Here is a 54,107-nt window from a genome sequence, read left to right on the forward strand (position 1 = left end):
ATGGCCGACAGATCCACCCCGCCGCCGCGCATCAGCTCCAGCATGTCCCGCACGCCGGAGGTGTTGCGCATCAGGTGGTCCAGCGTCACGCGGTCGCCCCAGGCGGGCAGGCCCGGCAGGTGCTGGCTGATGGGGTCGGCGGGGGACAGCTTGCCCTCATTCGCCAGCAGCGTGACAGCCGCGCAGGTAAACTGCTTGGAGACGGAGGCGATGCGGTACAGCGTGCCGCGGGCGGTTTCGGCCTGCCCCTCGATGCTGGCCAGGCCGCCGGCGGCATGGACCACCAACTGGCCGTCCCGCACCAGGCCGATGCTGGCGCCGGGCTTGCCCGCGAAGGGGGCCAGCAATGCTTCCGCGCGGCGCGCCAGCCGCAATTGCCCGAGGTCGGTCATCCCGCTTCTCCTATCGCGCGGCCCAGGCGTGCAGCAGCACGCCCTCGGCCAGCTTGTTCTGCACCGTGTAGTCCGTATCGGCCGCCCCGCCGCGCGCGGGGTCGGTGAACCAGCGCCAGAGGAACAGCCCCTCGATCGCCGGGCGGTCCAGCCGGCGCAGCCAGCGGGCCAGCGCCTCCGCCTGCACGCGCGGGTCGGGCACCGAGGCGCGGTCGCTGGCCGGGTTCATCGCGGCCCCGGCGGCGGAGCGGATGCCGAGCTCCGCCACCCAAATCTTCTTGCGGGTGCGGGCTTCCAGGCGCTCCAGCCGTTCCACCTCCCGCTGCATGGGGGCGGCCCATTCCTGGGGGCGGTCGTCGGGCCCCAGGGGGCGGAAGATGCGCGTGGCCACCGCATCCAGCAGGGGCCAATGGGGGAAGGCCTCGGCTTCCTCGGTGTCGGCCGCGACATAGGTCAGCCGGCCGCGGAAGGCGCCGCGCAGGGCCTGGATCACCTCCCGCCACTCCGGCCGGGCGGTGGCGCCGCGAATCGCCTGGCCGATGGAGAAGGCCTCGGCCCCGGCCTCCTGCGCCAGGCGGGCCAGGGGCAGCAGCGCCTGGGTATAGGCCGCGAACCAGCCCCGCCAGGCGGCGTCGTTCGCGGGGGCGATGGCGCCGGGGGCCGCACCCTGCACCCACAGCTTGGGCTTCACGAAGACGCGCAGCCCCATCTCCCGCGCTTGGCGGATGCCGGCGGCAACCAGGGCGTCGGGCGAGTCGCCCCCGCGCACCACGGCGGTGGCGGCGGGCGATTCCTGCCAGAGGAAGGGCATCACCGCCACGCTGTCCGCCCCCAGCGACTGCATCAGCCGCAGGCTGCGCCGCGAATCGGCGCCGCCCGGCGGGGCCTGCTCGGTGACCGCCAGGTTGAAGCCGCGCCAAGGGCCAGTGGCAGGGCGCGTCTGGGCCAGGGCGGGGACGGGCGCCAGCAGCAGCGGCAGGGCGCGGCGGGGGAACATGACCCCTCTCAATCGAGGAAACGCCGTGGCCGCAGGCCCAGCTGGAACCAGTTGATCATCGAGTAGATGTCATAGACCGGCACGCCCAGCAGCTCCTGCACATCGGCGGCATAGGGGGGCATGTTGGTGCATTCCAGCACCACGGCGCCCAGGTCCGGCACGCGGCGCTTCAGCTCCGCCGCCGCGTCCAGGATATCCTGGCGGGCGAGTTCCACATCCATGTCCTCGCGCGCGGCCTCGATCAGCACGGGGAAGAATTCCACGCCCGTCTCGGTGCCCACGATGGGGGTGTCGAGCGGCACGCCGGCGCCCTTGAGGTGCGCTTCCGTCAGGCCCTTGCTGTTCACGGTGATGATGCCCACCCGCTGGCCGGGCGGCAGGGTGGCCTGCACCCAGGGCACCTGCATCAGGGAGGAGGTGGCGACCGGCACGCCCAGCGCCGCCGCCATCTCCGCCTGGAAGATCGACAGGAAGCCGCAATTCGTCGTGATCCCCTCCGCCCCCAGGGAGATCAGTTCCCGCGCCGCCTCGATGAAATCGTCCAGCAGGCCGCGCGCGCCGCCCACCACCACTTTTTCCGGTGAAGCGCCCTTCACCACCTTGAACAGCACGGGGAAGGGCCAGGTCTGGCCATTGCCCATATCGCCCATAATGCGCGGAAAACGGGCTTCGAGCATCAGGATGCCGAGCGGCGCGCCATAGATGGCCTTGCCGCCGCGGGCGGGTTTCTTGCCGGAGTTCTTCATGCACGGCACTGTGCACGCCATCAGCCGACCGTGGAAGCCGAGGACCCCCCCCCATGCAGCGCCGTGCCCTTCTTACCGCCAGCTCCCTGCTGGCCGCCCCCGCTCTCGCCCCCGAACTCTCCCCCGCCTGGGCGCAGGAGCGTTTCCCCTCCCGCCCCATCACCCTGCTGTCGGGCTTTCCGAACGGGTCGGGCATCGACATCTATGCCCGCCGGATGGCCGAGCCCCTGCAGGGGATTCTCGGGCAGCCCATCGTCATCGACAACCGCTCCGGCGCGGGGGGCAACATCGCCTCCGAATTCGTCGCGAAGGCGCGGCCGGATGGCTACACCCTGCTGTTCGGCACGGCGGGCACCCATGCCATCAACCAGTCCCTGTACCGCACGCTGCCCTTCAACGTGATCGACAGCTTCACGCCCATCACCCATCTGGGCGATGTGCCGAACATCCTGACCACCAGCATCGAGAAGCGGCCCAACCTGCGCGGCTGCCCGGATGTGCTGGCGGCGGGCCGCGCGCGGCCGCAGGCGATCTCCTATGCCTCCACCGGCAATGGCGCCTCCACCCATCTGGCCGGGGCGCAGTTCGCCGCGGCCGCCGGGATCGACGCGCTGCACGTGCCCTATCGCGGCCAGCCCGGGGCGCAGGCCGCGCTGCTGTCGGGCGATGTGGACATCTTCTTCAACCAGTCCGGCCCCGCGCTGGGCGGTATCCGACAGGGGCTGACGCGCGGCCTGGCGGTGACCACCGCCGAGCGCCTGCCCGCCGCGCCGGAAATCCCGACCGTGGCCGAGGCCTGCAACCTGCCGGGCTTCGTCTCCACCACCTGGTACGGCCTGTTCGGCCCGGCGCATATGCCGGCCGAGATCGTGAACACGATCAACACCGCCGTGCAGCGCGTGATCCGCGCGCCGGATTTCGTGCAGTGGCTGGTGCAGAACCAGGCCATCTCGTTGCCGCCCGTCTCCACCCCCGCCGAGTTCGCCGCCATCCAGCGGCGCGACGTGGCCAGCTGGGCCGAGGTCGTGCGCCGATCCGGCGCCTCTGTCGATTGAAGGTCCGTTGATGTGATACCGCCCTGGATCCTGTTCACCGTCTCCGCCGCCGGCTTTCAGACCTGGCGCACCGCCAAGCAGCAGAAGCTGCGCGGCAGACTTTCCGTGAACGGGGCCGGGGTGGTGCGCTACCTCTATGGCGTGCCGGCGGGGTTTCTCATCCTGGGCGGCTATCTGGCGGCGTTCGGCGGGCAGGTGGGGGCCTTCACGCCCCTGTTCCTGCTGCTGTGCATGCTGGGGGGGCTGGGGCAGATCCTGGGCACCAACCTGCTGATCATGAGTTTCGACAGCCGGGGCTTCGCCGTCGGCACCGCCTATTCCAAGACCGAGGCCATCCAGGCCGCCGTCATCGCGCTGCTGTTCCTGGGTGAGTCGCTCTCGCTGCTGTCCTGGGCGGGCATCGCGCTCAGCGTCTGCGGGGTGCTGACCCTGTCCTTCGCGGGCAAGGGCTTTTCCCTGGGCGCCTTTGTCGAGGCCAGCATGCAGCGCGGCGCCTGGCTGGGGGTCTCGGCGGGGTTCTGCTTCGCCATCTGCTCGATCTTCATCAAATCCGCCAATATCGCGCTGGAAGGCGGCGACCCGGTGCTGAAGGCGCTGGTCTGCCTGGTGGTGATCAACGGCATGCAGACCGCCATGCAAGGCGCCTGGCTGCTGTGGCGCGAGCCGGGCGAGGTGCGACGGGTGTTCGCCAGCTGGAAGGATTCGATGTGGGTGGGCGCGCTGTCGGCCAGCGGCTCGGCCTGCTGGTTCTCGGGCTTCGCGCTGGCGCCGGTGGCCATGGTGCGCGCGGTGGGGCAGGTGGAGATCCTGTTCACCCTGCTGGCCAGCCGCTTCTACCTGAAGGAACGGACGACCATGACAGAGCGCGTGGGCGCGCTGATCGTGGTGTCGGGCGTGGTGCTGGTGCTGCTGGGGCGGCGCTAGGGCCGATCGACAATCAAGTTGCGGGTGCGTCTGGCGGTGCTTTTCCACGCCAGCAGCGTCAGAACCCTTGCCAATGCCTCAGCATTGGCGGCGGCTTCTTCCTCCCTGGCGCGAAAAATCCCCGGCCAGCCGCCTCCCGAACCTGATTGTCGATCGGCCCTAGAGCCCGCCCCTGGCCACGCCCGTGTCAGAAGTCGCTGACCCGCCCTTTTCGTTCCCAATCATTGAACCGTGTCGGTTCCGGCCCGCTCGGCCCGCCATCTTCCACCGCCTTGTCCGAGAACGGCCGTTGCGGCCGGTTCAATTTCGTCAGCGGCAGAGAGGGCCGGGGCGCGCCGCGCGGCGCAACCTCCGCCTCGGCGGCGGGTTGGGGATCGGGCTCTTGCTTATCCTGGGTCATGGCCCCCATGTGCCATGCTGTACGCGCGTATCAAGGGGTTGGAGGCATGGGCGGGTATTTTCGCACCTTCGTGTTGCTGGCGATGCTCACCGCGATTTTCGTGGCGGCGGGTTCGGCCATCGGCGGACGGTCGGGCGCCATGGTGGCGCTGGTGGTCGCGGCGGGGATGAACCTGTTCGCCTGGTGGGGCAGCGCCGGCATGGTGCTGCGCATGCACAACGCCCAGCCGCTGACGGAGGCCGACGCCCCGCGCCTGTTCGGCATGGTGCACCAGTTGGCCCAACGCGCCGGCCTGCCCATGCCCGCCCTGTACCTGATCCATGAGGACCAGCCCAACGCCTTCGCCACCGGCCGCGGCCCTTCGGACGCCGCGGTGGCGGTGAATTCCGGCCTGGTGAACATGATGAGCGAGGAACAGGTGGCCGGGGTGGTGGCGCATGAGCTGGCGCACATCAAGCACCGCGACACGCTGGTGATGTCCATCGCGGCCACGCTGTCGGGCGCCATCGGCATGCTGGCGCAGTTCGGCGGCATGTTCGGCAACAGCCGGGACCGGCGGAACGGGGGCTCGGCGATCGCGGCCCTGGCGCTGATGATCCTGGGGCCGATCGCCGCCATGCTGGTGCAGATGGCCATCAGCCGGTCCCGGGAGTACGAGGCCGACCGCGAGGGCGCCGAGATCTGCGGCGACCCCGAATGGCTGGCCAGCGCGCTGGAGCGGCTGGAAAGCTACAAGGACAGTGCCGTGAATGAGGGCGCGGAGGCCAACCCGGCCACGGCGCACATGTTCATCATCAACCCGCTGCACGGGTTTTCCATGCAATCCATCTTCGCCACCCACCCCGCGACGCAGGAGCGCGTGGCACGGCTGCGGATGATGCGGCCCTCTGGCGGGGTGTATCTGGAACACGCATCCCAGGGCGCGCGCGGCCCATGGGGGGGCAAGGGCGGTGGCACGCCGCCAGCCAAGGGCGGCAGCCCCCCGCCCGCCAAGGGCAACAGCCCATGGACCAATCCCGGGGGCGGTAAGCCGCGCTCGCCCTGGGGGTAAGGCGCCGCCCCGGCTTGCGCTGATCAGAACGAAATGCGAACATAAGCGCTGTGCCCAAGGACCGGGCACCGGAAAGGGTTGGGGCTGGGTTGGCCAAGGACAAGCTGCGTTACGTCTGTTCCGCCTGCGGCGCCGTGCACGCGAAGTGGCAGGGCCGCTGCGATGCCTGCGGCGAATGGAACACGATCACCGAGGAAGCGCCGGTGCAGCGCGGCCCCGGCCCCGCCGCCAAGGCCGGCCCCGGCCGTCGCCTGGAATTCGTCGATCTGCAAGGCCAGAGCGAACCCCCGCCCCGCACCCAGACCGGCCTGGCGGAGCTGGACCGCGTGCTGGGCGGCGGCTTCGTCGCCGGGTCCGCCGTGCTGGTGGGCGGTGACCCGGGCATCGGCAAATCCACCATCCTGCTGCAGGCCGCCAGCCGCATCGCCGCCGCCGGCAAGCGCACGCTGTACATCTCGGGCGAGGAAGCGATCGCCCAGGTGCGCCTGCGCGCGCGTCGCCTGGGCCTGCATGAGGCCCCGCTGGCTCTCGCCTCCGCCACCAATCTGAAGGACATCGTGGCGACGCTGGAGGCCGAGCGCGACGCGGCGCTGGTGGTGATCGACAGTATCCAGACCATGTGGCTGGACAGCCTGGATTCCGCCCCCGGCACCGTGGCGCAGGTGCGCTCCTGCTCCGCCGAGCTGATCCGCGTGGCCAAGGCCGCCAATTTCGCGCTGGTGCTGGTGGGCCATGTCACCAAGGAAGGCACGCTGGCCGGCCCCCGCGTGCTGGAGCACATGGTGGATGCCACGCTGTATTTCGAAGGCGATCGCGGCCATCAGTTCCGCATCCTGCGCGCGGTGAAGAACCGCTTCGGCGCCACCGACGAGATCGGCGTGTTCGAGATGACGGAGCGCGGGCTGATGGAGGTCGCTAACCCCTCCGCCCTGTTCCTGGCCGAGCGGCGGGGCAACATCTCCGGCAGCGCCGTCTTCGCGGGGATCGAGGGCACGCGGCCCGTGCTGGTGGAGGTGCAGGCCCTGCTCTCGCCCAGCAATGGCGGGTCGCCGCGCCGCTCCGTGGTGGGGTGGGATGGCGGGCGGCTGTCCATGCTGCTGGCGGTGCTGGAGGCACGCTGCGGCCTCGCCCTCGGCAACAACGATGTCTATCTGAACATCGCGGGCGGCCTGCGCATCGCGGAGCCCGCGGCCGACCTGGCCGTGGCCGCCGCCCTGGCCTCCGCCGCCACCGACCAGCCCACCGACCCTGGCATGGTGTATTTCGGAGAGGTCGGGCTGTCGGGCGAGGTGCGCCAGGTCTCCCAGCCCGAACAGAGGCTGCGGGAGGCCGCGAAGCTGGGCTTCACCGCCGCCACCCTGCCGCGCCGCACCAACCGCAAGGGCAAGCCCGCCGCCGATGCGCTGGGCCTGCATGAAATCGGTCACCTGGCCGATCTGGTGGCGCATTTCGCCGCGAAGACGGTGAAACAGCGTTCCGGTTAGGGGTGGACAACTTGTCAGGACAAGGGTGAAGCTTCGGCATTCCGTGCCGGAGCGAGCCATGACGACCATCCCTGTCCTTGACCTGCAACCCCTGAAGGACGGCGTGCCGGGCGCGCTGGAAAAGCTGGGCGCCGAGCTGCGCCACGCCTTCACCGAGGTCGGTTTCTATTTCGTCCGCAACCACGGCATCCCCGAGGAGCTGCTGGACGCGACCTTCGCCGAGGCCGAGCGCTTCCACGGCCAGCCGCTCGAAGCCAAGCTCTCGGTGAAGATCAACGAGCACAACATGGGCTACATGCCCATGCGCGGTGCCACCACCCGCGTGAACGCGGTGGGCGATGTCGCCCTGCCCAACGCCAATGAGGCGGTGTTCTTCAAGCGCGAGCTGACGCTCGACCACCCGGATGTGAAGGCCGGCCTGCGCTTCCGTGGCCTGAACCAATGGCCCGCCGGCCTGCCCGGCTTCCGGGAGCGCATCCTGGCCGCCTGCGCCGCTTTCGAGGGGCTGGGGATGTCCCTGCTGCCCGTCTATGCCGTGGCGCTGGGCAAGCCGGCCGATTTCTTCGCGCCCTTCTTCAACGACCCGATGTTCACCCTGCGCATGTCCCACTACCCGCAGCAGGAACCCACGGCGCCGGAGAACGAATTCGGCATCGCGCCGCATGTGGACACGTCCTTCATGACGATCCTGGCGCAGAACAAGATCCCCGGCCTGTCGCTGCGCACCACCGAGGGCGACTGGATCGACGCCCCCGCCCCCGAGGGCGCGCTGCTGGTCAATGGCGGCCAGCTGCTGCGCCGCTGGACGGACAACCGCTTCCTGGCCACGCCGCACCGCGTCATCAACCGCTCCGGCAAGGAGCGCTACGCGATCCCGTTCTTCTTCGACGCCAACTACCACGCCGTGATGGCGCCGATCACGGAGGACGGCACGCCCGGCCGCATGCCGCCCATCACCTATGCCGATTTCATGACCGGCTATCAGAAATCCAACTTCCACCACGCGGCGGAAAAGCCGAAATCCGACGAGGGCGTGGAGCTGCAGGGGGTCTGATGCGCATGCTCACGGCCTTTCGACGCGGCCTGCTGGCCGCGTCGCTGCTGCTCGCCCCCCTGGTGGCGCATGCCCAGCCCCAACGCCCCCTGCGCATCGTGCTGGGGCAGGAGCTGGCGGTGCTGGACCCCATCATCAGCACCAACAACGCCACCCGCCAGTTCGGCTACATGGTGTTCGACACGCTGGTCGCCGTGGACAGCCAGGGCCGCTACCGCCCGCAGATGCTGGAGAACTGGCAGGTCAGCGAGGATGGGCTGCGCTACACCTTCCGCCTGCGCGAGGGGCTGCTGTGGCACGACAACACCCCCGTCACCGCCGAGGACTGCATCGCCAGCATCCGCCGCTGGGGCGCGCGGGACGGGCTGGGCCAACTCCTCCTCGCCGCCACCGCCAGCTTGGAGGCGAATGACGCCCGCACCTTCACCCTGACCCTCTCCCGCCCCTTCGGCTTTGTGATCGAGGCGCTGGGCAAGCCCGGCACCATCGTGCCCTTCATGATGCCTGCGCGGATCGCTGCCACCAATCCGAACACCGCCATCACGGAATTCATCGGCAGCGGCCCCTACACCTTCAACCGCGCCGAATGGCGCACCGGCGACCGGGCGATCTTCCGCCGCTTCGCCGGCTATGTCCCCCGCCAGGAACCGGCCGACGGGCTGGCCGGCGGCAAGGTGGTGAACTTCGACACCGCCGAATTCGTCTCCATCACCGATGCCTCCACCCGTGTCGCCGCCCTGCAGGCGAATGAGGTGGACATGCTGGAATTCCTGCCGCCGGACTACGTCGGCAACCTGCGCCGCAGCCGCGGCGTGGTGGTGCGGGGGGTGGGGCAGTTCATGCCCTATGTCAGCCTGAACCACGCCCAGCCGCCCTTCAACAACCCGCTGGTCCGCCAGGCCGCCCAGGCCGCGCTGAACCAGGAGGAGATCATGGCCGGCATGGGCCTGCCGCCCGACCTGACCCTGCGGGACTGCACCAGCATCTTCGCCTGCAACACGCCCTATTTCATCGAGGCGACCCACCCCAACCTGGCCCGCCGCGGGGTGGAGCGCGCGCGCGAACTCCTCCGCCAGGCCGGCTACAACAACGAGCGCGTGGTCTTCCTGCACCCGACCGACTCGGTGAACCTGTCGCCCGTCGCCCAGGTGGCCATCCAGCAGCTGCGCACCGCCGGCTTCAACGTGGAGGAATGGGCCAGCGACTGGGCCAGCGTCGCCGCCCGCCGGCTGAAACGCGAACCCGTGGAACAAGGCGGCTGGAGCGCCGTGACCATCATCTGGCCCAGCATCGATGTGTGGTCGCCCATCACCTTCGCCGGCACGGCCTTCAACTGCCGCAACTACCCGGGCTGGTTCTGCGACGAACCGATGCGCGCCCTGATGGACCGCTACACCGCCACCGCCGACCCGGCCCAACGCCGCGAACTGGCCAGCACCATCCAGAACCGCTTCCATGAGAACGTGAACTTCATCATCGCCGGACAAATGAGCGTGCCCACAGCCTATCGCGCGGAACTGGACGGGGTGGTGCCGTTCGCGTTTCCGATCCCTTGGGGGGTGCGCAGGCGGTGAAGGCGTATGCGGGAAGGGCTCTGCCCTCCCCGCACCCCACCCGCCAGGAGCCGAAAGGCCCCTGGACCCCATCAGTTTAGTTTGGAAGTTGGGAGAGGGGGCGCGACTGGCCTTCCTGCCCGAAGCGCGCTTGGAGCCCCCTCTCCCAACTTCCAAATAATTGGGTTCCAAGGGCCTTTCGGCCTTTGGCGGGGGGAGCGCGAGGGGAGCAGAGCCCCTCTCGCAGTCCGCCCTTACAGCTCCGCGAGCCCCTCCAGGGCCGGGACCGGCGACTGTCCCATCCCGGCCCACAGTCCGCGCGGCACGTAGTGGGCGCGCATGCCGGCGGCCAGGGCGGGCAGGATGTCGTTGTCCACGCGGTCGCCGACATAGGTGATGGCGTGGGGTGGTGCGTCGCAGGCGCGCAGCACTTCCTCGAAGAAGCGCGGGTGGGGTTTCTGCACGCCCCATCCGGCGGAGGTGGCGATGAAATCGGCGCCCAGATCCAGCGCTTCCAGGGCGGGCTGGGCTTCCAGCGGCTGGTTGCCGGCGATGCCGATGCGGATGCCGCGCGCTTTCAGGGCCGCGAAGGCCGGGCGCACATCCGGGTACAGGTCGTGTTCCAGGGGGGCGTCATGGGCCAGCCGGGCCTTGCGGATGGCCATGATGTCGTGGCCGGGCGCCAGGCGCTGCATGGTGTGGCGGTGGGAGAGGCCGGCGCGGATGTCTTCCTTCAGCGCATCCCATAGCGTGTCGTAGGGCACGCCGAGCGCCTCGGCCCAGCCTTGCCACACGCGGGTTTCATCCACGAGCACGCCGCCGACGTCGAAGACGAACCACGGAGTGCTCATGGGGATCACTCCACCGTCATGTCCGGTGCGTCGGGGTGCTTCATGCCCACGGCGTGATAGCCGCTGTCGACATGGTGCACCTCACCGGTCACGCCGCTGGACAGGGGGCTGACGAAGTACAGGCCGGAATTGCCGACTTCCTCCAGGCCCACATTGCGGCGCATCATGCTGTTGTACTGATTCCATTTCAGCATGTAGCTGAAATCGCCGATGCCGCTGGCGGCCAGGGTCTTGATCGGCCCGGCCGAGATGGCGTTCACCCGGATGCCGTCCGCGCCCAGGTCGGCGGCCATGTAGCGCACGCTGGCTTCCAGCGCCGCCTTGGCCACGCCCATTACGTTGTAATGGGGGATCCAGCGCTCGGCGCCGAGGTAGGACAGGGTGAGCAGCGAGCCGCCCGGGTTCATGATCGCAGCCGCCCGCCGCCCGGTGGCGACGAAGGAGTAGCAGGAGATGTCCATCGCCTGCAGGAAGGCATCGCGCGGCGTGTCCAGGTAGCGCCCGCGCAGATATTCCTTGTTGGCGAAGCCGATGGCGTGAACCAAGAAGTCGATCTTGCCCCAGCGCTGTTCCAGCGCGGCGAAGACCTCGTCCATCTGCTCGTCGCTCGACACGTCGCAGGGCAGCAGGAAATCGCTGCCGATGCTGGCGGCCAGCGGGCGGACACGCTTTTCCAGCGCCTCGCCCTGGAAGGTGAAGGCGAGTTCGGCGCCCTGTGCCGCGCAGGCCTGGGCGATGGCCCACGCAATGCTGCGGTGGTTCGCCACCCCCATGATGAGCCCACGGCGCCCCTGCATCAGGGTGCCGGCGGCTGGCGTCGTGCTCGTCGCTTCTTCGGGCATGAGTCCGTGCATGCTGGTTGTTACTGAGCGTTCTGGTGACACAGCCCCCTGGCGCGGGCAAGGCCCAGGTGCATATCTGGCGCCGCCCGGCTATAACCTGCCGGGGCAGAAAGCAGGATGTGTCGATGGCCGAGGAGCCTTACGCCCTTTTCGCGGAATGGATGGCGGAAGCCACCGCAGCGGAACCCAATGACCCCAACGCGATGTGCCTGGCCACCTGCACGCCGGAGGGCCGCCCGAGCGCCCGCATGGTGCTGCTGAAGGGCGTGGATGAGCGGGGTTTCGTCTTCTACACCAACCTTGAGAGCCGCAAGGGCCAGCAATTGGCGGCGAACCCCTTCGCGGCCCTGTGCTTCCACTGGAAATCCCTGCACCGCAGCATCCGCGTGGAGGGCCGGGTGGAGGCCGTGACGGCGGAGGAGGCGGATGCCTATTACGCCAGCCGCGCGCGCGGCAGCCGCATCGGCGCCTGGGCCAGCAAGCAGTCCCGCCCGCTGGAAGGGCGCTGGGCGCTGGAAAAGGCGGTGGCCGAATACACCATGAAGTTCGGCCTGGGCGAGATCCCGCGCCCGCCCCATTGGTCCGGCTTCCGCATCCTGCCGGACCGTATCGAGTTCTGGCGCGACATGCCCTTCCGCCTGCATGAGCGAAAGGTGTTCACCCCGGCCGAGGGCGGCTGGGCCATCGAGGCCCTGTACCCCTGATGGACATTCCCGCCACGCAGAGGGAGGTGGCGGAATTCCTGGCCCGCCTCACCGGACATGGCCTGGTGGAGACCCACATCTCCGCCGTGTTCCTGGCCGGGGAGGAGGTGCTGAAGCTGAAGAAGGCGGTCAGCCTCGGCTTTCTCGATTTCACGGCGCTGAGCGAGCGGGAACGCCTGCTGCGCCATGAATGCGCGATCAACGCGCCCCACGCCCCGGGCCTGTATCTGGGGGTGGAAGCCATCACGCGCGGGCCGGACGGCGCCTTGCGCCTGGGGGGCGAGGGCCCGGCGATCGACTGGGTGCTGCGCATGCGCCGCCTGCCGGCCGATGCCTTCCTGGATGCCCGCCCCTGCCCGGATGCCGCCCTGCTGGAGGCACTGGCCGACGCCGTGGCGGCCATGCATGCCAGCCAGCCGCCGGTGCCCGGCCCCGATCGGCTGCGCCATGTGATCGACGGCAATCTGGATGCGATGCTGGGCGCCGGCATCCCCGAAGGCGAGGCGCGCGCCTGGCACGCGGCGGCGGTGGCCCTGCACACCCGCCTGGCCCCCTGGTGCGACGAACGCGCCGCCGCCGGTTTCCGCCGGCGCTGCCACGGCGACCTGCATCTGGGGAACATCTGCCTGCTGGATGGCCGGCCCGTGCCCTTCGACGCGCTGGAATTCGACGAGGAGCTGGCCAGCATCGACGTGGGCTATGACCTCGCCTTCCTGCTGATGGACCTGGAGCTGCGCCACGGCCGCCCGGCGGCGAACCGGGTGCTGAACCGCTATGTCGCGCGCGGGGGCGATGCCGCGCTGCTGCGGGGCATGCCGTTGTGGCTTTCCCTGCGGGCCGTGATCCGGGCCCATGTGGCGGCCCGGCGCGGGCAGGATTGGCAGGCGCTGTTGCGCGCCGCCATGGCCTGGCTCGACCCGCCCGCGCCGCGGCTGGTGGCCGTGGGCGGCTTGCAGGGCACGGGCAAATCCACCCTGGCCCGCGCTCTGGCGCCCGATCTGGGGCCCGCCCCCGGCGCGCTGGTCCTGCGCAGCGACGACACCCGCAAGCGCCTGGCCGGAGTCGCACCCGAAACCCGGCTCGATGCCGCGCACTACACCGCCGAGGCCAATGCCGCCGTCTTCGCCGAGTTGCGGCGCCTGGCCGGGGTGGCGCTGGATGCGGGCCATGCCGTGGTGCTGGACGCCGTCTTTTCGCGCGAGCCGGAGCGCGAGGCCGTGGCCCGCCTGCATCCCAGCTTCGTCGGCCTGTGGCTGGAGGCACCGCTGGAGGTGCTGCGCGCCCGCGTCGCCGCGCGCCGGGGCGATGCCTCCGACGCCGATGTGCCGGTGCTGGAGGCCAGCGCCGCGCGCGATCCGGGCCGGATTGTCTGGCAGCATATCGACGCATCGACTGGCACGGTGGCCGCGGCGCGCAAGGCGCTGGACTTGCCACCCGTCGCTTCGCCATAACCATCCGCATCACTAATTCAGGGGATTACCACCATGGCTTACCGCCGCATCCTCGTTCCGCTGACCGGTACCGCGGCCGGTGAGGCAGCCCTTGCCACCGCCTTGATGACGGCGCGCATCTGGAACTCCCACATCCATTGCCTGCATGTGCGCGTGGACGCGCGCGACGTGGCACCGCTGGCGGGCGAAGGCCTGTCTGGCGCCATGATCGAGGAAATGATGGCCGCGACCGAGCGCGAAAGCGGGGAACGGGCCGGCCGCGTGCGCGCGATGTTCGAGCGCTTCATCGCCCATGCCGGCCCCCTGACCATGGCCGACAGCGCGGAGACGGCGAACAAGGCCGATGGCGTCACCATCTCCTTCGAATCCATCCCGGGCCGGGAGGAGGATGTGGTGGCCCAGCAGGCGCGCCTGTACGACTTGGCCGTGGTGCCGCACCCCGAGGCCGACAGCGACGTGAGCAGCAGCGATGCGCTGCATGCCGTGCTGTTCGACAGCGGCCGCCCGGTGCTGATCGCCCCCACCCAGCCGCCCGCGACCATCGGCAAGCGCGTGTGCTGCGCCTGGAACGGCACGGCCGAAAGCGCCGCCGCCGTCGATGCCTCGCTGCCCTGGCTGCACCAGGCGGAGGCGCGGCAGGTGCTGTATTCCGACGACTACCAGCGCCGGGGCCCGAAGGTGGAGGGCATCCTGGCCTATCTGCACTGGCACAGCGTGGATGCCGAGGGGAAGCTGTTCAAACCCGTCAGCAAGGATGTGGGCGCCGGCCTGCTGGCCGCCGCGCGGGATTTCGAGGCGGACCTGCTGTGCATGGGCGCCTACAGCCATTCGCGCCTGCGCCAGCTGATCCTGGGCGGCGTGACGCGCCATGTGCTGGAGAATTCGGACATCCCCGTGCTGATGTGCCGGTGATGTAAAGGGGGGGCGCCATCACGGCCATGAATATGGCTGATGGCGCATGCCGCATTGGCCCCGGGCCCGCCCGGCGCCTATCTCGGTTGCAAGCGGGGCGGCCTGAGCGGCCCCCCAAACAGGAGCAACCGCGATGATCGATGTTCGAGCCTTCGGCAGCCTGGGTGGCGCCAATCATGGCTGGCTGAACGCCAAGCACCATTTCTCCTTCGCCGGGTATAACGACCCCAAGCGCGTCCATTGGGGCCAGCTGCGCGTCTGGAACGATGACGAGATCGCGCCGGGCACCGGCTTCGACCCGCATCCGCACCGGGACATGGAAATCATCACCTATGTCCGCGAGGGGGCGATCACCCACCGCGACAGCATGGGCAACACCGGCCGCACCGAGGCCGGCGATGTGCAGGTGATGTCCGCCGGCACCGGCGTGGTCCACAGCGAGTACAATCTGGAACCGGTGAAGACCACGCTGTTCCAGATCTGGATCATTCCCGACCACATGGGCGCCAAGCCCAGCTGGGGCAGCCGCAGCTTTCCCAAGGCGGCGCGCGAGGCGGGCTTCGAAGTGCTGGCCAGCGGCCGCGAAGGCGATGACGGCGCGCTGCGCATCAACGCCAACGCCGCCGTGATGGCCGCGACCCTGCAGCCCGGCCAGGCGCTGGAACAGGAACTGGCCGAAGGGCGCGTGGCCTATCTGGTGGTGGCCAAGGGCCGGGTGACGGTGAACGGCACCGAACTGGGCCCGCGCGATGGCGCGGCGATCAAGGATGAGGCGAAGCTGGAGATCAAGGCCAGCGAAGACGCCGAATTGGTGATGGTGGAAGCCAGCGCGTAAGCGAGGGCGCTGCCCTCGCGCTCCCGCTCGGGGGGAAATGACTTTCCCCCCGAGAACCCCCCATTCCTTTTTGGGAGTTTGGGGGGCGGGAAGCCGATAAGAGGCTTTCAGGTAAATTATATAATGATATCAATTATGTAAAATTGGCGCAGGCCCCAAACTCCTCGCAGGGGCCTGGGGAGATCTTATCTCCCCAGCGGATGGGGGCTGGGGAAGGCAGAGCCTTCCCCAGTCCGCCTTCACCTTGGCAGCCTGCCCACGTCCGGCGCCCCGGGGTTTTGGGCCCGGTGCCGCAGCAGGTGGTCCGCCAGCACGATGGCCAGCATGGCTTCCGCCACCGGCACCGCGCGGATGCCCACGCAGGGGTCGTGCCGGCCTTTGGTGCGCAGTTCGGTGTTTTCGCCATCGCGCGTCACGGTTTGGCGGTGGGTCAGGATGGAGCTGGTGGGTTTCACCGCCATCCGCGCCACGATGGGCTGCCCGGTGGAGATGCCGCCCAGCACGCCGCCCGCGTGGTTGGCCAGGAATTCCACGATGCCGTCCTGGCGCATGCGCATCTCGTCGGCGTTTTCCTCGCCGGTCAGGGCGGCGGAGGCAAAGCCGTCCCCGATCTCGACCCCCTTCACGGCGTTGATGCTCATCAGCGCGGCGGCGATGTCGGCGTCCAGCTTGCCATAGATCGGCGCGCCCAGCCCCGGGGGGGCGCCCTCGGCCACCACCTCGATCACCGCGCCGATGGAGGAACCGGCCTTGCGGATCGCGGAGAGCTTCTCCTCCCACCGGGCGACGGCCGTGGGGTCGGGGCAGAAGAAGGGGTTGCGGTCCACCTCGGCCCAGTCCCACCGGGTGCGGTCCACCGTGTCGGCGCCGAGCGCCACCATGGCGCCGCGGATGCGCACGCCGGCACCCAGCACGAGGCGCGCCACGGCGCCGGCGGCGACCCGCATCGCGGTTTCCCGCGCGCTGGCGCGCCCGCCGCCGCGATAGTCGCGCACGCCGTATTTCCACTCATAGGCGATGTCGGCATGGCCGGGGCGGAAGCTGTTCGCGATCTCCCCGTAATCCTTGCTGCGCTGGTCCTGGTTGTCGATGTGCAGGGCGATGGGGGTGCCGGTGGTCTGGCCCTCGAACACGCCGGACAGGATGCGCACCTGGTCGGGCTCCTGCCGCTGGGTCACGAAGCTGGACTGGCCGGGGCGGCGCTTGTCCAGGAAGGGCTGGATGGCGGCCTCGCTCAGCGCCAGGCCCGGCGGGCAGCCATCCACCACGCAGCCGATCGCCGGCCCATGGCTTTCCCCCCAGGTGGTCACGCGGAACAGATGCCCGAAGCTGTTGTGCGACATGGGGGTTAGATGCCCCGGATCGCGCCGGAACGCTATCCCGGCAGGCAGAAAGGCCCGCCTGGCTGCGCGCCCAGGAAGATGGCGGCGACCAGGCGCGGCACTTCATCCGGGGCGCGGCGCAGGCGGTGGGTTAGCAGCCGGTACCAGGCCATGCCGAACAGCGCGTCTAGCATCAGTTCCGTGTCGGGGTTGGGGCCGATCTCGCCGGCCTCGGCGGCGCGGCGCAGCATGGCCGCGGCGCTGGCGCGGCCGCGTGCCAGCATCTCGTCGCGCAGCATGCGCAGGGCCGCGGGGTCGGCCTGGGCCTCGGCCACGATGCTGCGGAAGGCCTGGCCGGCCGGAGTGTCGCGCCAGAAACACATGATGGATTCCAGCATCGCCGCCATGTCCTCCCGCGCGGAGGCACCGGCAGGCAGTTCGGCCAGGGCTTCGGCCTTGCGGCGTTCGTACACCTCCATCAGCAGGGCGGCCTTGCTGGGCCACCAGCGATAGAGGGTGGGTTTGCCCGCCCCGGCGCGGCGGGCCACGGCCTCCATGCTGACGCCGGCATAGCCCTTTTCGGTCAACAGGGCCTCCGCCGCGTCCAGCACGGCGCTGTGGGTCTCGGGGTTGCGCGTGTTGCCGATGGAGGCGCGGGAAGTGGTCATGGCGGGAGGATAACACGGCCCTTGACGTAACGGAACGGACCGTATAGACAAACGTTACGAGCCGTTCCGTTAAGATAGGAGCTCCCCATGAAGCCCTCCCGTTTGCGTCTCACCCTGGTGCTGGTGTTCGGCGCCTATCCGTTGATCACGTCGCTGCTGTACCTCTGGGCCCCGCTGCTGGCGGGGCGCCCGGCCTGGCAGGTCGCGGCCTTCATCGTGCCGCAGATGGTGGCCGGCATGGTCTGGGTGGTGATCCCGCTGGCCTACAGGCTGTTCGGGCGATTCATCCTGCGGCCGGTATGATTACCGGGCCGGGATGAACATGAACCCCACCGCCGCCACCAGGCACAGCATGGCGGCGATATAGTTCCAGCGGATCGCCTCCCCCAGGAAGGTCACGCTGAACACGGCGAAGACGGCCAGCGTGATCACCTCCTGCATGATCTTCAGCTGCTGGCCGGTGAAGGTGCCATAGCCGAGGCGGTTGGCCGGCACCGCCAGGCAGTATTCGAAGAAGGCGATGCCCCAGCTGAGCACCACCGCCAGCCACAGCGGCCATTGCGGCTGCTTCAGATGCCCATACCAGGCGAAGGTCATCACGATGTTGGAGCCGAGCAGCAGCAGCGGCGTGGTGAAAGTGGCGTTCATGCGATCTCCGGCCAACGGTCCAGCAGCCCGGCCATTGCTTCGAACAGCGCCGCCGCCCGCAGCAGCGCCGCATCCTGATGGAAATGCCCGATCATCTGCAACCCGATCGGCAGCCCGTCGCTGGAAAACCCGCAATTCAGGCTGACCGCCGGGTGGCCCGTCATGTTGAACGGCATGGTCCAGGGGAACCAGTTGGCGCGCACTTCCTCATAGCGCTGGCCGTCGATCTCGATGGGCGCGAACAGGTCCTGGCCGATCGGCAGGGCGGGGCGGGACAGGGTGGGGGTGATGATCAGGTCCGCGTTCCGCAGCATGGCCTGCACGCGGCGGAACAGCGCCGCGCGGTCGAACATCGCCTGCTGGTAGTCGGTGCCGCTGACATGCTTCGCCAAAGCCAGCTGTTGCAACAGGGAGGGCGACATGCGGTTGCCGTCGCGCTCCGCCATCGGGCCGAAGCGGGCGAGCCAGGTGGTGTGGTTGATGGCGCGCCAGATGGGTTCGACATCGAAGCCCTCACCGGAGAATTCCTCCAGCTCCGCGCCCAGGGAGGCCAGATGCGCCTTGGCCTGCCCGAAGGCCGCCAGCACCTCGGCCGCGATGGGCCGGCCCGGGGGTGTCGCGCAGAACAGCACCCGCTTGCCCTTCAGGTCGCCGATGGGCGCCGCCTCGGCCACATAATCCGGCACGGTGCGGCCGATGGACCACGGGTCGCTCTCATGCGGCCCGCCCATCGCCTGCATCATCAGCGCGGTGTCGGCCACGTTGCGCGTCATGGGCGTGACATAGGTGTAGTTGCCGAAGGCGTCCGGCACCTGGCTGTGCGCGATGGCCCCCAGGCTCTGCTTCAGCCCGACCACGCCGTTGCAGGCGGCCGGGATGCGGGTGGAGCCGCCGCCATCGGTCGCCACCGCGATCGGCGAGATCCCCGCCGCCACCGCCGCCGCGGCACCCCCGCTGGACCCGCCGCAGGTGAAATCGGCGCTCCAGGCATTGCGGGTGCGGCCGAACAGTGGCGCGTCGGTCAGGCACTTGGCGCCGAATTCCGGCGTGGTGGTCTTGCCGAAGATGATGGCGCCGGCCGCCCGCAGCCGCGCCACGCTGGCCGCGTCCTCGGTGGGCACATTCTCGGCCAGCAGCAGCGAGCCGAAGCTGGTCCTCATGCCGGCGGTGTTGACGATGTCCTTCACGCTCAGCGGCAGGCCGTGCAGCGGGCCGAGTTCATCGCCCCGCATCACCGCCGCCTCGGCCGCGCGAGCCTGCTCCATCGCCTGTTCGGGCGCCAGGGTGACGAAGCAGTTCAGCACCGGCTGCAACGCCTCCGCCCCCGCCAGCACATCGGCCATCAGCTCGACGGGCGACAGGCGCTTGTCGCGGATCGCGGCGGCCAGCGCGGTGGCCGGCAGGTGGCGCGGGCTCATGCCCGGCGGATGTTCCAGAACACCGGCAGCCCGTCCAGCACGCCCTCCAGGTTGCGGCGATAGGCCGTGAAGCTCTTCTGCTGGCCGAGCGGGATATAGGGCACGTCCTGGAAGGCCTGGGCCTGGATCTCCCGCGCCAGGCGGCGCTGGCCGGCATCGTCGGCGCCGAGCCACTGGGTGCGCAGTTCCTCGATGCGCGGGGATTCGGGCCAGCCGGGCGCGGCATTGGCCCCCGTGCCGCGCAGGAAGGCATGCACCGCCGGGTCGAACATATCGAGGCCCCCCCAGAAAGTGCCGAAGGCGCTCCAGCCGCCCTGCTCGGGCGGGTTCTTGCTGACGCGGCGCTGCACCACCGTGCCCCAGTCCATCTGCTGGTTGTCCACGTTCATGCCCAGGCGCTGGAACAGGTCCGCCGCCACGTCGCTGACGGCCTTCAGGATGGGGATGTTGGTGGTGCTGAGCAGCACGACCTTCTCCCCATTATAGCCAGCGGCGGCCAGCGCCCGGCGGCTGGCGGCAATGTCGCGCGGGCCGGTCAGCACCTCCATGCCGGTATCGCTGGCCATGGGGGTGCCGGGGCAGAAGATGCCCACATCCTTGCGCCACATGTCGGGGTCGGTGCCGGCGACGGCGGTCATGAAATCCGCCTGGTTCACGGCGCCCAGTATGGCGCGGCGGATGGCAGGGTTGTTGAACGGCGCCACGGTGTGGTTCAGGCGCAGCGTGCCGACCAGGCCGGTCGGGTCCACCTCCCGCACCACCACCTGGCGGTTGCGGCGCAGCAGCGGGATCAGGTCGGCCTCGGGCGCCCACCACCAATCGACCTCGCCGGCCGCCAGCGCCGCGGCGGCGGTGCCGGAATCGGGGATGACATGCATCTCCACCCGGTCGAAATTCGCGCGCTTGGGGCCGGCGGTCCATTCGGGCGTGCCGGTTTCGCGCGGCACATACTGCTCGAACCGGCCATAGATCAGCTTGGCGCCCTGCACCTGCTCATTGGCCAGGAAGCGATAGGGGCCGCTGCCCACCATCTCCGTCACGCGGGTGTTGGGGTCGGTCAGGGCCAGGCGCTCGGGCATCATCACGCAGATGTTCGGGCTGGCCTTGCCCAGCGCGTAGGGCAGCAGCGGGAAGGGCGCCTTCAGCCGGAAGCGGATGGTGCGGTCGTCGGGGGCCGAGAGCTCATCCGTCAGGCCCAGCAGCGTCTGGCCGAAGGTGTCCCGCGCGCCCCAGCGGCGGATGCTGGCCACGCAATCCTTGGCCAGCACTGGCTCGCCATCATGGAATTTCAGCCCCGGGCGCAGGCGCAGGGTCCACAGCTTGCCCTCATCCCCGGTGCCGGCCGATTCCAGCATCTGCGGCTGCGGGCGGAACTGGGCGTCCAGGCCGAACAGCGTGTCGAAGACCAGATAGGCGTGGTCGCGCGTCTGGTAGGCGGTGGTCCAGATCGGGTCCAGCACCGGGGTGTCGCCGCGGGGCACGTACTTCACCACCCGGCCGGCCTGCGCCGCCACCAGCGAGGGGGCCGAAACCCCGGCCATCGCCGCCACCATCGCCTGCCTGCGTGTCACGCCCATACGCCCGATCCTCATTCATATTGCGTTGCGGCGCGCAGCATGACGCGGTGGCTGGCGCTGTCCAGGCGGCAACGGCATGCTGGGCCGCATGCGCAGCTATCAATTCCTGACCCTGGACGTCTTCACCACCACCCGGTTCGGCGGCAACCCGCTGGCGGTGTTCCCCGACGCGCGCGGCATGACCGACGCCGAGATGCAGGCGCTCGCCCGCGAGTTCAACTACAGCGAGACTACCTTCGTGCTGCCGCCGGCCCAGCCGGCGCATACGGCTCGCGTGCGCATCTTCACCCCCGCGGCCGAGATGCCCTTCGCCGGCCACCCCAATGTGGGCACCGCCTGGGCGCTGGCCGAGCACGCGCGCTACGGCAAGCTGATCTTCGAGGAAATCGCCGGGCTGGTGCATGTGGAGCTGGCCCATGACGCCGCCGGCGCGCTGACGACCGCCACCATCGCCGCCCCCCAGCCGCTGACCACCTTCGAGCGCTACCCCGCCGAGGCGATCGCACCGCTGGCCGGCCTCGCTCCCGCCGATATCGTGACGGACCGCCACGCCCCCATCCGCGCCAGCGTGGGCAACCCCTTCCTGATCGCGGAGGTAACGCCGGAGGCGCTGGCCCGCGCCCGCCCGGATGCCACCGCCGCCCGCGCCCTGGCGGCGGCCAACCCGCATCTGAACGGCCGCGCCAGCCTGTATGTCTATGCCCAGGATGGGGCGCGCATCCGCACCCGCATGTTCTCCCCGACCGTGGGCGAGGACCCCGCGACCGGCAGCGCCGCCACCCCGCTGGCCGCGCTGCTGCTGGCGCTGTCTGGCGAAAGCCGGGGCGCGTGGGAGATGGTGCAGGGCGTGGAGATGGGCCGCCCCAGCCTGCTGCTGACCACGGCGTATCAGGCGGGGGATGGCATCCGCGCCACGGTGGGCGGGGCCTGCGTGCCGGTGTTCACGGGGCAGGTCGGGCTGGACTGACACGCCGGCCGCGCGGCGTCACGCCGAAGGCCGCGCGATACGCGGCCCCGAAGGCCGGCGCGCTGGCATAGCCCACCCGCGCGGCGACCCGCGCGGGCGCCATCCCCTCCGCCAGCAGGGCCGAGGCCTCGGCCAGCCGCAGCGCCTGCCGCCAGGCCGCGAAGGACAGGCCGGTGTCGCGCGGGAACAGCCGCGCCAGGGTGCGGGCGCTGGCACCCACGGCCTCGCCCCAGCCTTCCAGCGTGCGGGTATCGGCGGGGTTGGCGCGCAGGGCCTCCGCCAGACGGCGCAGCCGGGCGTCCCGCGGGGCGGGCACGCCCAGCGGCAGGGTGGCCGCGCCTGCGATCTCATCCAGGATCAGCGCGGCCAGATGCGCGCCGCGCCCGGCCTCATCCCATTCCATCGGCATGGCGCAGGCGGCCAGGATCAGCTCCCGCAACAGGGGCTGCACCGGCAGGACCGTGGCGGCGGGCGGGCCGGCGCGCGCCGCGTCTTCCCGCAGGAACAGCGCGCGCATGGCCACGGCACCGGCCATGCGCACCCGGTGCGGATGCCCCGCCGGCACCCACAGGGCGCGGTCGGCGGGCACCACATAATCCATCGCCTCCGTCTCCACCCGCATCGCGCCCCGGGTGGCATAGAGCAGCTGGGCGCGGGCGTGGTGATGCAGGCCGGTGTCGTGCCCGCCGGCATAATCGTGCGCATAGCCCGCCAGCGGCCGGTCCACAGCATCCTGGGGGATGTGCTTGCGGATCGCGGCTTGTCTTTCTGCCGACAGGGTTTGGCCGGACGACGCCATGCGGACAGGCTATACCACCCGGCAGAGAGGACCAACGCCCCATGACGCCCGTCACCCGCCAGGTGGTGTTCATCAACGCCGCCCACACCATCACGCATTACGCCCTGCTGATCCTGGCCACGGCCAGCCTGGCCATGGTGTATCAGGAACCCGACCTGTTCGGCGCCGACTACGGCCCCGTCATCACCATGGGCACGGCCATGTTCGTCGTCTATGGCGCGCTGGCGCTGCCCATGGGCTGGCTGCAGGCGCGGCTGGGGCGCAAGGCGCTGATGGTCGCCTTCTATTTCGGCGCCGGAGCGGGAATGGTGCTGGCCGGCCTCGCGCAGTCCGCCTGGATGCTGGGGTTGTGGCTGGGCGTGATGGGGGCGTTCCTGGCCATTTATCACCCGATCGGCACCGCCATCATCGCCGAATGCGGCGGCGACCGCGTGGGCCGCGCCATGGGCATCAACGGCGTGTTCGGCAATCTGGGCGTGGCGCTGGCCCCGCTCGTCACCGGGCTGCTGGCCGCGCAGTTCGGCTGGCGCCTGGCCTTCATCCTGCCCGGCCTGTGCTGCGCCGCCATCGGCGTGCTGTATGCGCGGGAGCCCGCCTTCGACGGCACGCGCCTGCCGGGCGCCAAGCCCTTTCCGCAGATCCCGGCCCCGGTGGTGCGGCGCGCGGTGATGGTGCTGCTGGCGCTGGGGGCCACCAGCGGGCTGGTGTTCAACGCCTTCACCCTGCTGGTGCCCAAGCTGATGGAGGAACGCCTGGCGACCTCCCCGGACCTGCTGCCGCTGATCGCGCTGCTGGCCTTCGCCGCCACCATCTGCGGCGGCATCACCCAGTTCACCGTGGGCAGCATGATCGACCGCCGCACCCTGAAGGGCGTGTTCATGCCCCTGGCCCTGATGCTGGTGCCGGGGCTGCTGGCGCTGTCCTTCCTGCAAGGCTGGGTGGTGCTGCCCGTCTCGGCCATGGTCGCGGCCGCCATCTTCGGCCAGGTGACGGTGAACGAGACGATGATGGCCCGCTACATCGCGCCGCCGCTGCGCGCGAAGCTGTATTCCGTCCGCTTCACCGTGGGCTTCATGGGCGCGGCCCTGGCCTCGCCGCTGATCGGCACGCTGCACCAGGCCACCGGCAGCCTGGCCGTGACCATGCTGGTGCTGGGCGGGATCAGCATGATCACGCTCGCCTGCGCGCTGGCCTTCCCGAACCGCGAGGAGGAGCTGAAGCCCGAGCTCTGGGCCCGGCAGGTGGCGCCGGCGGAGTGAGGATGGTTCCGGGAGGACAGAGCCCTCCCGGAGCGCCCTTCAGGCCATCGCCCCCCGGGCGGCCACCGGCCACAGGCATTCCACCCGCCCCTTGCGCACGCCCACATACCAGTCGTAGCGGTCCACGGTCGGGTCGCAATGGCCGGGGGTCAGGCGCAGCTTCTCGCCCAGGTCGGGGCGGGTGCCGTCGCGCACTTCCAGCTTGCCGTGCTCGTCGGAGGCCCCGGCATAGACCAGCCCCGGCCGTTCCCACACCAGCGGCATGCCGCTGTCCACCGAGACCGCCTTGTGCCCCGCATCCAGCACCGCCACCCCATCGGTGGCCGTGCTCATCACGGTCGAGAGCACGAACAGTGCCTGCTGGAACGGCGGCGCGTCCTCGTTGCGGGCATAGTCGGCATCCATGAAGGCGTAGGAGCCCGCCTGGATTTCCGTATAGACGCCGCTCGCGGCCTCATGCCGGAAGGTGCCGGTGCCGGCGCCGCCCACGATGGGGCAGGCCAGGCCGCGCTGGCGCAGCTGTTCCACCGTGCGGCGGCTGGCGTCCACCGCGGCCTGGATGGCGGCGGCGCGTTCCTCGGGCGGGCGGATGTGCTGGGCGCGGCCGTGATAGGCCTGCAGCCCGCCGAAGATCAGGTGCCTGGAGCCCGCGATGCGCTCGGCCAGCGCCACGGCCGGCGGGCCGGCGGGCACCCCGGCGCGGCCCATGCCCACGTCGATTTCCACCAGCACCTTCATGCGGCGGCCGGCCGCGGCGGCGGCGTCCTCGATCGCCGCGATCTGGCGCTCGTCATCCACGCACAGCCCGACCTCCGCGATGCCGGCCAGCGCAACCAGCCGGGCCAGCTTGCGCGCGCCCACCACCTCATTCGTCACCAGAACATCATGGATGCCGCCCCAGGCCAGGATTTCGGCCTCGGCCACCTTCTGCACGCATTGGCCGACCGCGCCGCGCGCGATCTGCTGCTTCGCAACCACCGGGGATTTATGGGTTTTCGCGTGGGCGCGCAGCTTCGTGCCCGTGGGGGCCAGGGCAGCGGCCATGGCGTCCAGATTGGCCTCGAAGGCGTCCAGGTCCAGAACCAGGGCGGGGGTGTCGATTTCCTGCTCATGCATGCCGGGTTCTGCGGGCGGTGACTGCATCGCTACTCTCCTTCGGATGCGGCAAACTGCACCGATGTTCCCCAGTGATCCAGAGGTGCTCATCATCGGCGCGGGGGCGGCGGGCATCGCCGCGGCCCGGGCCCTGCGCGCGAAAGGCACCAGCTGCCTGGTGCTGGAGGGCGGGCCGCGCCCGGGCGGGCGGGCCCACACCTGCACCACGCTCGGCGCGCCCTTCGACCACGGCGCCACCTGGCTGCACGCCGCCGGCCGCAACCCGATGACGCCCCTGGCCCAGGGCGCGATGAACCATGACGAGGTGCGGGAGCGCCATGTCTGGCTCGGCACCCGCTGGGCGGATGGCGCCGAACTGGCCGCCATCGCCGCCGCCGAGGACCGTTTCGAGGCCGCGCTGGAGGCCGCCCGCACCCAACCCGACCGCCCGGTCTCCGAGATCGCGCCGCGCGGCGGCCCCTGGGACGAGACGGTCATCCATTGGCTCTGCACCCAGATCCAGGCGCGGGAGGCCGAGTATCTCTCGGCCCACGACCAGGCCGACAACGCGCTGGAGGGGCCGAACCTGCTGCTGCCCGGCGGCATCGGCGCGCTGGTGGCCGGGCTTGCCCAGGGCCTGCCGATTCGCCTGAACAGCCGGGTGGAGCGGCTGGACTGGTCCGGCCCCGGCGTGGTGGCGGAGGGCGCCTTCGGCCGCATCCGCGCGGCGCGGGCCATCGTGACGGTTTCCACCGGGGTGCTGGCGGCGGGCGGCATCCGCTTCACGCCCGAGCTGCCGGCCGGCCATCAGCAGGCCATCCATGACCTGCCCATGGCGCTGCTGACGAAATTCGCCTTCCGTTGCCAGGATCGCCTGGGCATCCCGCCCTTCCACACCCTGCGCCGGGCCGCGATGCCCGGCCGGGCGGGGCCGATGGGCTTCATCCTGTGGCCGTTCGGGCGGGACCACCTGTTCGGCTTCGTGGGCGGCGAGCAGGCCTGGGCGCTGTCCCGCCAGTCGCCGGAAGACACGTTGCGCGCGGCGCGGGCGGAACTCGAATCCATCCTGGGCCCGGTGCCGCTGGGGCAGGCGCTGGTGACGGGCTGGGGCACGGACCCGCTGTTCCTGGGCAGCTACAGCCAGGCGCGGCCCGGAGGGGCGGGGGCGCGGGCGGTACTGCGCCAGCCGCTGGGCCCGCTGCGCTTCGCGGGGGAAGCCACGGCGTTGGGCCTGGCGGGCACCGTCGGCGGCGCCTGGGCAGAGGGGGAGGCGGCGGCCTAAACCCCGAACCAGCCATAGAGGCGGGCGAGGGGCGGCCAGGCCTCGGCCAGCGGGGCGTGGAACACGAACAGCCCCGCCACCCCGCCCAGCACCAGCAGGACCGACCCCGCCCAGGCCAGGGGCAAGGCCAGCCCCGGGCCGGGTACCGGTTCGGCGCTGGGAGTGGGGCGCGCGTCGGGCTCGGCCGCCAGTGGGGGAGGGGCCTCGGGTTCCGGCGGCGCGGACGGCGTGGTTTGCGACTCGGCGGCGAGTTCCTCCGCCGGGGGGGCCTCCGGCTCGAACCACCATTCATGGGCGCATTTGGCGCAGCGCATCTGGCGGCCGGCCCCGATCAGATGATCGGGCACCTGATAGGTGGCGGCGCAGGCTGGGCAGGCAATCAGCATCGGGACCCTATGTGCAGTCAGTTTCCATGCCGGGGCAAGCCGGTCTGTGCGGTGCAACCGCCGGTTGGCCCGCGCTTGCCGCCGTCATGGCTTGGCGAATGCGGCCCCCGGCTGGCACAAGGGGGCATGGTGCGCCTCGAGGACATAACACTCAGCTACCGCCGCGGGGAAAATCCAGCCCTGGCCGGGCTGAGCTGCACGCTGGAGGCCGGCAGCTTCACCTGGCTGATGGGCGCCTCGGGGGCGGGGAAATCCTCGCTGCTGAAGCTGCTGCAACTGTCAGTGCGGCCCAGCGCCGGCAAGCTGTTCGTCATGGGCGCGCCGATCCACAGCGCCCGCCGCCAGGCCCTGCCGGGGCTGCGCCGGCGCATCGGCATCGTGTTCCAGGATTTCCGCCTGCTGCCGCACCTGTCGGTGCTGGAAAATGTCGCCCTGCCGCTGCGCATCGCCGGAAGGCGGGAGGCCCAGCTGATGGCCGACGCGCAGGAGATGCTGCGCTGGGTCGGCCTCGGCCACCGGATGGAGGCCCGGCCCGAGGCGCTGTCGGGTGGCGAGCAGCAGCGCGTGGCCCTGGCCCGCGCGGTCGTCGCCCGCCCCGCCTTGCTGCTGGCCGACGAGCCCACCAGCCATCTGGACGAGGCCCAGGCCCGCCGCGTCGTCTCTCTGTTGCAGGAGATGCACCGGATGGGCACCACCGTGGTCGTCGCCACCCACAGTGCCGCGATGACCGAGGAACACCCCGCCCCCATCCTGCGGCTGGAGCACGGGAGGCTGCTGTCCCATGGCTAAGCGCACGCCTGCCCGTGCCAAGGATCCGCTTGGCCTGCGCCGTGCCGTCTCCGGCTGGCTGCTGCCGGGCCTCGTCGCCGCCATGGCGCTGCTGGCCGCCATCGCGCTGGGCGGGGCCGAGGCCGCGGAGGCCCTGGCCCGCCGCTGGGAAGGCGGCGCGGCCGCCGCCATGCTGGTGCAGTTGCCCCAGGGCTCCGACCCCGCGCCGGCCGCCCAGCAGCTGGCCGCCATCCCCGGCGTGGCCGAGGCCACGGCGATGGACCAGGCCCGGCTTTCCGCCCTGCTGCACCCCTGGCTGGGCGATGCCACCGGCCTGCCGCTGCCGGCGATGGTGGAACTGCGCCTGACCAGCACCCGCCAGGCCGAGGCCGTGCAGCAGGCTATCGCGGAGATGTTGCCGGGGGCGGCGGTCGAGGCGCATGGCGTCTGGGTCGCGCGGCTGTCGGCGCTGGCGCGCAGCCTGCAGGCGATGGCCTGGCTGACGCTGGCGCTGGTGGGCGGCCTGGCCGCCGCCATCATCGCGGTGGCCACCCGCGCGGGCATCGCCGCCCGGCGGGATACCATCACCATCCTGCACGACATGGGCGCCACCGATGGCGCGATCTCCCGCCGGTTCGCGGGGCGGGTGGCGTGGCTGGCGGGGTGCGGCGCCTGCTGCGGCCTGGCGGTGGCGCTGCCGCTGCTGTTCGGGCTGGGGCAGTTGGCCTCTCCCCTGCTGGGCGGAGGGCTGGAAATGCCCTGGCCCGCCCTGGCGACGCTGGTGCCCGGTGCCGCGCTGATTGCCTGGGTCACGGCGCAGAGCGCCGTGCGGATGTGGTTGAAAAGGCTTCCCTGAATGCTGTTGCTGCGGTCCATCCTGTTCAATATCGCTTTCTTCGGGGCGACCACGGTGCTGTGCCTGGCCTCGCTGCCGCTGATGCTGGTGCGGCGCCAGGCCTTCATGGGCATGCTGGCCTTCTATGGCCGGCTGGTGGAGGGGCTGCTGGCCACCATCTGCGGCCTGCGCGTGCGGGTGCTGGGGATGGAGAACCTGCCCCCCGGCGCGGTGCTGATCGCCAGCAAGCACCAATCCGCCTTCGACACCGTCTTCTGGCTCAGCCGCCTGCCGGACCCCTGTTATGTGCTGAAGGCCGAATTGCTGAAGATCCCGGTCTGGGGCTGGCTCGCGCGGCATTCGCGCATGGTCGCGGTGGACCGTTCGGCCGGTGCCAGCGCCCTGAAGCAGATGGTGCGCGATGCCGAGGCCGCGGTGGCCGAGGGCCGGCAGATCGTGATCTTCCCCGAAGGCACCCGCACCGCCCCTGGCGAGAAGCTGCCCTATCAGCCCGGCGTCGCGGCGCTGGCCAGCGCGCTGAAACTGCCCCTGGTGCCGGTGGCGACCGACAGCGGCCTGTTCTGGGGCAAGCGCGCCTTCGCCAAGCGGGGCGGCGTGCTGACGGTCTCGATCCTGCCGCCCATTCCCCCCGGCACGCCGCGCGCGGCCCTGATGCGCGGGCTGGAGGAAGCGATCGAGACCGAGACGGCGCGGCTGCTGAACGGCTAGGAGGGGATGCCCTCGCGCGCCTGCCGCCGCATCCAGGACAGAGCCTCCTGCATCGGCATGGGCCGGCCGAGGTAGTAGCCCTGCATCAGCGGGCACCCCAACTCCCGCAGCATCAGCATGTCCGCCTCCGTCTCCACCCCTTCGGCCAGCACCTCGATCCCCAGCGACTGGCTCATGCCCAGGATGGTCTGCACCATCACCTGGTCGCCGGAGGAGCCGGAGATGCCGGTGACGAAGCAGCGGTCGATCTTCAGCCGGTCCACCTGCAACTGCCGCAGGGCGGCCAGCGAGGAATAGCCCACCCCGAAATCGTCGATCGCCAGCCGCACCCCGCCCAGCGACAGGCGCGACAGTTTTCCCTGCACGGCGCGCAGGTCCATCACCGCTTCCTCGGTGATCTCCAGCTCCAGCATGGCGGGCGGCAGGCTCTGCTGCGCCAGCATGCCCAGCACCAGATCATCCAGCGGCAGCTGCGCGATCTCCCGCGGGGAGACGTTCATGGCGACCGTCAGATGATCCAGCCCCATGTCGCGCAGGGCGCGGATCATGGCGCAGGCTTCCTTCAGGATGAAGCGCAGCAGGGCCTCGGACAGGCCGGCCGTGGTGGCGGCCATGATCAGGTCGGGCGGCGAGATCCAGCCATGTCGGGGGTGCCGCCAGCGGATCAGCCCCTCGAATCCGCTCAGGATCCGCCCGCCTTGGCCCATCTGGGGCTGGAACCACAATTGCAGCGTGTTCTCGTTCAGGGCGCGCAGCAGGTCGCGCTCCACGTCGCGGATCTTGTCCAGCCGCAGGCGCAGCGTCTCGTCGAACAGGCAGTGGCGCTTGCGGCCGGCGGCCTTGGCGGCTGTCAGTGCGGCGCTGGCGGCGCCCAGCATCGTGGGCACGTCCTCCTCCAGCCGGCGGTGAATGCCGATGCTGACACCGACGCGAATGCTGTCGCAGGCCGCGAAGGGAACGCCGATGGCGGTGATCAGCCGCTCGGCCAGGGCCTGCGGTTCCTCTTGCAGCAGGCGTGGGTCGAACAGCAGGCCGAACTCGTCGCCGCCCATCCGGCCGATCGCGCTGTGCTCAGGCATCAGCGCGCTCAGCCGGGCGGCCACCTGCCGCAGCAGCGTATCGCCGATGTCGTGGCCGAACATGTCGTTCACGCTCTTGAAGCCGTCCAGGTCCAGCAGCATCAGGCAGAGCGGCGTGGCGGAGGGGGCAGCGCGCCGTTCCAGTTCCTGCAGGAAGCCCTCCCGGTTCAGCAGGCCGGTCAGGGTGTCATGGATGGCGCGCTGGCGCGTCTCCTCCGCCACCTGTTGGGCCAGTTCCGTGGCAGCGCGCAGGGAGAGCGCCATGGCCGTCGCCTCGTTCTTCAGGCGGCTGGAATCGCGGAACACGCCCTCGCTTTCCCGGGTGCTGCGCAGCAGCGCCGCCAGGTACAGCAGGGCGGTGAAGGCCAGGAAGGTGTTGTCGAAGCCGCCGGCATAGAACAGGCACCCGGCCACCGAGAGCAGCGCCGGGGTGATGAAGGCGGCCGGCACCGGGGCATAGGCCGTGCCGTGCACCACCGCCCCGGCCGTGATCCCGCACACCACGATCAGGAAGAACTGCGTCTGCGGCGAGGTATATCTCGCGCAGAGCAGCGGCACCGCCGCCCAGACCAGCCCCGAGACCAGCGCCAGCACCCAGGACAGCCGCAGCAGCTGTTCCACCCGTGCCGAGGCGGCCTGCCGTTCCTGGGGCGCCGCATGGTCCCGCGGGTGCTCGAACCGCGCGCGGCACAGCGCCACCCGCAGACCGTTGGCGACCGAGGACGCGGCGAACCACGCCACCCCGACTTCCGCCGGGCCGTAGCGCAGGGCCATCAGCAGGTTGGCGATGCCCAGGATGACATTGACCGGGATGGAGATCAGCACGCTGCGCCGCACCGCCGCCAGTTGATCGGCGCGGATGAGGTGACGCAGAGAGGGGCACCCCGCATCGCCCTGGGGCGACTCACCTTTCGATGTCGCGGGGTCTTCTGGTTCGTTCATGCGCGACACATGCTGGCGTAGACCTGATGTCGAATTGCAGAAGCCATTGCGCTTATGCAATCCACCGGACATGCCCCGGCGCCAGGGGCCGCCGCAAGCATTCGATGCAGCCGCCTATACCCGAGTCAACCCTTCCGGTATTGCCGTGTAAAGCTGCTTGAGCCTTGAAAGATAAGGCTCCTGCCCCTTTTTGCGGGAACCCTCCACCGGGTCCGCTCGCAACATCGTGTCCGTGCTGTCCACGCTGAAGCGCCGCACCCAGTCCACGCGCGGGTCGCGCAGGGCCGCGACCGCCGCCGCATCGCCGCCGGCGGCCAGCACCGCGCCGCCCAGCACCGCGTCCTCGATGGCCTGTGTCGCCCCCTGGCCCAGCGTGGGCACCATGCCCTGGGCGGCATCGCCCAGCAGCACCACGCGCCCGCCCAGCGTGTGGCGCAGGATGGGGCTTTCCTGCAGCCGGGCCCAATGCGTCTGGCCGGGCATGGCGCGGATCATCCGGCACATCCAGGCCACGGCGGGGCAGGGGGGCGCGTCGGCGGGCTCATACAGGGCGGCCTGGTATCCGGGGGCGCGCCATGCCTCGGGCACCTCGGCTTCCGGCGTGGGAAGCGGCACGCTGCCCGCGACATAGGCGGCGCCCCCGGGCAGGCGGAAGGCCAGCAGCCGGGCATGGCCGTTGAACCATTGCCCGTAGTCGTCCAGCGGCGCGTCCCCGGCATCGGGCACCAGCAGCCGCGTCAGCGCCACGCCGAAGAAGCGGGGGGTGACGGGGCCGGCCGTGATCTCCCGCAAGCGGGAATAGCGGCCGTCGCAGCCCATCAGCAGATCGAAATCGCCCTCGTCGAACAGGGCGCCGTCGGGGCCGCGGAAGATGGGGCGCAGCCGGCCGTCGGCGGCTTTCTCCAGCGCCTCGAACCGGGCGCCGTGGCGTGTCAGAGGGGCGACCGGGGCGCGCAGCACGCGGTACAGCTCCGACCAGCGCAGGCGGATGCCGGGTTCCTCGGCCACGCGCAGCAGGTCGATATCGGCCAGGCGTTCGCCCGCCGCAGTGTCGATGAACCAGCGTTTCCAGGGCAGGGAGGCGGCGCGGACCGCCGCGTGGCGCGCCGGCAGGTACAGGCGCAGCGCCTTCATGGCGTTGGGGCCGATGTTCAAGCCGGTGCCGGCCTCCGCTTCCTCGCCGGCCGCCAGCCGGTCGAAGGCCCGCACGGAAAAGCCGGGCCGCCCGGCCAGCATTTCCGCCGCCAGGCTCCCGGCCACACCCGTGCCGATGATGGCAATCCGCATCCGCTCACTCCACCTGAGGGCGGGCGCGATGCAATTCCGGTGCCATTACGGCACCGGGGGCCGGATCAGCCCCAGAACAGATAGATCACGAGCAGCAGCACGATGGTGGCGATGACGCCCCACTTGGTGGCGGCCATGAAGGCATTCAGCATGCCGGCGCGTTCGGCCAGGATGTCCTGGCTCTTCACCTCGATGAAGTCGTAGTGCGTCTGCTGACCAGCCATATGGAGAGAACCCCTTCCTCGCTGCCTGCTTCCATAGGAAACCGGCGCGGGCGAGGCAAGGGGCCGCTACAGCTTCCAGGCGCGCAGGGCGGCATCCGGGGCGGGCTGGGCGGGCTTTTCGCCGCCGGCCACCGCCGCCAGCACGGCGGGGTACAGGATATGTTCCTGCGCCAGCACCCGGGCGGCCAGCGTATCCTCGGTGTCGCCGGGCAGGATGGGCACGGCGGCCTGGGCCAGGATGGGGCCCTCATCCACGCCGGGGGCCACCCAGTGCACGGTGCAGCCATGCAGGGCCACGCCCGCCTCCAGCGCGCGGGCATGGGTGTCCAGCCCCTTGAAGCTGGGCAGCAGGCTGGGATGGATGTTGATCATCTTCCCCTCCCACCGGCGCACGAAGGGCTCGGTCAGCACGCGCAGGAAGCCCGCGAGCACCACCAGCTCCACGCCGTGCGCTTCCAGCACGGATTGCAGTTCGGCCTCGAATTCCTCTCGCGGGCGGCGGCGGCTTTCGACCACGGCGGTGGCCACGCCCTCGGCGGCGGCGGTCTCCAGGCCACGGGCGTCGGCCTTGTTGGACAGCACCAGCACCGGGCGCGCCGGATAGGCGGGGTCGCGCGCGGCGGCCAGGATCGCGGCCATGTTGCTGCCGCGGCCGGAGATGAGGAGGGCGGTGCGCATGCTGCCTGTGTTCCTTCGTTCAAGCGCCCGGACGGGCGCCGCGGCCAGTGCCGCGAAGCCCAGCGGCCGGATGGCCGCGCCCGGCGTCTGAGGGCGGAAAAATGGCCTGGGGCCCAGGGCCGTTGGCGGCCCGGGGCATCAGAGCCCGATCGGGCCGTCCATGATCACCTCGGCCTCGCCGGTGCCGGGCACCAGGCGGCCGATGCGGTGGGCGGTCTCCCCCGCCTCGGCCAGCAGCGCGATGGCGGCATCCGCCTCGGCCTCGGCCACCACCACCACCATGCCGACGCCGCAGTTGAACACGCGCAGCATCTCGGCCTCGACCACGCCGCCGGCGCGGGCCAGCCAGGAGAAGACGGGCGGGATGGGCCAGGAGCCGCCCTTCACCTCGGCGCCCACGCCCTCGGGCAGCACGCGGGGCAGGTTGCCCGGCAGGCCGCCGCCCGTGATGTGGGCGGCCGCCTTCAGCAGCCCGGCCTTGTGCAGCGCCAGCAGCGGTTTCACGTAGATGCGGGTGGGCACCAGCAGCGCCTCGCCCAGCGTCTTGCCCGCTTCCCAGGGGCAGGGATCGGTCAGGGTTTTGCCCGCCACTTCCAGCACCTTGCGCACCAGCGAGAAGCCGTTGGAATGCACGCCGGAGGCCGCGAGGCCCAGCAGCACGTCGCCGGGCCCCACATCGGGCTTCGGCAGCAGGTTCGCGCGCTCGGCGGCACCCACCGAGAAGCCCGCGAGGTCGTAATCGCCCTTGTGGTACATGCCCGGCATCTCGGCGGTTTCGCCGCCGACCAGGGCGCAGCCCGCGATGTGGCAGCCCTCGGCGATGCCGGCCACCACGTCCCGCGCCTGGGCCACGTCCAGCGCGCCGGTGGCGAAGTAGTCCAGGAAGAACAGGGGCTCGGCGCCCTGCACCACCAGGTCGTTCACGCACATGGCCACCAGGTCGATGCCCACCGTGTCATGCTTGCCAGCGTCGATCGCCAGGCGCAGCTTGGTGCCCACACCGTCGGTCGAGGAGACCAGCACGGGGTCGGAGAAGCCCGCCGCCTTCAGGTCGAACAGCGCGCCGAAGCCGCCGAGGCCGCCCATGACACCGCTGCGATTCGTGCGCTTCGCGTGGGGCTTGATGGCTTCCACCAGCGCGTCGCCCGCGTCGATGTCCACCCCGGCCGCGGCATATGTCAGGCCGTTGTCGCTTGAACTGGTCAGGGCAACCTCCAATACGGTAAGGGCATGTTCAGTGGTTCAGGGGATCCCGATGGCGCCTTTTAATCGCCTCACGCGGCGCGCGATACCTTTCTTGGCGCTGGCGGGGGCGTTGTCCACCGCATGGCTGGGCTATGCCCATGCGCAGGACAACCCGATGCGCCAGACCGGCATCGTGGTGGAAGCGACCGCCGCCGACGCGGTGCAGGCGCGCGAACGCGCCCTGGCCCAGGGCCGGCGCATCGCCTTCCAGCGGATGCAGGCGGCCACCGGCGGCTCGGCCGAGGGCGCGTCGGATCGGCAGATCGAATCGATGATCGCCTCCATGATCATCGAGGAGGAGCGTGTCAGCTCCACCCGCTATGTCGGGCGCATCACGGTGGTGTTCCGGGGCGGCGGCGCGGGCGGGCAGGCGGCGGTGCCGAACCCCATGGCGGGCCAGCCCGCCAGCAGCTTCATCGAGGCCACGGCCGCCTTCGCCGGCATGCCCGAATGGATCAATCTGCGCCGCCGCCTGATGCAGTCGGCGCCGGTGGCCAGCGTGGACATCCTGGCCATCAGCGTGGACAGCGCCCGGCTGCGCCTGGGCCTGCGCATCCCGGAGGCCGAGGCCCCCGGCGCCCTGCAGGCCGCTGGCGTCACGCTGCTGCCCGGCACCATCCCGGGCGAGCCCTGGCGGGTGGGCCTTGGCGGGGGCTGACCCCACCCCGCCGGGGGGTGAATCGCATCGGCTGTTCACCCTGCCGAACATCATAACCCTGGTGCGGCTGGCGGCCGTGCCGGCCACGGTGTGGCTGGTGCTGCACCAGGCCATGGGCTGGGCCTTCATCGTCTTCGCGGCCGCCGGCGTCTCGGATGGGCTGGATGGCTGGATCGCCCGTGCCTGGAACCAGCGCAGCGCCCTGGGCGCCATGCTGGACCCCGTGGCCGACAAGGCGCTGCTGATCAGCATCTATATCGTGCTCGCCATCATGGGCGGCCTGCCGGACTGGCTGGCCATCCTGGTCGTGACGCGGGACGTGTTCATCCTGGGCGGGCTGGCGGTGCTGTGGTTCCTGGGGATTAGACCGCCGATCGCGCCGCTGTATATTTCCAAGGTGAACACCTTCACCCAGATCGCGCTCGCGGGTTTCGCGCTGTTGCAGGCCGGCTTCGGCATGGGGCCCGACTGGGGGCTGCAATTCCTGATCTGGAGCGTGGCGTGCTCCACCCTGGTTTCGGGCGCGGCCTATCTGGCCGGTGGCGCGCGGCTGCTGGCCGCCGGGCCCGGCCAGCCATGAGCCTGACCATGCCGCCCTCCCTGACGCCCCCCGCCCCGGGCCGGGGGCGCCCCCTGCCGCCCGGCCCGCACCACGCCACCCCGCGCCAGCGCCGCAACCTGGTACTGGGGCTGCTGGCGGGGGTGCTGTTCTGCCTGTGGCTGTTCTCGGGCATTCTCACGCCCTTCGTGCTGGCCATCTGCATGGCCTATTTCCTGGATCCGCTGGCGACGCGCATGGCGGGGCTCGGCATTCCGCGCACGCTGTCGGCCGCGCTGCTGGTCGGGCTGATGATGGTGGCGGCGCTGCTGACCGTGCTGCTCGTCTATCCGTTGCTGCTGGTGCAGATCGGCATCCTGCTGACGCGCCTGCCCGCCTATGCCGCCAGCATCGGCGGGCAGGTGCGCGACCTGCTGCTGCATCTGGAGGAAGCCGCGGGACCGGAGGTGGTGGATGCGCGCCTGCGCGAACTCGTCGTCTCCCAGGCCGGGCAGATGGTCAGTTTCCTGGGTACGGCGGCCACTCGGCTCATCGGCGGCGGGCTGGCGCTGTTCAGCGTGTTCACGCTGGTGGTGGTCACGCCCGTGGTCGGTTTCTATCTGCTGCGGGACTGGCCGGGGATCATGCTGCGCATCGAATCCTGGCTGCCGCGCCGCAGCGCCCCCACCCTGCGCCACCTGGCGCTGGAGACCGACCGCGTTTTGGGCGGCTGGTTCCGGGGCCAGCTGATCTGCTGCCTGATCCTGGTGGTGCTCTATGCCGGCGGGCTGTCGCTGGTGGGGCTGGAGCTGGCGCTGATGGTGGGGCTGTTCGCGGGCATCCTGTCCTTCATCCCCTATGTCGGCACCTTCACGGGCTTCGTCACGGCGCTGGTGCTGGCCGCCGCGCAATGGGGCACCTGGTCCGGCATCTGGCCCGTCATCGCGGTGTTCGCCGTGGGGCACATCATCGAGGGCTACATCATCTACCCCCGCCTGCTGGGCGACCGGGTGGAACTGCACGCGGTGTGGGTGATCTTCGCGCTGTTCGCGGGCGGCGTGGCGCTGGGCTTCCTGGGCGTGCTGCTGGCGGTGCCGATTGCCGCGGCCATCGGCGTGCTGGCGCGGTTCTGGATGCGGAAATACCTGGAAAGCCCCCTATACCTGGACCCGCCGCGCTGATCTTCGGCCCTTTTGGCCGGTTGGCAGCGCCGCCACACAAGATTACACAGCGCAACATGCGACGGTGACCCGCAAGGGTTGAAACGGGAACGCGAGAAGGGGCCCCTGGCCCCCAGTCCGCGGCTGCCCCCGCAACTGTAAGCGGCGTTTGCCGCCCCATCAGCCATTGCCGCGCCCGTTGGGGCGCAGGCGAGAAGGCGGGGCGGCCGGTGGAACCCCCACCAGCCCGCGAGCCAGGAGACCGGCCGGCGCAGAGTTGTCCTGCAGGCATCCGGGCGGGGAGCACCGGTGCCACGGAAGGGGTTTGCCCCAGACCGTCTAGCGGGTGCGACGACGCCTCAGCCCCCGTTCCGGCCATGCCGGGGCGGGATCGTCCACACCTGTCCGGAGCATCGCCCGATGCGTCGTGTTCTTCTCCTGGGTTCCACCGCCCTCGGCCTGTCCAGTGTCCTTGGGGCCGGCCCGGCCCTGGCCCAGATCGCCCTGCCCGATACCGTCATCACCGCCACCCGCGTGGCGACCGATGCGGAGCGCGTGCCGGTCGCCACCACCACCATCACCCGCCAGGATATCGAGGAGCGCGGCTACCAGTCCCTCTCCGAGGCGCTGGCCACCGTGCCCGGCCTGCGCCTGGTGCCGCAGGGCGGCCCCGGCACCCTGACCAGCGGCTTCTTCCGCGGCGCCAATTCCCGCCATGTGCAGGTGCTGCTGGATGGCGTTCCGCTGAATGATTCGGCCGATCCCAACGGCGCCTTCAACTTCGGATCCTTCATGCTGGCCGGCATCGAGCGCATCGAGGTGCTGCGCGGCCCCGCCAGCTCGCTCTATGGCTCCAACGCCATCGGCGGCGTGGTGAACATCGTCACGCGCCGCGCCCCCACGGGCAAGGCGGCGGAGGTGTTCGGCTCCATCGCCGGCGGCACCCAGCGCACCCTGCGCGCGGATGGCGGCGTGGCGGGCACGGTCGGCGCCTTCGACTACCTGTTCGCCGCCCAGACCCTCTCGACCGAGGGCTTCAACATCACCCCGCAGCGCTTCACCTCCAGCCGGGGCGAGCGCGACGGCTATCGCGGCACGGCGGCGCTGGCGCGCCTGGGCTATCAGGTGAACCCCGATACCCGCATCGAGGGCACGATGCGCTGGCAGCAGGCCAATTACGGCCTGGACCGCTTCCTGGCCGACGACCCGAACTACAGCGCCGAGGACCGCCGCTGGTCCGGCCAGGTGCGGGCCGAGACGCGGCTGCTCGACGGGCTTTGGACCACGGGCCTGCGGGTGGGCTACACCGACGACCGCCGCCGCGCCGTGAACCTGCCGGACCAGTATTCCGCCAGCCGTACCGACGACCTGTATCGCGGCAGCCGGACCTTCGTGGATTGGGGCAACCAGGTGCGCCTGCCGGCGATCGGCGGCGTGGCCAATGACGGGCTGGTCAGCTTCGGCGTGAACTGGCAGCAGGAAACCAGCAACACCGCCTTCGGCAGCGTGCCCTTCCGCGGCGTCATCAACCGCAGCCAGGACAGCGCGGCGGGCTATGTCGCCGTGCAGTACCGCGCGCTGAACCGGCTGGATGTGTCGGCCGGCGGCCGGGTCGATTCCGTCGCGGGCTTCGGTGAGACGCCGACCTATCGCCTGGGCGTGGTGTACCACCTGCCGGAGGCCAACACCCGGCTGCGGGCGGCCATCGGCAGCGGCTTTGCGGCCCCCAGCCTGTTCCAGCGCTATGGCGTGCAGGGCACCTTCCGCGGCAACCCCGATCTGCGGCCCGAGCGCAGCACGAGCTGGGAATTCGGCGCGGATGTGGACGTGCCGGGCTTTGGCAATCCGCGCCTGGTCACGGCGGGCTTCACCTATTTCAACAGCCACTTCCGTGACCTGATCAACAGCAACGCAACCTTCACCAGCTACACCAACGTGGCGCGCGCCAATATCGAGGGGGCCGAGTTCTCGGTGACCGGCCGCATTGCCCCCTGGCTGGAAGGCCGCGTCGGCTACACGCTGACCCGCGCCTTCGACAGCACGACCGACAAGCAGCTGTTGCGCCGGCCGCAGGATGTGGTGGCGCTGTCCGCGCGCATCCAGCCGATCCAGCGGCTGGTGATCGCGCCGGAACTGCTGCTGACAGGCCGCGCGGCGGATTACGTGTACACGAACAGCGGCGCTTCCTCCCGCCGGACCAACACGCCGGGCGGGACCACGGCGAACCTGACCGTCACCTATCAGGCGATGGACCAGGTGAGCCTGTTCCTGGAAGCGCGGAACCTGGGCAACAGCCGGTACGAGCCGACCAGCGGCTATGTGACCCCGGGCCGCAGCGTGCTGTTCGGCACGCGCTTCGCGCTGTGACCCTGGTCTGAGAGGGGTGTGCCCCTCTCAGGCTTTCCCTGGCCGTGCCCCATGGGCCGGCCGGGGTTTTACCCCTTGCCCATCGGCACGCCTTCCGGCGCCCCGGAGCCCGCGCGGTAGCGATGGGTGCTGGCGCCATAGGCCACCACCTGCCCATCCTCGCCCTTCACCTCGCTGCGCGCGAAATAGACATTGCGCCCGGCGGTCACGAGCCGGCCCTCGGCGGTCAGCAGCGTGCCGATCGCGGCCTGGCCGGTGAAGCGGCAATCCAGGTCCAGCGTCACGCCGCGCCGCACATGGCCCGGCACCCCGCACCACAGCCCGGCGAAGGCGCCCGCCTGGTCCAGCAGGGACAGCGCCACGCCGCCATGGGCGATGCCGCTGCGGTTCGCGTGCTGGGGGCCCAGGCGGCATTGCAGCCGCACATAGCCCTCCGACCACTCCATCACCTCGATGCCCAGCAGGTCGTGGTAGGGGGAATGGGTGGTGGCGTGGAAATCCGCGTCGTTCACAGCGTGGCGGTCCGGCCCATGTCCAGGAACTTCTCCCGCCGGCGGATGCGCAGGGAGGCACCGTCCAGCGCCAGCAGCGGCTCCAGCGCGGCGGCGACGGCATTGCCCACGGCGTCCATCGCGGCTTCCCGGGCGCGGTGGGCGCCGCCCATCGGCTCGGGCACCACCGTGTCCACCAGGTTCAGCTTCTTCAGGTCGTCTGCGGTCAGGCGCAGGGCCTCGGCGGCGGTGCTGGCCTGGGCCGCGTCGCGCCACAGGATGGAGGCGCAGCCCTCCGGGCTGATCACCGAATAGATCGCGTGCTCCAGCATCAGCACCCGGTCGGCGGCGGCCAGCGCGATGGCGCCGCCGGAACCGCCCTCACCGATGATGGTGGCCACGAAGGGCACGGGGGCTTCGAGCCCTGCCTCGATGGAGCGCGCGATGGCCTCCGCCTGGCCGCGCGCCTCGGCCTCGATGCCGGGGAAGGCGCCGGAGGTATCGACGAAGGACAGGATGGGCAGGCCGAAGCGGCCGGCGAGTTCCATGATGCGGCGGGCCTTGCGATAGCCCTCCGGCTTGGCCATGCCGAAATTGTGCTTCACGCGGGTTTCGGTGTCGTGGCCCTTCTCGGTGCCCAGCACGGCCACGGCCCGGCCACGGAACCGGCCGATGCCGCCGATGACGGCGGCATCGTCGGCGAAGGCGCGGTCGCCGGCCAGGGGCGTGAAGCCCTGGATCAGGTGGGCCACGTAATCCAGCGCCTTGGGGCGCTCGGGGTGGCGGGCCACCTGGGCCTTCTGCCAGGGCGTCAGCTTGGCATAGGTCGCGGCGAGGAGTTTCTGCGCCTTGTCCTGCAGGCGTCCGACCTCCTCGGCCACATCGATGCCGCCGGCATCGGTGGTCCGCCGCAACTCCTCCACCTTGCCCGCCAGCTCGGCGAGGGGCTTCTCGAATTCGAGGAAATGACTCATGCGCGCCGGGTATCAGTTTTTGGCGCGCCGCGCCATGCCATGGTGGCGGGGGAAGGCTGTGGCATGTGCTTGCATCATAAATTCATGTTGCGTCGCACAAAATGCTTTGACGTCATCTGAATGAACGGCTAGAAAACTGAACCGTTTCGTTCGGAGGAAGCCCCATGCCCACACCCCACGAAGAGTTCATGAAGATGTTCGGTGAGTTCCGCATGCCCGCCATGCCGGATTTCCAGGCCCTGGCCGAAGCCCAGCGCAAGAACATCGAGGCCATCGCGGCCGCCAACAAGATCGCGATCGAGGGTGCGCAGGCCGTGGCCCGCCGTCAGATCGAGATCCTGCAATCCTCCGTCTCCGAGATCAGCGACGCGGTGCAGACCGTGACGCGTGAGGAGAGCCCGACGGGTAAGGTCGCCCGCCAGACGGATCTCATCAAGTCCAGCTACGAGAAGGCCGTTTCCAACGTGAAGGAACTGACGGACCTGATGCAGAAGTCCAACACCGAGGCGCTGGGCCTGCTGAACGCCCGTTTCAGCGCGGCGCTGGACGAAATGAAGACGGCCGTTTCCAAGGGCTGAACAGACGCGGCTTTCCGTGGATTTTGGGCGGGCCCCCCGGGGCCCGCTTTTTTTGTGCCCGGGCCCTGGCCATTCCCCACCCCGGAGGCCGGCAAGGGCGCCGGAAAGCATCCTGGGGGGCGGGGGGTGTTCCCGGCATTACCTCTGTAACAAAGGGGGGCATCCAGGCCGGATTCCTGCCTACCCCCGGGGGGGACGCGAAAAATATTCGGCAGGGGGGACAAAGCCCCTTGCAAGGGGGGGGCAGGCCGCGTATCTGCCGCCTCGAAGACGCAGTACGCACGTGCCTCTGGCCCCAGGCCCACGGAGCTCGGCCCGCAATATGGCCCTGCCACCGCGGCGCAAGGTTTACGCAACGACGTCAAGCGTTCTGGCAACCCCGACCGGTTCAACCCGGGCGGTTCTCTCTTGGTCGCTGGTTCGTTCGACCGTTCGTCAACTTGGGCCTTCCGGTCATACCCGGCTGGTTCCGCAATGGAATTGGGGGTGGTGCGATGACCCAGAAGGTCGCTCGCTATCTCGCTGAGATGTCGCCCGCTACACCGTGCCTCGTCATGGACGTGGACCGCGTGGAGGGTAACTTCCGGCGCCTGCAGGGTGCGCTGCCGAACGCGCGCATCTATTACGCCGTGAAGGCCAACCCGGCCGCCCCGATCCTGGAGCGGCTGACGGGTCTTGGCTCCTTCTTCGATGCCGCTTCCTGGCAGGAAGTGCAGATGTGCCTGGCCGCCGGCGCGGCTGCCGAGCATGTCAGCTACGGCAACACTATCAAGAAGGAGCGCGACATCGCGGCGGCCTTCGCGGCCGGTGTGCGCATGTTCGCCTTCGACAGCGAGCCGGAGCTTCGCAAGATCGCGCGTGCCGCCCCGGGCAGCCGCGTCTATTGCCGCATCTTCGTCGAGAACGAAGGTGCGGAATGGCCGCTGTCCAAGAAGTTCGGCTGCGAAGTCGATATGGCGAAGCGCCTGATGGTGCTGGCCGGCGATCTGGGGCTGGATGCCTATGGCATCTCCTTCCATGTCGGCAGCCAGCAGACCTCCGCCGCGCCGTACCGCTCCGCGATCGCCAAGGTCGCCACCGTGTTCACGGATCTGGCCGCGGCCGGCGTGAAGCTGCGCATGGTGAACCTCGGCGGTGGCTACCCTGTCCGCTACAAGTCCGAAGTGCCTGAGATCCAGGAGATCGGCGAAGCCGTGATGGGTGCCTTCGCCGAGCATTTCGGCAATGACCTGCCCGAGATCGTGATCGAGCCCGGCCGCTTCCTGGTGGCCGATGCCGGCACCGTCTGCACGGAAGTGGTGCTCGTTTCCCGCAAGGGCGAGAACGACCCGGTGCGCTGGGTGTACCTGGACATTGGCCGTTTCGGCGGCCTGGCCGAGACCGAGGGCGAGGCCATCCGCTACACGCTGCGCACGCCGCGTGATGGCGAGGCCGAGGGCCCGGTGACCATCGCCGGCCCCACCTGCGACAGCGTGGACACGCTGTACGAGAAGTCGAACTACCGGCTGCCCTTGGGCCTGACGGACGGCGACCGCATCGAGATCCTCTCGACCGGCGCCTATGTCACCACCTATGCCAGCCAGAAGTTCAACGGCTTCGCGCCGCTGGAAGAACACTACATCTGATGCCTGTGGCCCGCGGGGGCCACGGAGACCGGATGCTGTAAGCCGATCACCCATCGGGGCTTGTGCGCCGTCCTGGCTTTGCCGGGGCGTGCCCGGCTTGGCGGGGAGGGAGCCGCTTGGCGGCCCTTCCCTGGCCACGGGCTGTGCCAGTTCGCGATGGGTTGCAAGGGGCCGGCGGCGCGTGGGATTCCATGCTGCCACCGGCCCCTCTGCATTTCTGGGTCCCGCATTTTTCGGGAACGAAATTTCCTTTCCAGAACCACCTAGGCAAGATAGAGTACGGTCATGGACGAGATTGACCGAAAGATTGCCATTGCGGTGCAGTATGACGGCGCCGCGGGCCTCGCCGAGTTGGCGAAGATCGCGGGGCTCTCGGTCTCCGCCACCGCGGAGCGGCAGAAGCGCCTTGAGGAGCGCGGCGTGATCCGTGGCTGGCATGCGGCGCTGGACCCGGTGCTGGTCGGCTGCCCTTTGCTGGCCTTCGTGCGGCTGGCGCTGAAGCCGGGCAGTGGCGAGGCCGCCTTCCGCGCCTCGATGCAGGAGCATGAGGCGGTGCTGGAATGCCACCACATGACCGGCAACTGGTCCTATCTGCTGAAGCTGCGCTTTCCGGACATGGCGGGGCTGGAGGCCTTCGTCACCGCCGAGTTGCGCAGCCTGGCGGGGCTGGAGCGGCTGGCGGTGGATGTGGCGCTGTCCTCGGTGAAGGAGACCCGGCTGCTGCCGGTGGCCCCGGTTTCCGAGGACGAGGATCACTGAGGGAGGCCGAAGCCTCCCTTTGTTATTTTACAGGGTAGCGCCCTGGGCGCGCCAGAATGCCTCGGCGGCGGGGTGCCAGGGCACGCCGGCGGCGGCGGTCTTCTGCACGGCCAGGGTGAAATCCCGCGCGGCGGAATGCACGCGGGCCCAGTCCTCCCGGTTCTGCCACATCACGTCCAGGATCTTGCGGACGGTATCCGCCGGCATGTCCTCACGCACCGCGATGATGTTGGCGACCGAGAGCTGGCGATTCGGCGTGGTCTGGCCCGGATAGGTGCCGGCCGGGATCTCCTCGGCGAAATAGACCGGGCCGTTCTTCTCCACGATGCGCGCGGCCAGATCCGCGTGGTCGATCAGCACCAGCTGCGTGCCGGGCGTCGCCGCCAGGTCGGTGATCGCGCTGGTCGGCACGCCGGAGACGAAGAAATAGGCGTCGATCTTGCCGTCGCGGATCGCCGCCGTACTCTCGGCCGGGGAAAGCCGTTCACGGCCGCGGAAATCGCGGTTCAGATCCAGCCCGGCGGCCTCGATCACGCGCTGGGCGAACAGCTCCGTGGCCGATTGCGGGGCGCCGGTGGAGATCCGCTTGCCCTTCAGATCCGCCATCGTGCGGATGTTGCGGTCGGCGGTCGTCACGATCTGCATGCGGTTGGTGTAGAGCACCGCGATGGCGCGGGTAGGCACCACCCGGCCGCGGAACTGCCCGGCGCCACGGACGGAATCGACCGCCGCATCCACCTGGCCGAACACGATCTGCGCGCGGTTGGCGCCCAGCAGCTGGAAATTGGCGGTGGAGCCGGCCGTCACCTCGGCCGTCGCGGCCGAGCCCGGGATGGCGCGGGTGATGTAGTTCGCCAGCGCCCCGCCCAGCGGATAGTACACGCCGCCCGTGGTGCCGGTGGCGATGGAGAATTGCAGGTTCTGGGCCTGGGCGTGGCCGATGAAGGGCAGGGCGAGGCCGGCACCCAGCAGGGCACGGCGCGGCGCGGTGATGGAACGCTTCATGGTTATTTCCTCCGGCGCGACAGGCGCCTTTCTTGAGAAAAGTTTAGGCATGGGTCTGTCCGGTTGAAAGCCCTTTCCTGGGGTTGATTCGTATCAAGGCGCGGCGGCGCCAGCCCCGCCATGATCCCCCGAGATCCCGAGGAGGTTTCCGATGAACGCTATGCCGAAGGCAAAGGAGCTGATGACGCGCAGCGTCATCGCCATCAGCCCCGATATGAGTGTCGATGCCGTCGCCCGGCTGCTGGCCGGGCGCGGCATTTCCGCCGCCCCCGTGCTGGACAAGGCCGGCCATGTGCTGGGCGTGGTGACGGAGGCGGACCTGATCGCCCGCCTGGCCGGGCTGAAGGACCCTCCGATCGGCTTCTTCCGCAGCCTGTTCACGGACCCCGAGGCACGGGCCGAACGCTATGCCCGCACCCATGGCGTCACCGCCCGTGACATCATGACGGAGGGCGCCATCTTCGTCGGCCCGGATGCGACCGCCGATGAGATCGCCCATCTGATGGAAGAAAAGCACATCCGCCGCGTGCTGGTGCTGGAGGATGGCAAGCTGCTCGGCATCGTCTCCCGCGCTGATCTGCTGCGGGCGCTGGTCGATCCTGTGACCATCCCGCAGGAACTGCCGGATGCCGAGATCCGTGAGGCGGTGCTGACCGCCATGAAGCGTGAGCCCTGGGCCAACGGCTTCTACACCACCGTACAGGTGGAGGAGGGCGTGGTCCGTTTCGAGGGCTTCGTGCAGCATGAGGGCATTCGCCGTGGCCTGCAGGTGCTGGCCATGAACGTGCCGGGCGTGCGCGCCGTGCTGGACAACACCCAGCCGATGCCCGCGGGGATGATGGCCGCCGTCTAACCCACCCGCAGCAAGGCCGGGCCCTGGCGTTTCAGCCAGGTCTCGGCGGCGCGGCGGTGGGGTGTCAGGCGTTCCACATGCGCCCAGAAGCGGGGCGAGTGGTTCAGTTCGCGCAGATGCGCCACCTCATGCGCCACCACGTAGTCCAACACCCAGTCCGGTGCCATCACCAGCCGCCAGGAAAAGGCGAGCGTGCCATCCGGCGCGCAGCTGCCCCAGCGGCTGCTGGTATCCTTCACCCGCACGGCGCGGGGGCGCACGCCCAGCGCTTCGGCATGCACGGGCGTGCGCAGCCGGATGCGCCGGGCGGCCTCCGAGCGCAGGAAATCCTGGATGCGGCGGGGCAGGAATTCGATCCCCCCAGTCACCACCAGCCGGCCATCCTCGATCGCCACGCCGCCCCTGCGGTCGGGGGCGTGCACGATCTCATGCGGGATGTCGCCGATGGGCAGGCTGGCGCCGGGTTCCAGCCGTTGCGCGGGCGCCAGCGCCGCCAGGCGCTGCAGCACCCAGCCGGCATGCTGCTGCAGCAGCGACATGCCGGTGCGGCGCGCGACCCGTGGTGGCAGCGTGACCACCACCGCTGCCTCACGCGGGTCGATCTTGATGGAAACCCGCCGGGCGCGGGCCGAACGCTTCCATTGCACCGCGCAGGGCGCTGGTGCGGCGAAGGGGTTGGGCTGGAGGAGGATGGTCTCCGATTCGACCGTATCCATGGGGGTGTCCTGCCGGAATCACGGTCCGGCGTCCAGAGAATGATCATTTCCGCGTGGGCATGCCCGATGGCGCCGCAGCCATGCCCAGATGGGGTGTGAGGCGTGAATCCTCAGCACTTCAAGGCGCCTTGACCCAGCCCTATTTGCAGCGCATCGGCTGCATCAAGCCGGCATTCCGGCAAAGAACCCAACAACTGGCGAAATGATCCACATTTGCTCACGCTCCGTATCATTCCCTGCCTGGATGTGAAGGAAGGCCGCGTCGTCAAAGGCGTGAACTTCGTGGATCTGCGCGACGCGGGCGACCCGGTTGAGCAGGCGACTGCCTATGGCGCCCAGGGCGCCGATGAGGTCACCTTCCTCGACATCGGCGCCACGCATGAGAACCGGGACACGATGCTCGACGTCGTCTCCCGCACCGCGGCCAGCCTGTTCATCCCGCTGACCGTGGGGGGCGGCGTGCGCAGCGTGGAGGATGTCCGCCGGCTGTTGCTGGCCGGGGCCGACAAGGCCAGCATCAATTCCGCCGCCGTGGCCGAGCCCGAGCTGGTGGGCCGCGCGGCCGAGGCCTTCGGCAGCCAGTGCATCGTGGTGGCGATCGACGCCAAGCAGGTCTCGCCCGGCCGGTGGGAGATCTTCACCCATGGCGGCCGCAAGCCCACCGGCATCGACGCGGTGGCATGGTCGGAGCGTATGGCCGAACTCGGCGCCGGGGAGTTGCTCGTCACCTCCATGGACCGGGACGGCACCAAGAAGGGTTTCGACCTGGAGCTGCTGCGGGAGATCCGCAAGCGTGTGCGCCTGCCGCTGGTGGCCAGCGGCGGCGTGGGGTCGCTCGAACATTTCGTGGAAGGCGCGGAGGCCGGAGCCACCGGGCTGCTGGCCGCCAGCGTGTTCCATGACGGGGTATATCGTATCGCACAGGCCAAGGCGGCTCTCGCCGCCGCCGGCTGGCCCGTGCGACCTGAGGAAAGGGCGCTGTAGATGGCCAAACCGAGCAAGCCGAGGGCCAAGGCCGTCAAGGCCACGAAGCCCGTGAAGGCTGTGAAGCCTGTGAAGCCCGTGAAGAAGAAGGCGTCGCTGCCCTTGCCGGCCGGCATCGAGGCCCCCCAGGCCAAGCCGCCCAAGCGCGTGCGCCGGGCGGAATCCTCTCCTCTGGCCAGCTTCGAGCCCAGCGCCGCCGGCGCCACGCCCGAGGTGCTGGACCGGCTGTGGAACGTGATCGAGCAGCGCCGCCTGGCCGGTGACGTGGAGGCCTCGCACTCCGCCCGCCTGCTGGCGCGCGGCACCGCCAAGGTCGCCCAAAAGCTGGGCGAGGAAGCGGTGGAATGCGTGATCGAGGCCGTGGCCGGCAACCGCTCGGCCACCATCGCCGAGAGCGCGGATGTGCTGTACCACCTGCTGGTCGTCTGGGTGGATGCCGGCATCAACCCCGCCGAGGTGTGGAGCGAGCTGCACCGGCGCGAGGGCATTTCCGGCATCGCCGAGAAGGCGTCCCGCCCCAAGGTGCTGGTGAAGCTGGCCAACACCAAGAAGCTGCCCTGAAAGAAGAAACCGGAGGAAGCCCATGCCCGTGAACGGCCTGCCGCCCTATGACACGAACAACATCTTCGCCCGCATCCTGCGCGGCGAGATCCCGTGCAAGAAGGTGCTGGAGACCGAATACGCGCTGGCCTTCCACGATATCGCGCCCCAGGCGCCCACCCATATCCTGATCATTCCCAAGGGCGCCTACGTCTCGGCCAGCGATTTCAATACGCAGGCGAGCCCCGAGGAAATGGCTGGGCTGTGGCGCGCCGTGGCCGAGGTGGCCAAGCCGCTGGAGGCCACCGGCTATCGCATCATCTGCAACATGGGTGTGGATGCCGGGCAGGAAGTGCCGCACTTCCATGTGCATGTGCTGGGTGGCCGCCCGCTGGGTGTGATGGTCGCCAAGCCGGCATGAATCGCACGGGGGGCTTGCAACGGCCCCGCCAAGGGCGGATGTGACGGCGATGACGAGTACAGCCCTTGCTGAAGCCCGCCTCGCGCTCGATGCCGTGGGAAAATTGCCGGACGCCGAGATCGATATCGGCGCCGCGGCGTTGCAATTCGCCCGCATCGACGCGCCGGAGGCCGATTGGACCGCCGCGCGGGACATGCTCTCGGCTATCGCGCGTGAAACGGTGGCGCAAGCCACGGCGGAGGCCGATGCCGGCGATGCCGAGGCCCGCCGCCAGGTTCTGGCCCAGGTGCTGCACGGGCATTTCGGCCTGGAAGGCGACGCCGAAAGCTATGACGACCTGGAAAACGCCAACCTGATCCATGTGCTGGACCGCTGCCGGGGCCTGCCGGTGGCCCTCGGCGTGCTGTGGCTGCATGCGGCCGAGGCCGCGGGCTGGGAGGCCTATGGCGTCGATTTCCCGGGCCATTTCCTGGTGGCGCTGCGCGGCGAGACCCAGCCCGTGCTGGTGGATGTGTTCCACGGAGGCGCGAAGCTGGAGGCACCGGAACTGCGCGCCCTGATCAAGCGGCTGGAAGGCGAGAAGGCCGAGTTGAAGCCCGGCATGCTGGCCGCCATGCCGCGCCGCGCCGTGCTGCTGCGCCTGCAGAACAACATCAAGCTGCGCCGCCTGCGGGTGGGCGATGTGGCCTCCGCCCTCGCCTGTGCCGAGGACATGCTGCGCATCGCCCCCGACCATGCTGGGCTGTGGCGGGAAGTGGGGCTGATGAACCAGCGGCTGGAACGCATCAGCGCCGCCCTAGTGGCTTTGGAGCGCGCGCTGGAACTGGCCCCCGAGGACAAGCGCACCCGCAGCCTGATCGACGAACTGCGCAACCGGCTGAACTGAAGGGGGCCTTCCCCAACCCCCTCGGCCCTGGCAAGCATGCGGCGAACGGTTTTCACCGCCAGGCCTTTTGGGGGATCACCCATGTCACTGCGCGTTGCGGTCCAGATGGACCCGATCGAGAGCATCAACATCGACGGCGACAGCACCTTCGCCATGATGCTGGAAGCCCAGAAGCGCGGCCATATGCTGTGGCACTATCACGTGCGCAACCTGTCGCTGCGGGCCGGCCGCGTGGTGGCCTGGGGCCACCCGGTGGAGGTGCGGCGCGAGAAGGGCAACCATTTCACCCTGGGCGCCCCGGTCGAACTGGACCTGGGCACGGATGTGGACGTGGTGCTGATGCGCCAGGACCCGCCCTTCGACATGGCCTATATCACCGCCACCCACATCCTGGAGCACATCCACCCCAAGACCCTGGTGGTGAATGACCCGGCCCATGTGCGCAACGCCCCGGAAAAGCTGTTCGTCACGCACTTCCCGGAGCTGATGCCCGAGACCCTGATCACGACCAACATGGCTGAGATCGGCAGGTTCCGCGCCAAGCACGGCGACATCATCGTGAAGCCGCTGTTCGGCAATGGCGGCGCCGGCGTGTTCCATCTGAAGCCCGAGGACCCGAACCTGGGCGCGCTGATGGAAATGTTCACCGAGCGCTCGCGCGAGCCGGTGATGGTGCAGCAATACCTGCCCGCCGTGCGCCAGGGCGACAAGCGGGTCATTCTGATCGATGGCGAGGTGCTGGGCGCCATCAACCGCGTGCCAGCGGCCGGCGAGGCCCGCAGCAACATGCATGTCGGCGGCCGCCCCGAACCCACCACCCTGACCGACCGCGAGCGCGAGATCTGCGCCCGCATCGGTCCGGCCCTGCGGGAGCGCGGGCTGATCTTCGTCGGCATCGACGTGATCGGCGGCTACCTGACGGAGATCAACGTGACCTCCCCCACCGGCCTGCAGGAGCTGGCGCGTTTCGACGGCATCCAGCTGGAACGCAACATCTGGGACGTGATCGAGGCGAAGCGGGCTTAACCCCCGCACCCCTTGACGCTGGCCCTCCGGGAGCGCACCTCCGCCCCCGGAGGGCCATACGGAGAAGACGATGCGCCTAGTCACCACAGCCTTGTTCGCCGCGGCCTTGGCCGCTGGCATCACCCCCGTCGCCCGAGCCCAGGAGGCGGGGGATGCGGAAGCCGGCCGCCGGGTGTTCGCCCAGTGCCGCGCCTGCCATCTGATCGACAACAGCACCCGCAACGGGGTGGGGCCGAACCTCTACGAGATCTGGGGCCGCCGCGCGGGCCTGCGTGAGGGCTTCCGCTACTCCGCCAACCTGCAGGAACGCGCCGCCGCCGGGCTGACCTGGGATGAGGCGACCCTGCGTGCCTATGTGGCGAACCCCAAGGCGGTGCTGCCCCAGGGTTCCATGACCTTCGCCGGCCTGCGGAACCCGGAGCAGATCAACAACCTGATGGCCTATCTGCAGGAAGCCACCCGGCCCCAGCCGTAAGCCGCCGCTACCCCAGATGCCGGGCCAGGAATTCCAGGCTCCGGCTCTGGGCCAGCGCGTAGTCCGGGGCGGAGTAGCTGGCGCGCTCGTCGCAGCCGAAGCCATGCAGGGCGCCCGGATAGACGAACACTTCCACCCCAGGCTGCGCGGCGCGGATGGCCTCCACATCGCTCAGCGGGATGGAGCTGTCCTTCTCGCCGAAATGCAGTTGCACGGGGCAGCCCGCCACTTCCTCCTTCGCGGCGGCGATGCCGCCGCCATACCAGCCCACGCTGGCCGAGAAGGCGGCGCTGCGCGTGGCGCCATGCCAGGCGACGGTGCCGCCCCAGCAATAGCCGATGATGCCCCGCTTCACCCCGGCCGGCAGGGCGCCGGCGGCGGCCAGCACATCCAGCAGCGTGCTGCCGGCATCGATGCCCGCCCGCAGGTCGCGGCCGCGCGCCACGTCATCGGGCGTATAGCCCAGGGAGACGCCGCGTTCCTTGCGGTCGAACAAGGCGGGGGCGATCACGGCATAGCCCTCGGCCGCGAAGCGGTCCGCCACGTTGCGGATGTGGCTGTTCACGCCGAAAATCTCCTGCACCACGACCAGCGCGCGTTTCGCACTGGCAGGGCCGGCCACATAGGCGCTGAGCTGATGGCCATCGGCGGCGGTGATGGTGATGTCCGGCATGGTGGGCTCCCTCGGTGACCGCTATGCTGCGAACGTGACCGAGATTTTCAACCTCAACAAGCTGCGCAAGGCGCGCGCGAAGCAGGATGCGGAGCGTGAAGCCGCGGCCAACCGCGTGGCCTTCGGCCGCACCCGCGCCGAGAAGCAGGCCGACCGCGAGGCCGAGGCGCGCCGCGCCCGGATGCTGGACGGCCGCCGCCTGGACGACACGCCCGACAAGAGCTGAACATGCCCGTCATCCGCCATATCCTGCCGGGCTTTCCGCCCAGCGCCTCGCCTTCTCCGCATGCGACGGAGGTGGATGGCTTCGTTTATCTCACCGGCCAGTTCCCGCGTGACCTCGATGCGCCCGACGCCCCGTTCCCGGAGGGCATCACGGCACAGACGCAGGCCACGCTGCGCAACATGGCGCGCGTGCTCAAGGCGCTGGGGCTGGGGTGGGAGAACCTGGTCTCCATGCGCGTGTTCCTGACGGATTTCGCGCGGGACTATGAGGCGATGAATGCCGCCTATGGCGGCATCATTCCGGTGGATTGCCGGCCGGTGCGCACCTGTGTGGGCGTCACGGCGCTGGTGCGCGGCGCGTTGATCGAAATGGATTGCGTGGCCAGGCGATAGGGAAGGGGGGCCGCCCCTTCCCCTGCCGGTTCAGCCCTTCTTGGCCAGATAGGCGTCGAAGAACGGCGTGCGGCGCAGGATGCGGTTTTCCATCTTCACCAGCACATCGGCCTCGGCCGCGGCTTTCACATATTCGCCCCATTTCGGGTCGGCGGCCATGGCGTTGCGGCGGCGCTCGCGGTCACCCTGGTCGGTGTAGCCCCACTGGTGGACCACGGTGTTCAGCGCGCCTTCCACCGTCGTGTACCAGCCCAGGCAGTTTTCCAGATACTGGAGCTGCAGCGGCCAGGCTTTTTCCTCATAGATTTTGAGGAAGACAGGCAGCTTGTTCGGCTTGCAGGTGTAGATGCGCAGATCGACGATCATCGGGTATCCCCCCTCTGGCCCGGTGGCCCGGGCATTACGACCCGCGCATCCTTGTCCCGGTTCTACTGGATGTCCACGGGCACCAGGTCCTGGAACCAGGACTGCACGCTGGTGAAGCCGCGCACCCGGCGGCTCATCGCGCGCGGGTTCAGGTCATGCACGATGTAGAGCCAGGGGGGATTGTCCACGAGGCGCGCATGCGCCTCGGCGTAGGCGGCATTCGCCTCCGCCGGGGTGCGCGCGGCTTCCAGCCGGGCGAAGGCGGCCTCGAAGGCGTCATCCTGCCATTGCGGCCAGTTGAAGCCATTGGGCGGCCGGAAGGCATTGAGGAAATAGCGCGCCATCACCGACGGGTCGGAGGACGGGCTGGACGGGTTCAACGACTGCACGTTCTGGATCACCGCGCCGCCCGGCGGCGTGCGGGTGGCCACGAGCAGGTTGGACCAGTCCGTCACCTCGAAGCTGACATTCACGCCGCAGGCCTCGCGCAGGTTCTGCTGCATGTATTCGTTCATGGGCAGCGGCAGCATCTGGCCGGAGCCCGAGGCACTGATCATCACCCGGAAGCTCAGCGGGCGCTGGGCGTTGTACCCGGCTTCAGCCAGCAGGGCGCGGCCGCGCGCGGGGTCGAAGCGATAGCGGTTCTGCGGGGTGCCGAAGTTCGGGTCATTCGGCTTCAGCCAGCCCACGGAGGGCTCGGCCGTGCCGGCCAACAGCTGCACCAACCCGTCGCGGTCCACGCAATAGTTCAATGCTTGGCGGACCCGCACATCCCGGAAGGGCGTGTTGTCACCACCCATCTGGAAGAACCAGGGCCAGACATGCGGGTAGCTGCCCGTGGTGATCTGGAAGCCCGCCGAACGCAGGGACTGGATGGAATCGGGCGGCGGCACCTCGATCCAGTCCACCTGGCCGGAGCGCAGCGCGGCGAGGCGGGTGTTCGCCTCGGGGATCGGCAGCAGCACGATGCGGTCCAGCCGCGCCCGGCGGGAGGTGTCCCAATAGCCGTCGAAGCGGGAGAGTTCCACCGACTGGCGCGGCACGAAGCGGGTGATGCGGAACGGGCCGGTGCCAGCACCGCCGGCGGCGGCGACGCGCGCCCAGTCCCGTCCCGCCGCATCAAAGCTCTGTGGCGAGGTGAACAGGATATAGACCGCCATATAGGGGAAGTAGCTGGCCACCCGGCTGGTGGTCATTTCGATCGTGCGGTCGTCGATCTTCCGATAGCTTTCAAGGATCGTCACGCGGGCGCGGGTGATACCGCTGCCGCCGGCCTCGAACTGTGGCGAGTCATTGCGGAAGTAGCGATCGAGGTTCCAGATCACAGCATCCGCGTTGAACGGCGTGCCATCATGGAAGTTCACGCCCTGGCGCAGGGTGAAGCGCCAGATGCGCGGGTTGGCCGTGTCCTGCTCCCAGCTCTCGGCCAGGCCTGGGCGCAGCGTGGCGGGGCGCGATGCGTCCGTCAGGTCCCACAGGGCCAGCGCCTCGAAGATCGGGTAACCCAGGAAGCGCATGCCTTCGAAGCCGTTGTTCGGCATGCCGGTGGTCGTCGGCACGTCCGAGGCCGTCATGGCGATGCGCAGCGTGCGCTGCTGTGCCTGCGCTGGGGCGCTGACGAGGCCGAGAAGCGCGAGGCTGGCCAGGGCCATCCTTCGTGTCCCGCTATGGAGGAGATGTCTCGTGGCGGAGGTGAAGGATAGCTTCATGGCAGAGCCCTTTCTGCGTGATGTTTCCTCGGGAAAAAAAGGGGGAGGGCCTGCGCCCTCCCCCGGTCCGGCTACTGGAGTTCGACCGTCGTCAGGTCGACGAACCAGCTCTGCGGGCTGACGAAGCCGCGCACCCGGCGGCTCATCGCGCGCGGGTTCAGGTCATGCACGATCCACAGCCAGGGGGCGTCATCCACCACCCGCTCATTCAGGGTGCGCATCAGGG

The 54,107-nt window shown here is 69.9% G+C and carries 60 protein-coding genes and 1 riboswitch (2 of these 61 cut by a window edge); of the genes, 33 read left to right on the plus strand and 27 right to left on the minus strand.

Translation table 11 applies throughout. From position 1 onward, the window contains the following. The 3 genes in view from GT007_RS03370 to GT007_RS03380 are tightly spaced (at most 10 nt apart) and all read right to left on the minus strand, a layout consistent with a single transcriptional unit that may run on beyond the window. Positions 1–392, minus strand: partial view of a serine hydrolase domain-containing protein gene (locus GT007_RS03370; RefSeq protein ID WP_160120159.1) — the start only. The gene continues 1,183 nt to the left of window position 1, outside the view; 392 of the gene's 1,575 nt are visible here — the first part of the coding sequence; it begins with the start codon at positions 390–392; the stop codon falls past the left edge of the window. 10 nt (positions 393–402) lie between these two features. Further along, positions 403–1,389, minus strand: a complete 987-nt coding sequence (locus tag GT007_RS03375; RefSeq protein ID WP_160120160.1) for a glycoside hydrolase family 113 — start codon at positions 1,387–1,389, stop codon at positions 403–405. 8 nt (positions 1,390–1,397) lie between these two features. Further along, positions 1,398–2,135 (minus strand): aspartate/glutamate racemase family protein, encoded by a 738-nt coding sequence (locus tag GT007_RS03380; RefSeq protein WP_160120161.1) that lies wholly within the window; start codon positions 2,133–2,135, stop codon positions 1,398–1,400. 53 nt (positions 2,136–2,188) lie between these two features. Between GT007_RS03380 and GT007_RS03385 the strand changes: the two genes are divergently transcribed. Both GT007_RS03385 and GT007_RS03390 read left to right on the plus strand, forming a co-directional pair. Continuing rightward, positions 2,189–3,190, plus strand: coding sequence for a Bug family tripartite tricarboxylate transporter substrate binding protein (locus GT007_RS03385; RefSeq protein ID WP_160120162.1), 1,002 nt, complete (start codon positions 2,189–2,191; stop codon positions 3,188–3,190). A gap of 12 nt (positions 3,191–3,202) precedes the next feature. Further along, positions 3,203–4,114 carry an EamA family transporter gene (locus tag GT007_RS03390; RefSeq protein WP_236571472.1) on the plus strand — a complete coding sequence of 304 codons (912 nt, stop codon included), beginning with the start codon at positions 3,203–3,205 and terminating at the stop codon, positions 4,112–4,114. A gap of 187 nt (positions 4,115–4,301) precedes the next feature. On the opposite strand, the gene GT007_RS03395 is transcribed toward GT007_RS03390, so the two are convergent. Continuing rightward, a complete protein-coding gene (locus GT007_RS03395) occupies positions 4,302–4,514 on the minus strand; it encodes a DUF1674 domain-containing protein (RefSeq protein WP_160120163.1) in 213 nt (70 codons plus the stop codon). Between the two features lie 46 nt (positions 4,515–4,560). On the opposite strand from GT007_RS03395, the gene htpX reads away from it, so the two are divergent. From htpX to GT007_RS03415, 4 genes are all read left to right on the plus strand, one after another. Continuing rightward, positions 4,561–5,565 carry a zinc metalloprotease HtpX gene (htpX, locus tag GT007_RS03400; RefSeq protein WP_160120164.1) on the plus strand — a complete coding sequence of 335 codons (1,005 nt, stop codon included), beginning with the start codon at positions 4,561–4,563 and terminating at the stop codon, positions 5,563–5,565. An 89-nt stretch (positions 5,566–5,654) separates the two neighbouring features. After that, positions 5,655–7,049: a DNA repair protein RadA gene (gene radA / locus GT007_RS03405; RefSeq protein ID WP_160120165.1), complete on the plus strand. Its 1,395-nt coding sequence runs from the start codon at positions 5,655–5,657 to the stop codon at positions 7,047–7,049. 58 nt (positions 7,050–7,107) lie between these two features. Continuing rightward, positions 7,108–8,103 carry an isopenicillin N synthase family dioxygenase gene (locus GT007_RS03410; protein WP_160120166.1) on the plus strand — a complete coding sequence of 332 codons (996 nt, stop codon included), beginning with the start codon at positions 7,108–7,110 and terminating at the stop codon, positions 8,101–8,103. Further along, the gene (locus tag GT007_RS03415; RefSeq protein ID WP_160120167.1) at positions 8,103–9,677 is read left to right on the plus strand and encodes an ABC transporter substrate-binding protein; all 1,575 of its coding nucleotides are present in this window, start codon (positions 8,103–8,105) and stop codon (positions 9,675–9,677) included. Before GT007_RS03410 ends, GT007_RS03415 begins: the two co-directional genes overlap by 1 nt. 233 nt (positions 9,678–9,910) lie before the next feature. Here the strand turns inward: GT007_RS03415 and GT007_RS03420 are convergent, their stop codons facing one another. Beyond that, positions 9,911–10,507, minus strand: a complete 597-nt coding sequence (locus GT007_RS03420; RefSeq protein ID WP_160120168.1) for an HAD family hydrolase — start codon at positions 10,505–10,507, stop codon at positions 9,911–9,913. A gap of 5 nt (positions 10,508–10,512) precedes the next feature. Continuing rightward, positions 10,513–11,349, minus strand: coding sequence for an enoyl-ACP reductase FabI (gene fabI / locus GT007_RS03425; RefSeq protein WP_160120169.1), 837 nt, complete (start codon positions 11,347–11,349; stop codon positions 10,513–10,515). A 119-nt stretch (positions 11,350–11,468) separates the two neighbouring features. On the opposite strand from fabI, the gene pdxH reads away from it, so the two are divergent. The 4 genes from pdxH (at position 11,469) to GT007_RS03445 (ending at position 15,251) form a co-directional block, all read left to right on the plus strand. Next, positions 11,469–12,053, plus strand: a complete 585-nt coding sequence (gene pdxH, locus GT007_RS03430; RefSeq protein WP_268894543.1) for a pyridoxamine 5'-phosphate oxidase — start codon at positions 11,469–11,471, stop codon at positions 12,051–12,053. Next, positions 12,053–13,504, plus strand: a complete 1,452-nt coding sequence (locus GT007_RS03435) for a bifunctional aminoglycoside phosphotransferase/ATP-binding protein (RefSeq protein WP_160120171.1) — start codon at positions 12,053–12,055, stop codon at positions 13,502–13,504. The genes pdxH and GT007_RS03435 overlap by 1 nt, the downstream gene beginning before the upstream one ends. Before the next feature lie 33 nt (positions 13,505–13,537). Then, positions 13,538–14,416, plus strand: a complete 879-nt coding sequence (locus GT007_RS03440; protein WP_160120172.1) for a universal stress protein — start codon at positions 13,538–13,540, stop codon at positions 14,414–14,416. A gap of 133 nt (positions 14,417–14,549) precedes the next feature. Next, positions 14,550–15,251, plus strand: coding sequence for a pirin family protein (locus GT007_RS03445; RefSeq protein WP_160120173.1), 702 nt, complete (start codon positions 14,550–14,552; stop codon positions 15,249–15,251). A gap of 239 nt (positions 15,252–15,490) precedes the next feature. On the opposite strand, the gene aroC is transcribed toward GT007_RS03445, so the two are convergent. Then, complete coding sequence (gene aroC, locus GT007_RS03450) at positions 15,491–16,594, minus strand: chorismate synthase (protein ID WP_160120174.1); 1,104 nt, start codon at positions 16,592–16,594, stop codon at positions 15,491–15,493. Positions 16,595–16,626: 32 nt separating this feature from the next. After that, positions 16,627–17,241 carry a TetR/AcrR family transcriptional regulator gene (locus tag GT007_RS03455; RefSeq protein ID WP_160120175.1) on the minus strand — a complete coding sequence of 205 codons (615 nt, stop codon included), beginning with the start codon at positions 17,239–17,241 and terminating at the stop codon, positions 16,627–16,629. Positions 17,242–17,328: 87 nt separating this feature from the next. Here GT007_RS03455 and GT007_RS03460 point away from each other — a divergent pair, with 87 nt between their 5' ends. Further along, positions 17,329–17,544: a hypothetical protein gene (locus GT007_RS03460; protein ID WP_160120176.1), complete on the plus strand. Its 216-nt coding sequence runs from the start codon at positions 17,329–17,331 to the stop codon at positions 17,542–17,544. Here GT007_RS03460 and GT007_RS03465 read toward each other — a convergent pair whose 3' ends face one another. The 3 genes from GT007_RS03465 to GT007_RS03475 are packed head-to-tail and all read right to left on the minus strand — an operon-like array spanning position 17,545 to position 20,878. Further along, positions 17,545–17,889, minus strand: a complete 345-nt coding sequence (locus GT007_RS03465) for a DMT family protein (protein WP_160120177.1) — start codon at positions 17,887–17,889, stop codon at positions 17,545–17,547. Next, complete coding sequence (locus GT007_RS03470; RefSeq protein WP_160120178.1) at positions 17,886–19,307, minus strand: amidase; 1,422 nt, start codon at positions 19,305–19,307, stop codon at positions 17,886–17,888. Before GT007_RS03470 ends, GT007_RS03465 begins: the two co-directional genes overlap by 4 nt. After that, positions 19,304–20,878: an ABC transporter substrate-binding protein gene (locus tag GT007_RS03475; RefSeq protein WP_408015528.1), complete on the minus strand. Its 1,575-nt coding sequence runs from the start codon at positions 20,876–20,878 to the stop codon at positions 19,304–19,306. Before GT007_RS03475 ends, GT007_RS03470 begins: the two co-directional genes overlap by 4 nt. Before the next feature lie 94 nt (positions 20,879–20,972). Between GT007_RS03475 and GT007_RS03480 the strand changes: the two genes are divergently transcribed. Further along, positions 20,973–21,851, plus strand: coding sequence for a PhzF family phenazine biosynthesis protein (locus GT007_RS03480; RefSeq protein ID WP_160120180.1), 879 nt, complete (start codon positions 20,973–20,975; stop codon positions 21,849–21,851). On the opposite strand, the gene GT007_RS03485 is transcribed toward GT007_RS03480, so the two are convergent. Beyond that, the gene (locus GT007_RS03485) at positions 21,826–22,578 is read right to left on the minus strand and encodes an AraC family transcriptional regulator (protein ID WP_236571474.1); all 753 of its coding nucleotides are present in this window, start codon (positions 22,576–22,578) and stop codon (positions 21,826–21,828) included. The genes GT007_RS03480 and GT007_RS03485 overlap by 26 nt on opposite strands. A 113-nt stretch (positions 22,579–22,691) precedes the next feature. On the opposite strand from GT007_RS03485, the gene GT007_RS03490 reads away from it, so the two are divergent. Then, complete coding sequence (locus GT007_RS03490) at positions 22,692–23,909, plus strand: MFS transporter (RefSeq protein ID WP_160120182.1); 1,218 nt, start codon at positions 22,692–22,694, stop codon at positions 23,907–23,909. Between the two features lie 39 nt (positions 23,910–23,948). On the opposite strand, the gene GT007_RS03495 is transcribed toward GT007_RS03490, so the two are convergent. Next, a complete protein-coding gene (locus tag GT007_RS03495; protein ID WP_236571475.1) occupies positions 23,949–25,052 on the minus strand; it encodes a DSD1 family PLP-dependent enzyme in 1,104 nt (367 codons plus the stop codon). Between the two features lie 34 nt (positions 25,053–25,086). Between GT007_RS03495 and GT007_RS03500 the strand changes: the two genes are divergently transcribed. Continuing rightward, complete coding sequence (locus GT007_RS03500) at positions 25,087–26,286, plus strand: flavin monoamine oxidase family protein (protein ID WP_160120183.1); 1,200 nt, start codon at positions 25,087–25,089, stop codon at positions 26,284–26,286. Here the strand turns inward: GT007_RS03500 and GT007_RS03505 are convergent. After that, positions 26,283–26,672: a zinc-ribbon domain-containing protein gene (locus GT007_RS03505; RefSeq protein ID WP_160120184.1), complete on the minus strand. Its 390-nt coding sequence runs from the start codon at positions 26,670–26,672 to the stop codon at positions 26,283–26,285. The two genes, GT007_RS03500 and GT007_RS03505, sit on opposite strands and share 4 nt — an antisense overlap. A gap of 126 nt (positions 26,673–26,798) precedes the next feature. Between GT007_RS03505 and GT007_RS03510 the strand changes: the two genes are divergently transcribed. From GT007_RS03510 to GT007_RS03520, 3 genes are read left to right on the plus strand one after another with little or no spacing between them, the layout of a single operon-like run. After that, positions 26,799–27,461 (plus strand): cell division ATP-binding protein FtsE, encoded by a 663-nt coding sequence (locus GT007_RS03510; RefSeq protein ID WP_160120185.1) that lies wholly within the window; start codon positions 26,799–26,801, stop codon positions 27,459–27,461. Beyond that, positions 27,454–28,296: a cell division protein FtsX gene (locus tag GT007_RS03515; RefSeq protein ID WP_160120186.1), complete on the plus strand. Its 843-nt coding sequence runs from the start codon at positions 27,454–27,456 to the stop codon at positions 28,294–28,296. Before GT007_RS03510 ends, GT007_RS03515 begins: the two co-directional genes overlap by 8 nt. Beyond that, positions 28,297–29,004, plus strand: coding sequence for a lysophospholipid acyltransferase family protein (locus GT007_RS03520; RefSeq protein ID WP_160120187.1), 708 nt, complete (start codon positions 28,297–28,299; stop codon positions 29,002–29,004). On the opposite strand, the gene GT007_RS03525 is transcribed toward GT007_RS03520, so the two are convergent. From GT007_RS03525 to purM, 5 genes are all read right to left on the minus strand, one after another. Continuing rightward, the gene (locus GT007_RS03525) at positions 29,001–31,025 is read right to left on the minus strand and encodes a putative bifunctional diguanylate cyclase/phosphodiesterase (protein WP_160120188.1); all 2,025 of its coding nucleotides are present in this window, start codon (positions 31,023–31,025) and stop codon (positions 29,001–29,003) included. The two genes, GT007_RS03520 and GT007_RS03525, sit on opposite strands and share 4 nt — an antisense overlap. Positions 31,026–31,139: 114 nt before the next feature. After that, entirely contained in the window at positions 31,140–32,312 is a 1,173-nt protein-coding gene (locus tag GT007_RS03530) for a flavin-dependent monooxygenase (protein ID WP_160120189.1), read from the minus strand. Between the two features lie 65 nt (positions 32,313–32,377). Further along, entirely contained in the window at positions 32,378–32,536 is a 159-nt protein-coding gene (locus GT007_RS03535) for a preprotein translocase subunit SecE (RefSeq protein WP_160120190.1), read from the minus strand. A gap of 66 nt (positions 32,537–32,602) precedes the next feature. After that, entirely contained in the window at positions 32,603–33,214 is a 612-nt protein-coding gene (gene purN, locus GT007_RS03540) for a phosphoribosylglycinamide formyltransferase (RefSeq protein WP_160120191.1), read from the minus strand. Positions 33,215–33,352: 138 nt separating this feature from the next. Next, the gene (gene purM / locus GT007_RS03545; RefSeq protein WP_408015529.1) at positions 33,353–34,432 is read right to left on the minus strand and encodes a phosphoribosylformylglycinamidine cyclo-ligase; all 1,080 of its coding nucleotides are present in this window, start codon (positions 34,430–34,432) and stop codon (positions 33,353–33,355) included. 97 nt (positions 34,433–34,529) lie between these two features. On the opposite strand from purM, the gene GT007_RS03550 reads away from it, so the two are divergent. The 4 genes from GT007_RS03550 to GT007_RS22745 all read left to right on the plus strand — a co-directional run bounded on the left by GT007_RS03550 (position 34,530) and on the right by GT007_RS22745 (position 39,182). Further along, positions 34,530–35,117 carry a hypothetical protein gene (locus GT007_RS03550; RefSeq protein ID WP_160120192.1) on the plus strand — a complete coding sequence of 196 codons (588 nt, stop codon included), beginning with the start codon at positions 34,530–34,532 and terminating at the stop codon, positions 35,115–35,117. Beyond that, the gene (locus GT007_RS03555) at positions 35,104–35,697 is read left to right on the plus strand and encodes a CDP-alcohol phosphatidyltransferase family protein (protein ID WP_268894540.1); all 594 of its coding nucleotides are present in this window, start codon (positions 35,104–35,106) and stop codon (positions 35,695–35,697) included. The genes GT007_RS03550 and GT007_RS03555 overlap by 14 nt, the downstream gene beginning before the upstream one ends. Then, positions 35,694–36,836 (plus strand): AI-2E family transporter, encoded by a 1,143-nt coding sequence (locus GT007_RS03560; protein WP_236571477.1) that lies wholly within the window; start codon positions 35,694–35,696, stop codon positions 36,834–36,836. Before GT007_RS03555 ends, GT007_RS03560 begins: the two co-directional genes overlap by 4 nt. A 45-nt stretch (positions 36,837–36,881) precedes the next feature. After that, positions 36,882–37,100: riboswitch (cobalamin riboswitch) on the plus strand. Between the two features lie 135 nt (positions 37,101–37,235). Beyond that, positions 37,236–39,182, plus strand: coding sequence for a TonB-dependent receptor plug domain-containing protein (locus tag GT007_RS22745; protein ID WP_160120193.1), 1,947 nt, complete (start codon positions 37,236–37,238; stop codon positions 39,180–39,182). 68 nt (positions 39,183–39,250) lie between these two features. Here the strand turns inward: GT007_RS22745 and GT007_RS03570 are convergent, their stop codons facing one another. Then, positions 39,251–39,694, minus strand: a complete 444-nt coding sequence (locus GT007_RS03570) for a PaaI family thioesterase (protein ID WP_236571478.1) — start codon at positions 39,692–39,694, stop codon at positions 39,251–39,253. After that, on the minus strand, positions 39,691–40,647 hold the full coding sequence (locus tag GT007_RS03575) for an acetyl-CoA carboxylase carboxyltransferase subunit alpha (protein WP_160120194.1): 957 nt from the start codon (positions 40,645–40,647) through the stop codon (positions 39,691–39,693). Before GT007_RS03575 ends, GT007_RS03570 begins: the two co-directional genes overlap by 4 nt. 164 nt (positions 40,648–40,811) lie before the next feature. Between GT007_RS03575 and GT007_RS03580 the strand changes: the two genes are divergently transcribed. The 3 genes from GT007_RS03580 (at position 40,812) to GT007_RS03590 (ending at position 43,609) form a co-directional block, all read left to right on the plus strand. Continuing rightward, a complete protein-coding gene (locus tag GT007_RS03580) occupies positions 40,812–41,225 on the plus strand; it encodes a phasin family protein (protein WP_236571479.1) in 414 nt (137 codons plus the stop codon). 494 nt (positions 41,226–41,719) lie between these two features. Further along, on the plus strand, positions 41,720–42,850 hold the full coding sequence (locus GT007_RS03585) for a type III PLP-dependent enzyme (protein WP_160120195.1): 1,131 nt from the start codon (positions 41,720–41,722) through the stop codon (positions 42,848–42,850). 285 nt (positions 42,851–43,135) lie between these two features. Then, positions 43,136–43,609 (plus strand): Lrp/AsnC family transcriptional regulator, encoded by a 474-nt coding sequence (locus GT007_RS03590; protein ID WP_160120196.1) that lies wholly within the window; start codon positions 43,136–43,138, stop codon positions 43,607–43,609. 27 nt (positions 43,610–43,636) lie between these two features. Here the strand turns inward: GT007_RS03590 and GT007_RS03595 are convergent, their stop codons facing one another. Further along, positions 43,637–44,614, minus strand: coding sequence for a TAXI family TRAP transporter solute-binding subunit (locus tag GT007_RS03595; RefSeq protein ID WP_160120197.1), 978 nt, complete (start codon positions 44,612–44,614; stop codon positions 43,637–43,639). A gap of 151 nt (positions 44,615–44,765) precedes the next feature. Between GT007_RS03595 and GT007_RS03600 the strand changes: the two genes are divergently transcribed. Continuing rightward, on the plus strand, positions 44,766–45,467 hold the full coding sequence (locus tag GT007_RS03600) for a CBS domain-containing protein (RefSeq protein ID WP_236571480.1): 702 nt from the start codon (positions 44,766–44,768) through the stop codon (positions 45,465–45,467). Here GT007_RS03600 and GT007_RS03605 read toward each other — a convergent pair. Continuing rightward, entirely contained in the window at positions 45,464–46,183 is a 720-nt protein-coding gene (locus tag GT007_RS03605) for a M48 family metallopeptidase (protein ID WP_160120198.1), read from the minus strand. The two genes, GT007_RS03600 and GT007_RS03605, sit on opposite strands and share 4 nt — an antisense overlap. 213 nt (positions 46,184–46,396) lie before the next feature. Between GT007_RS03605 and hisF the strand changes: the two genes are divergently transcribed. The 6 genes from hisF (at position 46,397) to GT007_RS03635 (ending at position 50,515) form a co-directional block, all read left to right on the plus strand. Then, on the plus strand, positions 46,397–47,167 hold the full coding sequence (gene hisF / locus GT007_RS03610; protein ID WP_160120199.1) for an imidazole glycerol phosphate synthase subunit HisF: 771 nt from the start codon (positions 46,397–46,399) through the stop codon (positions 47,165–47,167). After that, complete coding sequence (locus GT007_RS03615) at positions 47,168–47,728, plus strand: phosphoribosyl-ATP diphosphatase (protein ID WP_160120200.1); 561 nt, start codon at positions 47,168–47,170, stop codon at positions 47,726–47,728. A 22-nt stretch (positions 47,729–47,750) separates the two neighbouring features. Then, positions 47,751–48,128, plus strand: a complete 378-nt coding sequence (locus tag GT007_RS03620) for a histidine triad nucleotide-binding protein (RefSeq protein ID WP_160120201.1) — start codon at positions 47,751–47,753, stop codon at positions 48,126–48,128. A 49-nt stretch (positions 48,129–48,177) separates the two neighbouring features. Beyond that, positions 48,178–49,014, plus strand: a complete 837-nt coding sequence (locus GT007_RS03625; RefSeq protein ID WP_160120202.1) for a SirB1 family protein — start codon at positions 48,178–48,180, stop codon at positions 49,012–49,014. 81 nt (positions 49,015–49,095) lie between these two features. Beyond that, positions 49,096–50,040, plus strand: coding sequence for a glutathione synthase (gene gshB / locus GT007_RS03630; RefSeq protein WP_160120203.1), 945 nt, complete (start codon positions 49,096–49,098; stop codon positions 50,038–50,040). A gap of 70 nt (positions 50,041–50,110) precedes the next feature. Beyond that, positions 50,111–50,515: a c-type cytochrome gene (locus GT007_RS03635; protein WP_160120204.1), complete on the plus strand. Its 405-nt coding sequence runs from the start codon at positions 50,111–50,113 to the stop codon at positions 50,513–50,515. A gap of 7 nt (positions 50,516–50,522) precedes the next feature. On the opposite strand, the gene GT007_RS03640 is transcribed toward GT007_RS03635, so the two are convergent. Next, entirely contained in the window at positions 50,523–51,188 is a 666-nt protein-coding gene (locus tag GT007_RS03640) for a dienelactone hydrolase family protein (protein ID WP_160120205.1), read from the minus strand. Between GT007_RS03640 and GT007_RS03645 the strand changes: the two genes are divergently transcribed. Further along, positions 51,178–51,414 (plus strand): DUF4169 family protein, encoded by a 237-nt coding sequence (locus GT007_RS03645; RefSeq protein ID WP_236571481.1) that lies wholly within the window; start codon positions 51,178–51,180, stop codon positions 51,412–51,414. The genes GT007_RS03640 and GT007_RS03645 overlap by 11 nt on opposite strands. A gap of 2 nt (positions 51,415–51,416) precedes the next feature. Then, positions 51,417–51,806 (plus strand): RidA family protein, encoded by a 390-nt coding sequence (locus GT007_RS03650; protein WP_160120206.1) that lies wholly within the window; start codon positions 51,417–51,419, stop codon positions 51,804–51,806. A 30-nt stretch (positions 51,807–51,836) separates the two neighbouring features. Here GT007_RS03650 and GT007_RS03655 read toward each other — a convergent pair whose 3' ends face one another. The 3 genes from GT007_RS03655 to GT007_RS03665 all read right to left on the minus strand — a co-directional run. Next, complete coding sequence (locus GT007_RS03655) at positions 51,837–52,172, minus strand: NIPSNAP family protein (protein WP_160120207.1); 336 nt, start codon at positions 52,170–52,172, stop codon at positions 51,837–51,839. 62 nt (positions 52,173–52,234) lie between these two features. Further along, on the minus strand, positions 52,235–53,824 hold the full coding sequence (locus GT007_RS03660; RefSeq protein ID WP_201451782.1) for an ABC transporter substrate-binding protein: 1,590 nt from the start codon (positions 53,822–53,824) through the stop codon (positions 52,235–52,237). A 128-nt stretch (positions 53,825–53,952) separates the two neighbouring features. Then, a protein-coding gene (locus GT007_RS03665) for an ABC transporter substrate-binding protein (RefSeq protein WP_160120209.1) crosses the window boundary here: on the minus strand, positions 53,953–54,107 show its final stretch. The gene runs 1,453 nt beyond the window's last position; only the last 155 of its 1,608 coding nucleotides appear in the window; the start codon falls outside the window, past its right edge; it ends in the stop codon at positions 53,953–53,955.

Origin of the sequence: Rhodovarius lipocyclicus, assembly GCF_009900765.1 — a bacterium.
GTDB classification, from domain to species: domain Bacteria; phylum Pseudomonadota; class Alphaproteobacteria; order Acetobacterales; family Acetobacteraceae; genus Rhodovarius; species Rhodovarius lipocyclicus.

Excerpts from the sequence above, each read along its gene's own strand:
- GT007_RS03375 (WP_160120160.1), bottom strand. The coding sequence starts at position 1,389 with ATGTTCCCCCGCCGCGCCCTGCCGCTGCTGCTGGCGCCCGTCCCCGCC.
- GT007_RS03380 (WP_160120161.1), bottom strand. The coding sequence starts at position 2,135 with ATGAAGAACTCCGGCAAGAAACCCGCCCGCGGCGGCAAGGCCATCTAT.
- GT007_RS03385 (WP_160120162.1), top strand. The coding sequence starts at position 2,189 with ATGCAGCGCCGTGCCCTTCTTACCGCCAGCTCCCTGCTGGCCGCCCCC.
- GT007_RS03395 (WP_160120163.1), bottom strand. The coding sequence starts at position 4,514 with ATGACCCAGGATAAGCAAGAGCCCGATCCCCAACCCGCCGCCGAGGCG.
- htpX (WP_160120164.1), top strand. The coding sequence starts at position 4,561 with ATGGGCGGGTATTTTCGCACCTTCGTGTTGCTGGCGATGCTCACCGCG.
- GT007_RS03410 (WP_160120166.1), top strand. The coding sequence starts at position 7,108 with ATGACGACCATCCCTGTCCTTGACCTGCAACCCCTGAAGGACGGCGTG.
- GT007_RS03415 (WP_160120167.1), top strand. The coding sequence starts at position 8,103 with ATGCGCATGCTCACGGCCTTTCGACGCGGCCTGCTGGCCGCGTCGCTG.
- GT007_RS03420 (WP_160120168.1), bottom strand. The coding sequence starts at position 10,507 with ATGAGCACTCCGTGGTTCGTCTTCGACGTCGGCGGCGTGCTCGTGGAT.
- fabI (WP_160120169.1), bottom strand. The coding sequence starts at position 11,349 with ATGCCCGAAGAAGCGACGAGCACGACGCCAGCCGCCGGCACCCTGATG.
- GT007_RS03435 (WP_160120171.1), top strand. The coding sequence starts at position 12,053 with ATGGACATTCCCGCCACGCAGAGGGAGGTGGCGGAATTCCTGGCCCGC.
- GT007_RS03440 (WP_160120172.1), top strand. The coding sequence starts at position 13,538 with ATGGCTTACCGCCGCATCCTCGTTCCGCTGACCGGTACCGCGGCCGGT.
- GT007_RS03445 (WP_160120173.1), top strand. The coding sequence starts at position 14,550 with ATGATCGATGTTCGAGCCTTCGGCAGCCTGGGTGGCGCCAATCATGGC.
- aroC (WP_160120174.1), bottom strand. The coding sequence starts at position 16,594 with ATGTCGCACAACAGCTTCGGGCATCTGTTCCGCGTGACCACCTGGGGG.
- GT007_RS03455 (WP_160120175.1), bottom strand. The coding sequence starts at position 17,241 with ATGACCACTTCCCGCGCCTCCATCGGCAACACGCGCAACCCCGAGACC.
- GT007_RS03460 (WP_160120176.1), top strand. The coding sequence starts at position 17,329 with ATGAAGCCCTCCCGTTTGCGTCTCACCCTGGTGCTGGTGTTCGGCGCC.
- GT007_RS03465 (WP_160120177.1), bottom strand. The coding sequence starts at position 17,889 with ATGAACGCCACTTTCACCACGCCGCTGCTGCTGCTCGGCTCCAACATC.
- GT007_RS03470 (WP_160120178.1), bottom strand. The coding sequence starts at position 19,307 with ATGAGCCCGCGCCACCTGCCGGCCACCGCGCTGGCCGCCGCGATCCGC.
- GT007_RS03480 (WP_160120180.1), top strand. The coding sequence starts at position 20,973 with ATGCGCAGCTATCAATTCCTGACCCTGGACGTCTTCACCACCACCCGG.
- GT007_RS03490 (WP_160120182.1), top strand. The coding sequence starts at position 22,692 with ATGACGCCCGTCACCCGCCAGGTGGTGTTCATCAACGCCGCCCACACC.
- GT007_RS03495 (WP_236571475.1), bottom strand. The coding sequence starts at position 25,052 with ATGCAGTCACCGCCCGCAGAACCCGGCATGCATGAGCAGGAAATCGAC.
- GT007_RS03500 (WP_160120183.1), top strand. The coding sequence starts at position 25,087 with ATGTTCCCCAGTGATCCAGAGGTGCTCATCATCGGCGCGGGGGCGGCG.
- GT007_RS03505 (WP_160120184.1), bottom strand. The coding sequence starts at position 26,672 with ATGCTGATTGCCTGCCCAGCCTGCGCCGCCACCTATCAGGTGCCCGAT.
- GT007_RS03510 (WP_160120185.1), top strand. The coding sequence starts at position 26,799 with ATGGTGCGCCTCGAGGACATAACACTCAGCTACCGCCGCGGGGAAAAT.
- GT007_RS03515 (WP_160120186.1), top strand. The coding sequence starts at position 27,454 with ATGGCTAAGCGCACGCCTGCCCGTGCCAAGGATCCGCTTGGCCTGCGC.
- GT007_RS03520 (WP_160120187.1), top strand. The coding sequence starts at position 28,297 with ATGCTGTTGCTGCGGTCCATCCTGTTCAATATCGCTTTCTTCGGGGCG.
- GT007_RS03525 (WP_160120188.1), bottom strand. The coding sequence starts at position 31,025 with ATGAACGAACCAGAAGACCCCGCGACATCGAAAGGTGAGTCGCCCCAG.
- GT007_RS03530 (WP_160120189.1), bottom strand. The coding sequence starts at position 32,312 with ATGCGGATTGCCATCATCGGCACGGGTGTGGCCGGGAGCCTGGCGGCG.
- GT007_RS03535 (WP_160120190.1), bottom strand. The coding sequence starts at position 32,536 with ATGGCTGGTCAGCAGACGCACTACGACTTCATCGAGGTGAAGAGCCAG.
- purN (WP_160120191.1), bottom strand. The coding sequence starts at position 33,214 with ATGCGCACCGCCCTCCTCATCTCCGGCCGCGGCAGCAACATGGCCGCG.
- GT007_RS03560 (WP_236571477.1), top strand. The coding sequence starts at position 35,694 with ATGAGCCTGACCATGCCGCCCTCCCTGACGCCCCCCGCCCCGGGCCGG.
- GT007_RS22745 (WP_160120193.1), top strand. The coding sequence starts at position 37,236 with ATGCGTCGTGTTCTTCTCCTGGGTTCCACCGCCCTCGGCCTGTCCAGT.
- GT007_RS03575 (WP_160120194.1), bottom strand. The coding sequence starts at position 40,647 with ATGAGTCATTTCCTCGAATTCGAGAAGCCCCTCGCCGAGCTGGCGGGC.
- GT007_RS03580 (WP_236571479.1), top strand. The coding sequence starts at position 40,812 with ATGCCCACACCCCACGAAGAGTTCATGAAGATGTTCGGTGAGTTCCGC.
- GT007_RS03585 (WP_160120195.1), top strand. The coding sequence starts at position 41,720 with ATGACCCAGAAGGTCGCTCGCTATCTCGCTGAGATGTCGCCCGCTACA.
- GT007_RS03590 (WP_160120196.1), top strand. The coding sequence starts at position 43,136 with ATGGACGAGATTGACCGAAAGATTGCCATTGCGGTGCAGTATGACGGC.
- GT007_RS03595 (WP_160120197.1), bottom strand. The coding sequence starts at position 44,614 with ATGAAGCGTTCCATCACCGCGCCGCGCCGTGCCCTGCTGGGTGCCGGC.
- GT007_RS03600 (WP_236571480.1), top strand. The coding sequence starts at position 44,766 with ATGAACGCTATGCCGAAGGCAAAGGAGCTGATGACGCGCAGCGTCATC.
- GT007_RS03605 (WP_160120198.1), bottom strand. The coding sequence starts at position 46,183 with ATGGATACGGTCGAATCGGAGACCATCCTCCTCCAGCCCAACCCCTTC.
- GT007_RS03615 (WP_160120200.1), top strand. The coding sequence starts at position 47,168 with ATGGCCAAACCGAGCAAGCCGAGGGCCAAGGCCGTCAAGGCCACGAAG.
- GT007_RS03620 (WP_160120201.1), top strand. The coding sequence starts at position 47,751 with ATGCCCGTGAACGGCCTGCCGCCCTATGACACGAACAACATCTTCGCC.
- GT007_RS03625 (WP_160120202.1), top strand. The coding sequence starts at position 48,178 with ATGACGAGTACAGCCCTTGCTGAAGCCCGCCTCGCGCTCGATGCCGTG.
- gshB (WP_160120203.1), top strand. The coding sequence starts at position 49,096 with ATGTCACTGCGCGTTGCGGTCCAGATGGACCCGATCGAGAGCATCAAC.
- GT007_RS03635 (WP_160120204.1), top strand. The coding sequence starts at position 50,111 with ATGCGCCTAGTCACCACAGCCTTGTTCGCCGCGGCCTTGGCCGCTGGC.
- GT007_RS03645 (WP_236571481.1), top strand. The coding sequence starts at position 51,178 with ATGTCCGGCATGGTGGGCTCCCTCGGTGACCGCTATGCTGCGAACGTG.
- GT007_RS03640 (WP_160120205.1), bottom strand. The coding sequence starts at position 51,188 with ATGCCGGACATCACCATCACCGCCGCCGATGGCCATCAGCTCAGCGCC.
- GT007_RS03650 (WP_160120206.1), top strand. The coding sequence starts at position 51,417 with ATGCCCGTCATCCGCCATATCCTGCCGGGCTTTCCGCCCAGCGCCTCG.
- GT007_RS03655 (WP_160120207.1), bottom strand. The coding sequence starts at position 52,172 with ATGATCGTCGATCTGCGCATCTACACCTGCAAGCCGAACAAGCTGCCT.
- GT007_RS03660 (WP_201451782.1), bottom strand. The coding sequence starts at position 53,824 with ATGGCCCTGGCCAGCCTCGCGCTTCTCGGCCTCGTCAGCGCCCCAGCG.